The sequence below is a fragment of the Acrocarpospora pleiomorpha genome (assembly GCF_009687885.1).
GTDB classification, from domain to species: domain Bacteria; phylum Actinomycetota; class Actinomycetes; order Streptosporangiales; family Streptosporangiaceae; genus Acrocarpospora; species Acrocarpospora pleiomorpha.
This window is the reverse complement of the sequence record NZ_BLAF01000039.1, coordinates 50,468-106,716: the sequence shown is the minus strand read 5'-3', so window position 1 is coordinate 106,716 and position 56,249 is coordinate 50,468. Positions and strand designations below refer to the sequence as shown.

Annotated in this window: 57 protein-coding genes (1 of these 57 cut by a window edge); 22 read left to right on the top strand and 35 right to left on the bottom strand. The window is 67.5% G+C overall.

What is annotated here, in order from left to right:
* Positions 1-13: the beginning of an SDR family oxidoreductase gene (locus Aple_RS30440; protein WP_155348151.1), read on the bottom strand. 725 nt of this gene lie to the left of the window's left edge; the window shows 13 of its 738 coding nt (coding positions 1-13); its start codon is at positions 11-13; its stop codon lies off the left edge, out of view.
* Between the two features lie 92 nt (positions 14-105).
* Between Aple_RS30440 and Aple_RS30435 the strand changes: the two genes are divergently transcribed.
* A complete protein-coding gene (locus tag Aple_RS30435) occupies positions 106-969 on the top strand; it encodes a LysR family transcriptional regulator (RefSeq protein WP_155348150.1) in 864 nt (287 codons plus the stop codon).
* Between the two features lie 39 nt (positions 970-1,008).
* Here the strand turns inward: Aple_RS30435 and Aple_RS30430 are convergent, their stop codons facing one another.
* From Aple_RS30430 to Aple_RS30415, 4 genes are all read right to left on the bottom strand, one after another.
* The gene (locus Aple_RS30430) at positions 1,009-2,457 is read right to left on the bottom strand and encodes an alkaline phosphatase PhoX (RefSeq protein ID WP_155348149.1); all 1,449 of its coding nucleotides are present in this window, start codon (positions 2,455-2,457) and stop codon (positions 1,009-1,011) included.
* 138 nt (positions 2,458-2,595) lie between these two features.
* On the bottom strand, positions 2,596-2,763 hold the full coding sequence (locus Aple_RS30425; protein WP_155348148.1) for a hypothetical protein: 168 nt from the start codon (positions 2,761-2,763) through the stop codon (positions 2,596-2,598).
* A gap of 213 nt (positions 2,764-2,976) precedes the next feature.
* Entirely contained in the window at positions 2,977-3,138 is a 162-nt protein-coding gene (locus Aple_RS30420) for a hypothetical protein (protein ID WP_155348147.1), read from the bottom strand.
* The gene (locus tag Aple_RS30415; RefSeq protein ID WP_155348146.1) at positions 3,135-3,476 is read right to left on the bottom strand and encodes a hypothetical protein; all 342 of its coding nucleotides are present in this window, start codon (positions 3,474-3,476) and stop codon (positions 3,135-3,137) included. The genes Aple_RS30420 and Aple_RS30415 overlap by 4 nt, the downstream gene beginning before the upstream one ends.
* 544 nt (positions 3,477-4,020) lie before the next feature.
* Between Aple_RS30415 and Aple_RS30410 the strand changes: the two genes are divergently transcribed.
* The gene (locus Aple_RS30410; RefSeq protein WP_155348145.1) at positions 4,021-4,173 is read left to right on the top strand and encodes a hypothetical protein; all 153 of its coding nucleotides are present in this window, start codon (positions 4,021-4,023) and stop codon (positions 4,171-4,173) included.
* Complete coding sequence (locus tag Aple_RS30405; RefSeq protein ID WP_155348144.1) at positions 4,163-4,519, top strand: hypothetical protein; 357 nt, start codon at positions 4,163-4,165, stop codon at positions 4,517-4,519. The genes Aple_RS30410 and Aple_RS30405 overlap by 11 nt, the downstream gene beginning before the upstream one ends.
* A 48-nt stretch (positions 4,520-4,567) precedes the next feature.
* Here Aple_RS30405 and Aple_RS30400 read toward each other — a convergent pair whose 3' ends face one another.
* Positions 4,568-5,146 (bottom strand): dienelactone hydrolase family protein, encoded by a 579-nt coding sequence (locus tag Aple_RS30400; protein ID WP_155348143.1) that lies wholly within the window; start codon positions 5,144-5,146, stop codon positions 4,568-4,570.
* A 39-nt stretch (positions 5,147-5,185) separates the two neighbouring features.
* Here Aple_RS30400 and Aple_RS30395 point away from each other — a divergent pair, with 39 nt between their 5' ends.
* Together Aple_RS30395 and Aple_RS30390 are read left to right on the top strand one after the other, a co-directional pair.
* A complete protein-coding gene (locus Aple_RS30395; RefSeq protein WP_155348142.1) occupies positions 5,186-5,377 on the top strand; it encodes a hypothetical protein in 192 nt (63 codons plus the stop codon).
* Positions 5,378-5,670: 293 nt separating this feature from the next.
* Entirely contained in the window at positions 5,671-7,869 is a 2,199-nt protein-coding gene (locus Aple_RS30390) for an esterase-like activity of phytase family protein (protein ID WP_218038568.1), read from the top strand.
* Between the two features lie 129 nt (positions 7,870-7,998).
* On the opposite strand, the gene Aple_RS30385 is transcribed toward Aple_RS30390, so the two are convergent.
* Positions 7,999-9,093: an ADP-ribosylglycohydrolase family protein gene (locus tag Aple_RS30385; RefSeq protein ID WP_246264880.1), complete on the bottom strand. Its 1,095-nt coding sequence runs from the start codon at positions 9,091-9,093 to the stop codon at positions 7,999-8,001.
* A 383-nt stretch (positions 9,094-9,476) separates the two neighbouring features.
* On the opposite strand from Aple_RS30385, the gene Aple_RS30380 reads away from it, so the two are divergent.
* Positions 9,477-10,943 carry an MDR family MFS transporter gene (locus Aple_RS30380; RefSeq protein ID WP_246264879.1) on the top strand — a complete coding sequence of 489 codons (1,467 nt, stop codon included), beginning with the start codon at positions 9,477-9,479 and terminating at the stop codon, positions 10,941-10,943.
* An 11-nt stretch (positions 10,944-10,954) separates the two neighbouring features.
* Here the strand turns inward: Aple_RS30380 and Aple_RS30375 are convergent, their stop codons facing one another.
* From Aple_RS30375 to Aple_RS30345, 7 genes are all read right to left on the bottom strand, one after another.
* The gene (locus tag Aple_RS30375) at positions 10,955-11,995 is read right to left on the bottom strand and encodes a trypsin-like serine peptidase (protein ID WP_155348140.1); all 1,041 of its coding nucleotides are present in this window, start codon (positions 11,993-11,995) and stop codon (positions 10,955-10,957) included.
* 222 nt (positions 11,996-12,217) lie between these two features.
* Entirely contained in the window at positions 12,218-13,147 is a 930-nt protein-coding gene (locus tag Aple_RS30370) for a DUF1996 domain-containing protein (RefSeq protein ID WP_155348139.1), read from the bottom strand.
* A gap of 186 nt (positions 13,148-13,333) precedes the next feature.
* Positions 13,334-14,014, bottom strand: a complete 681-nt coding sequence (locus Aple_RS30365) for a LuxR C-terminal-related transcriptional regulator (protein ID WP_155348159.1) — start codon at positions 14,012-14,014, stop codon at positions 13,334-13,336.
* Between the two features lie 7 nt (positions 14,015-14,021).
* Complete coding sequence (locus Aple_RS30360; protein ID WP_155348138.1) at positions 14,022-15,221, bottom strand: sensor histidine kinase; 1,200 nt, start codon at positions 15,219-15,221, stop codon at positions 14,022-14,024.
* Position 15,222: 1 nt separating this feature from the next.
* On the bottom strand, positions 15,223-15,981 hold the full coding sequence (locus Aple_RS30355; RefSeq protein WP_155348137.1) for a hypothetical protein: 759 nt from the start codon (positions 15,979-15,981) through the stop codon (positions 15,223-15,225).
* 315 nt (positions 15,982-16,296) lie between these two features.
* A complete protein-coding gene (locus Aple_RS30350) occupies positions 16,297-16,908 on the bottom strand; it encodes an SRPBCC family protein (RefSeq protein ID WP_246264878.1) in 612 nt (203 codons plus the stop codon).
* 162 nt (positions 16,909-17,070) lie between these two features.
* On the bottom strand, positions 17,071-17,532 hold the full coding sequence (locus Aple_RS30345) for a PPOX class F420-dependent oxidoreductase (protein WP_155348135.1): 462 nt from the start codon (positions 17,530-17,532) through the stop codon (positions 17,071-17,073).
* Positions 17,533-17,839: 307 nt separating this feature from the next.
* Here Aple_RS30345 and Aple_RS30340 point away from each other — a divergent pair, with 307 nt between their 5' ends.
* Positions 17,840-18,310 (top strand): lamin tail domain-containing protein, encoded by a 471-nt coding sequence (locus tag Aple_RS30340; protein WP_246264877.1) that lies wholly within the window; start codon positions 17,840-17,842, stop codon positions 18,308-18,310.
* Between the two features lie 145 nt (positions 18,311-18,455).
* Here the strand turns inward: Aple_RS30340 and Aple_RS30335 are convergent, their stop codons facing one another.
* The 9 genes from Aple_RS30335 to Aple_RS30295 all read right to left on the bottom strand — a co-directional run bounded on the left by Aple_RS30335 (position 18,456) and on the right by Aple_RS30295 (position 28,373).
* Positions 18,456-19,616, bottom strand: coding sequence for a PLL family lectin (locus Aple_RS30335; RefSeq protein WP_155348133.1), 1,161 nt, complete (start codon positions 19,614-19,616; stop codon positions 18,456-18,458).
* Positions 19,617-19,734: 118 nt separating this feature from the next.
* Positions 19,735-21,723, bottom strand: coding sequence for a glycerophosphodiester phosphodiesterase family protein (locus Aple_RS52300; RefSeq protein WP_174889894.1), 1,989 nt, complete (start codon positions 21,721-21,723; stop codon positions 19,735-19,737).
* Between the two features lie 81 nt (positions 21,724-21,804).
* On the bottom strand, positions 21,805-23,172 hold the full coding sequence (locus Aple_RS30325) for an LLM class flavin-dependent oxidoreductase (protein WP_155348132.1): 1,368 nt from the start codon (positions 23,170-23,172) through the stop codon (positions 21,805-21,807).
* Positions 23,173-23,178: 6 nt separating this feature from the next.
* Positions 23,179-23,706, bottom strand: coding sequence for a nucleoside/nucleotide kinase family protein (locus Aple_RS30320; protein ID WP_155348131.1), 528 nt, complete (start codon positions 23,704-23,706; stop codon positions 23,179-23,181).
* Entirely contained in the window at positions 23,703-24,926 is a 1,224-nt protein-coding gene (locus Aple_RS30315; protein ID WP_170321738.1) for a TIGR03618 family F420-dependent PPOX class oxidoreductase, read from the bottom strand. The genes Aple_RS30320 and Aple_RS30315 overlap by 4 nt, the downstream gene beginning before the upstream one ends.
* The gene (locus tag Aple_RS30310) at positions 24,923-25,837 is read right to left on the bottom strand and encodes an ABC transporter substrate-binding protein (RefSeq protein WP_155348130.1); all 915 of its coding nucleotides are present in this window, start codon (positions 25,835-25,837) and stop codon (positions 24,923-24,925) included. Before Aple_RS30310 ends, Aple_RS30315 begins: the two co-directional genes overlap by 4 nt.
* A complete protein-coding gene (locus tag Aple_RS30305) occupies positions 25,834-26,634 on the bottom strand; it encodes an ABC transporter ATP-binding protein (protein ID WP_155348129.1) in 801 nt (266 codons plus the stop codon). Before Aple_RS30305 ends, Aple_RS30310 begins: the two co-directional genes overlap by 4 nt.
* A complete protein-coding gene (locus Aple_RS30300; protein WP_155348128.1) occupies positions 26,612-27,367 on the bottom strand; it encodes an ABC transporter permease in 756 nt (251 codons plus the stop codon). Before Aple_RS30300 ends, Aple_RS30305 begins: the two co-directional genes overlap by 23 nt.
* On the bottom strand, positions 27,360-28,373 hold the full coding sequence (locus Aple_RS30295) for an ABC transporter substrate-binding protein (RefSeq protein ID WP_155348127.1): 1,014 nt from the start codon (positions 28,371-28,373) through the stop codon (positions 27,360-27,362). Before Aple_RS30295 ends, Aple_RS30300 begins: the two co-directional genes overlap by 8 nt.
* 128 nt (positions 28,374-28,501) lie before the next feature.
* Here Aple_RS30295 and Aple_RS30290 point away from each other — a divergent pair, with 128 nt between their 5' ends.
* Positions 28,502-29,344: a hypothetical protein gene (locus tag Aple_RS30290; RefSeq protein ID WP_155348126.1), complete on the top strand. Its 843-nt coding sequence runs from the start codon at positions 28,502-28,504 to the stop codon at positions 29,342-29,344.
* Here the strand turns inward: Aple_RS30290 and Aple_RS30285 are convergent.
* Positions 29,301-30,635 carry a hypothetical protein gene (locus Aple_RS30285; protein WP_170321737.1) on the bottom strand — a complete coding sequence of 445 codons (1,335 nt, stop codon included), beginning with the start codon at positions 30,633-30,635 and terminating at the stop codon, positions 29,301-29,303. The genes Aple_RS30290 and Aple_RS30285 overlap by 44 nt on opposite strands.
* 271 nt (positions 30,636-30,906) lie before the next feature.
* Here Aple_RS30285 and Aple_RS52295 point away from each other — a divergent pair, with 271 nt between their 5' ends.
* Positions 30,907-31,560, top strand: a complete 654-nt coding sequence (locus Aple_RS52295) for a phosphatase PAP2 family protein (RefSeq protein WP_170321736.1) — start codon at positions 30,907-30,909, stop codon at positions 31,558-31,560.
* Positions 31,561-31,573: 13 nt separating this feature from the next.
* Here the strand turns inward: Aple_RS52295 and Aple_RS30275 are convergent, their stop codons facing one another.
* The 3 genes from Aple_RS30275 to Aple_RS30265 form a co-directional block, all read right to left on the bottom strand.
* Complete coding sequence (locus tag Aple_RS30275; RefSeq protein ID WP_155348123.1) at positions 31,574-31,879, bottom strand: antibiotic biosynthesis monooxygenase; 306 nt, start codon at positions 31,877-31,879, stop codon at positions 31,574-31,576.
* Positions 31,880-31,950: 71 nt separating this feature from the next.
* Positions 31,951-32,364, bottom strand: coding sequence for a type II toxin-antitoxin system PemK/MazF family toxin (locus Aple_RS30270; protein ID WP_218038567.1), 414 nt, complete (start codon positions 32,362-32,364; stop codon positions 31,951-31,953).
* Between the two features lie 18 nt (positions 32,365-32,382).
* On the bottom strand, positions 32,383-32,742 hold the full coding sequence (locus Aple_RS30265) for an MmcQ/YjbR family DNA-binding protein (protein ID WP_155348121.1): 360 nt from the start codon (positions 32,740-32,742) through the stop codon (positions 32,383-32,385).
* A gap of 267 nt (positions 32,743-33,009) precedes the next feature.
* Between Aple_RS30265 and Aple_RS30260 the strand changes: the two genes are divergently transcribed.
* On the top strand, positions 33,010-35,088 hold the full coding sequence (locus tag Aple_RS30260; RefSeq protein ID WP_155348120.1) for a DUF6571 family protein: 2,079 nt from the start codon (positions 33,010-33,012) through the stop codon (positions 35,086-35,088).
* Here the strand turns inward: Aple_RS30260 and Aple_RS30255 are convergent.
* Positions 35,075-35,548: a hypothetical protein gene (locus Aple_RS30255; RefSeq protein WP_155348119.1), complete on the bottom strand. Its 474-nt coding sequence runs from the start codon at positions 35,546-35,548 to the stop codon at positions 35,075-35,077. The two genes, Aple_RS30260 and Aple_RS30255, sit on opposite strands and share 14 nt — an antisense overlap.
* A gap of 112 nt (positions 35,549-35,660) precedes the next feature.
* Here Aple_RS30255 and Aple_RS30250 point away from each other — a divergent pair, with 112 nt between their 5' ends.
* Together Aple_RS30250 and Aple_RS30245 are read left to right on the top strand one after the other, a co-directional pair.
* On the top strand, positions 35,661-35,930 hold the full coding sequence (locus Aple_RS30250; protein WP_155348118.1) for a hypothetical protein: 270 nt from the start codon (positions 35,661-35,663) through the stop codon (positions 35,928-35,930).
* A gap of 544 nt (positions 35,931-36,474) precedes the next feature.
* Positions 36,475-37,434 carry an alpha/beta hydrolase gene (locus tag Aple_RS30245; RefSeq protein ID WP_155348117.1) on the top strand — a complete coding sequence of 320 codons (960 nt, stop codon included), beginning with the start codon at positions 36,475-36,477 and terminating at the stop codon, positions 37,432-37,434.
* A 190-nt stretch (positions 37,435-37,624) separates the two neighbouring features.
* Here Aple_RS30245 and Aple_RS30240 read toward each other — a convergent pair whose 3' ends face one another.
* The 5 genes from Aple_RS30240 to Aple_RS30220 form a co-directional block, all read right to left on the bottom strand.
* On the bottom strand, positions 37,625-37,795 hold the full coding sequence (locus tag Aple_RS30240) for a hypothetical protein (protein ID WP_155348116.1): 171 nt from the start codon (positions 37,793-37,795) through the stop codon (positions 37,625-37,627).
* Positions 37,796-37,830: 35 nt separating this feature from the next.
* Complete coding sequence (locus Aple_RS30235; protein ID WP_155348115.1) at positions 37,831-40,005, bottom strand: peptidase domain-containing ABC transporter; 2,175 nt, start codon at positions 40,003-40,005, stop codon at positions 37,831-37,833.
* A 41-nt stretch (positions 40,006-40,046) separates the two neighbouring features.
* Entirely contained in the window at positions 40,047-41,486 is a 1,440-nt protein-coding gene (gene fumC / locus Aple_RS30230) for a class II fumarate hydratase (protein WP_155348114.1), read from the bottom strand.
* Positions 41,483-43,159, bottom strand: coding sequence for an NAD-dependent malic enzyme (locus Aple_RS30225; protein WP_155348113.1), 1,677 nt, complete (start codon positions 43,157-43,159; stop codon positions 41,483-41,485). The genes fumC and Aple_RS30225 overlap by 4 nt, the downstream gene beginning before the upstream one ends.
* Before the next feature lie 223 nt (positions 43,160-43,382).
* The gene (locus tag Aple_RS30220; RefSeq protein ID WP_155348158.1) at positions 43,383-43,982 is read right to left on the bottom strand and encodes a pyridoxamine 5'-phosphate oxidase family protein; all 600 of its coding nucleotides are present in this window, start codon (positions 43,980-43,982) and stop codon (positions 43,383-43,385) included.
* 138 nt (positions 43,983-44,120) lie between these two features.
* On the opposite strand from Aple_RS30220, the gene Aple_RS30215 reads away from it, so the two are divergent.
* On the top strand, positions 44,121-44,867 hold the full coding sequence (locus Aple_RS30215; protein ID WP_155348112.1) for a DUF427 domain-containing protein: 747 nt from the start codon (positions 44,121-44,123) through the stop codon (positions 44,865-44,867).
* Positions 44,868-44,908: 41 nt separating this feature from the next.
* Positions 44,909-45,553, top strand: a complete 645-nt coding sequence (locus tag Aple_RS30210; protein WP_155348111.1) for a YoaK family protein — start codon at positions 44,909-44,911, stop codon at positions 45,551-45,553.
* On the opposite strand, the gene Aple_RS30205 is transcribed toward Aple_RS30210, so the two are convergent.
* Positions 45,554-46,534 (bottom strand): endonuclease/exonuclease/phosphatase family protein, encoded by a 981-nt coding sequence (locus Aple_RS30205; RefSeq protein ID WP_155348110.1) that lies wholly within the window; start codon positions 46,532-46,534, stop codon positions 45,554-45,556.
* 230 nt (positions 46,535-46,764) lie between these two features.
* Between Aple_RS30205 and Aple_RS30200 the strand changes: the two genes are divergently transcribed.
* From Aple_RS30200 to Aple_RS30190, 3 genes are read left to right on the top strand one after another with little or no spacing between them, the layout of a single operon-like run.
* On the top strand, positions 46,765-47,844 hold the full coding sequence (locus tag Aple_RS30200; protein WP_155348109.1) for a DUF6745 domain-containing protein: 1,080 nt from the start codon (positions 46,765-46,767) through the stop codon (positions 47,842-47,844).
* Between the two features lie 10 nt (positions 47,845-47,854).
* Positions 47,855-48,292 (top strand): DUF8820 family protein, encoded by a 438-nt coding sequence (locus Aple_RS30195; RefSeq protein WP_155348108.1) that lies wholly within the window; start codon positions 47,855-47,857, stop codon positions 48,290-48,292.
* 56 nt (positions 48,293-48,348) lie between these two features.
* The gene (locus Aple_RS30190) at positions 48,349-48,705 is read left to right on the top strand and encodes a hypothetical protein (RefSeq protein WP_155348107.1); all 357 of its coding nucleotides are present in this window, start codon (positions 48,349-48,351) and stop codon (positions 48,703-48,705) included.
* Between the two features lie 2 nt (positions 48,706-48,707).
* Here the strand turns inward: Aple_RS30190 and Aple_RS30185 are convergent, their stop codons facing one another.
* On the bottom strand, positions 48,708-50,495 hold the full coding sequence (locus tag Aple_RS30185) for a sigma-70 family RNA polymerase sigma factor (RefSeq protein ID WP_155348106.1): 1,788 nt from the start codon (positions 50,493-50,495) through the stop codon (positions 48,708-48,710).
* 198 nt (positions 50,496-50,693) lie between these two features.
* Between Aple_RS30185 and Aple_RS54795 the strand changes: the two genes are divergently transcribed.
* The 5 genes from Aple_RS54795 to Aple_RS30155 form a co-directional block, all read left to right on the top strand.
* Positions 50,694-52,112 (top strand): DUF1996 domain-containing protein, encoded by a 1,419-nt coding sequence (locus Aple_RS54795; protein WP_246264876.1) that lies wholly within the window; start codon positions 50,694-50,696, stop codon positions 52,110-52,112.
* A gap of 81 nt (positions 52,113-52,193) precedes the next feature.
* Positions 52,194-52,739 (top strand): DUF305 domain-containing protein, encoded by a 546-nt coding sequence (locus tag Aple_RS30170; protein WP_155348105.1) that lies wholly within the window; start codon positions 52,194-52,196, stop codon positions 52,737-52,739.
* Positions 52,736-54,112, top strand: a complete 1,377-nt coding sequence (locus Aple_RS30165; protein ID WP_218038566.1) for a ferredoxin reductase family protein — start codon at positions 52,736-52,738, stop codon at positions 54,110-54,112. The genes Aple_RS30170 and Aple_RS30165 overlap by 4 nt, the downstream gene beginning before the upstream one ends.
* Positions 54,113-54,361: 249 nt before the next feature.
* Positions 54,362-55,417, top strand: coding sequence for a glycoside hydrolase family 19 protein (locus Aple_RS30160; protein WP_373869654.1), 1,056 nt, complete (start codon positions 54,362-54,364; stop codon positions 55,415-55,417).
* A 174-nt stretch (positions 55,418-55,591) separates the two neighbouring features.
* The coding region (locus Aple_RS30155; RefSeq protein ID WP_246264875.1) for a lytic polysaccharide monooxygenase auxiliary activity family 9 protein at positions 55,592-56,249 on the top strand (658 nt) is incomplete at its 3' end.

The following is a 56,249-nucleotide window of genomic DNA, read 5'->3' as shown; positions in this document are numbered from 1 at the left end:
TCGTTTCGCTCATGCCGTCGATGCTCGCCCGCGGACGAGCGCTGCGGCCAACACCGATACGGTGGCCTGTGATACCTGGCGGGTATCACAGCGTATGCTCTGAGCGTGGACGCCTTGGAGACCCGTGAGTTGAGGTACTTCGTGGCCGTCGCCGAGGAACTGCACTTCGGCCGTGCCGCCGAGCGCCTCGGGATGGCCCAGCCGCCGCTGTCCAGGGCGATCCAGCAGCTTGAGCGGCGCCTCGGCGTCTCCCTGCTGGAACGCAACCGCCGCGGCGTTTCCCTGACCAGTGCGGGAGAGGTGCTGTTGTACGAGGGCCGCGCGGCCCTCGACGCGACCGCTGCCGCCGTTCGACGTGCCCGTCGCGCCGGTGGCGCCGATAGTCCGGGTGGCCCCCGCGATCGCCTGGTGCTGGCCGTGAAAGCCGCCGGCTCTCACGAACTGCTGCAAAAGCTTCTCGACGCCTACGCGGCCGAGCTCGACGCCGCCGAGATCGAGGTGCTGCTGTGTGGTTTCTGCGAGCAGGAAGGCCTGCTGCGCGACGGCCGCGCTGACGTGGCGCTGATGCACACGCCGTTCAACTCCCTCGCCGGATTCGACAGCGAGGAACTGATGACCGAGGGGCAGGTCGCCATCCTGCCCGCCGCACACCCTCTCGCCGCGCGCGCGTCATTGTCACTGGCCGACGTCAGCGACGTCCCCGGTCTTCCACTCGCCCGCTGGCCCAGCTACGGCACCTACCCGCCCGGCCCGGGGCCCGAGATCCGCGACCAGACACAGCTGGCCCAGCTGATCGCCCTCGGACGCACCGTGGCCGTCCTCCCCGACTCTGCCCGCGCCTGGCTATGGGCCGAGCACACCGCCGTCCCCTTGACCGACGCGCCTCCCGTCGTCACCCACATCGCCTGGCCCGCGCACAGCCGCTCCCTCGCCCTCGCCGGACTGATCCGCACGGCCACCCGACTGTAGTGGGGCCAGGCGGATCGCCTGACCCCACGGTCGATCTGGCTAGCCGAGGTACTTCTCCCACGGACCCGTGATGGCCAAGGTGAGGCCGGGGTCCTGCATGTTGACGAAGAGCACCTTGCCGTCGGCGGTGAAGGTCGGTCCGCAGAACTCTGAGTCGTTGAGCTGGTTGCGGGCGATCGCGTACGTCGGGCCGCCTGGGATCGCGCTGAGCACGTGGGAGGCGCCCGAGCCGTCCTCGGCGAGCACGAGGCTTCCCCACGGGGTGACGGTCACATTGTCCGGGCCGTCGAAGGTGAGGTCGTTGTACTTGACCGGCGTACCCTCCTCCGACGCGGTCTGGTGCGGGAAGTACGTCACCAGCTGGATGGTCTGGGCCCGGTAGTTGTAGAACCAGACCATGCCGTCGTGCGGAGCCGCGTCAGCCGGGAGCTCACCTTCTTCCCACGCGTAGGAGTTGACCACGTACACGCCCTCGTCGGTGCCCCACACACCCTCGAACTTGCGTCCGCGAGTGACCTGGCCATCGGTGAACTGCTCGCGCACGGGCGTGGTCTGCGCGTCGCGCTCAGGCACCTCAATCCACCGTACGGGGAAGGGACGGCCCAGCTGAGCGGAGGTCAGGTAGGCGACGTCCGGCAGCACCGAGCCGTCGTCCATGATGATCTGCATCGCGGCGAGGACGCCGGCGTTCGGAGCGAGGCGGGTGAGCACGCCGGGGCCGAGCTTGACGCCGCGGGGGGCGGTCCAGCGGTAGAAGAGGCCGTTGGGCTCGTCGGCGTCCTCGGAGAGGTAGATCCTGGTGCGGTCCTTGTCGATCGCCAGGGCCTCGTGGGCGTAGCGGCCCAGGCACTTGATCGGCCTCGGGTCCGCGCTGCCGTCGGCCCAGACCTCGAAGACGTAGCCGTGATCCTTCTGGAAGACGCCGGACCGGCCGTCCTCCTCCCAGTCGTCTCCGGCCCGGTCCTCGGCCTCCTCGCAGGTCAGCCACGTCCCCCAAGGGGTGGGCCCGCCCGCGCAGTTGGAGATGGTGCCGGAGAGGGCGACGAACTCACCGCGGTTGCGGCCCGTGCGGTCAGTCCTGATCACGGTGCAACCGCCGGCGTCGACGGCGCCGGGATCGTAGACAGTGCCCTTGATGTGCGGTACGCCGAACTCGGCGCCCGGGTCGATCTCGTGGTTCTGGATCAGCGTGTAACGGTCGCGGCCGGCGTCGTAGACGGCCATGCCGTCGTGGTCGGATGGGGTCAGTCCTTGGCCGCCGTCGAGCCGGGTGACGCCGGTCCGGGTAACCACGGTGTAGCTGAAGCCCACAGGCAGGGCCAGGATGCCGTCGGGGTCGTCCACGAGCGGCGGGAAGGGCACGTGGTCGGCTCCAACCGGGCGGGGCCGGCCCGGGTGGGACTGGGCCAGGGACGGGATGCTACCGGCGACGGCAAGGCCTACGCCGGCGGCGCCGCCTGCGAGGAGGGTACGGCGAGAGGGAGACACGTAGGTTAGCTCCTGTTCAAGACGATTAGAGCGACTTTGCCGACACGGACCGACACCGACGCGTCATTTATGTGATGGATCGGCGATATCGGAGCAAAGAATGAGGGTTACTCACCGGTCAGGCGTTGGGTCGTTGAGTTAGCAGACGCAGTCGAGGACGCCCTCAGCGGTGCCGACTGGATGGCCGCTGGGCAGGAGCGAGTCTTCGTGTCCGTCTTTGCCGGCCAGGTAGATCGCGAAGCCCCACCGGTTGGCGTAGCTGACGCAACGGCGGTAGTTCGCGACGAAGGACGAAGAGAGATGCATGTTCCTGTGCGAAGCGCGCGCGAAATGATCAATTAGATTCACCACCCATGCCGACCATAGACGCAGGTCAAACCCCCTGACGGCCGCTCGGCGCAGGTGCGGCCGGTGGCGGTCACGAAACCGCGGTCAGGACCAGGCGGTCATCGGCCCCGTCCTCCGTCCTGCGGTCGCGTCCACGGCCCCGGCGTTGTTGTGTTCTGTCCAATCTGCTGATCAGAGGTTGTAGGCGGAGAAGACGGCATCGTGGTCGAGAAGATCGCGGCGGGCATGAGCGATATTGGCGCGTCCGGCCAGGTGGATCGTGCTGATCGCCAGGTTGCGGAAACTGGCTCGTGGCGCTGTATCGGTTCTGAGCTGGGAGTTGTCCTCGTTCACCCCAATCCTGGATGTCGCTGCCGCTGACCCTCGCCAGAGGAATTGTCGAATGTAGGTCGGATGTGGCCTTTCAGGCGTTTGATGTAGGCGGTGAACGTCCCGAGTGCCCCTTGTCGTCCGCTTCGCCGCGAGCCACTTTCCGCGTAGTCCCGGAAGAGGATTTTGCCCGCGTGCGGGTCGAGGTACTGGCCCTTGTTCTTGGCGGCCTCGATCTCGGCGCGGAAGGCTTCGGCAGCCGGAAGTTCTTGGCCTTCTGCTTGCCGTCCGGGTCGCGCCACATGACGCGGGGGTTTGCCGTTCTTGAGGTTGCCGAGCCGGATTCGCTTGATGGATGCCAAGAGTTGGTTCGCTCCTTTGTTTCGGGATGGAATGACGATGGCTCTCGCGGCGGGTTCCGCGAGGGCCATGCGCCGTGGCGTGGTTAGGCGGTGCGGTCTGGACGAGCCAGGCGCGCAGGTCGTCGACGTCGCAGCGGAGCTGCTGGCCGATCTTGCAGAAAGGCACGCCCCAGGCGCGCCACCGGTCGTACAGGCATGCGCAGGCAGGTTGCCACCTCGTCAAAGGTGAGCGGGGGTTCGGATTTGGGGTGGGTCAAACAGTTCTCCCATCGGTTGTGGTTTAGCTGGGTCTTCTTCGTATTCGGCGCCAGGCGGCCAACTTCTTCTCACTCTTCATTAGTTCGGCTACCATGGAGTTGTTGGGGGGGAGTATCCCTTCGCGACAGTCCCGTCAGCACGGCCTAGAGGGCCCGGGGCTGTTGGCCGCTGAGCTTCGCAACGGCGGGAGAGACCTCCGACAGTGTGTTCATCGCGAGTATGCGTGACCGCTGTCGGAGGTCTCTCCTGATCTATCCGACGTGCGGGCAGCGGAAGGGCCCGACCCGTGAGTGACTTCATCGAGGCGGCTGGTAACGCCGCCAGTGTCATTGCGTTAGTTATCAGCATTCCAAGCGCCGTAGTTTCATTCATTCAACTAAATAATGCAAGGAAGAAGCGCACCTCTGGTGATGATGACAAATCTCCGCATGGGGAGTGATCGCCAGGACGAGGTCTCCTTCGCCGAGGCGCGGGTGAATGAGTACGTGCGGGTCCAGCACTCCCCGATCTGGTTGGATCGGGCCCTGGTGGAGGGGAAGCCGACCAAGACGAGGATGCTGGCCGGGAGTTCCGCCCCGAGGGTGGGCAGGGCCGGCACGTTCCCCAGGAGCTGCGCCCGTTGCGGCAGATACGGCTGGTCTGGCTGGTCCGGGTCAGAGCAGCCCGTCGACCAGCGCCCCGACCACCTCGTCGGTGGGGCTGCAGATGCTCGGCCTCACCGCCGACGGGTCGCGGTTCGACGCGACGCTGATGGGCTGGTGGTCAACGAGTACGTGCGGGCGTAGCCCGACCTCGGACGGCGGGGATGGGGCTCAGCCGTACCAGCAAGCTCGTCACGCGACGGACCTCAAGAAAGCCAGCGTGCGGGAAAGTAGCAGCGCGGCGGCGTCCGGGTCGTAGGAAGGCAGCGTGCGGTCGGCGAAGTAGTGCTGGTCGCCGGGATAGAGGAACAGCTCGCCCTGCCCGGCCGACTCGACCACCTCCCGAGCGAAACCGATGTCGCCCTCGCCAACGAAAATGGGATCGGCGTCCATGCCATGCACCTGGACCGGCACGCCGTCCGGCCAGGCGTCGCCGAACTCCGAGAGCGGCACACAGGCGTAGTACAGCAGCGCGCCCCGCGCGCCCGATCGAGTCTGAGCCAGCTTCTGCGCACAAAGCACACCGACCGAGAAGCCGGCATAGACCAGGTCGGTGGGCAGGCTCTCGACCGCTCGGGTACCACGTTCGATCACCGCACCGAAGCCGACCTGCTGGACGTAACCCATCCCCTCGTCGATGCTGTCGAAGGTGTGGCTCTCGAAGAGGTCAGGCGTGTGGACGATGTGCCCGGCCTGGCGCAGTTCATCGGCGAACGCGGTGATGCCCGGCGTGAGCCCCAATATGTGATGAAACAGGACAATAGTCGCCATATCTCCCCGACCGCCACCGGCAACATGAATGATCCGTCAATGCAGCATATTCGGGTGTCCTCGATCAATACGGGCCTTCCTGACTACAAGCTGAGTCAGGCTCGCTACCCACCGGCCCTCTCGGCCGCGCACGGTTTAGCCCCGGTCATCATTGCGATGACCTGGGCTTTCTTCATTCCGGAGATCCTCCCCCGGCTCCGGCCGTTTCTGGAGATGATCTATCTCGGCTGATCATTCCCAATGTGTTCCCAGGCCATCGGGTCCGGCTTGCCATCGACGAGGCTCGTCTTCTACGGCGCCGGGCGATCCTGAGCCGGCAACCCCCGCATCCCAGCATGGAGTCGCATGGGATCGCAGATATTCATGAGGTGTTTGATGTCTGGTTCTGCGTTGGCGGGCTGCGGGGACTTCGCTCAGTCGGAGCGGTTGCTTCACCCGCACTACAAATTTCGGAGGTACTTGTGCCCAGCACAAGGTGGCCCGCACCGGCCCTCGCGGCCGCTGCGGTCATTGCCATGCTCGGCGTGACCGTCCCCGCAGCCGGCGCGGCGACGTCACACGATTCCAAACCCGATCTCGGCGTCCCCTGCTCGGCCGACGTGGGCCTGCGCGGCTTCACCGACAGCCTGGACAAGACGACGTTCGAGGGCACCCCCGTCGGGGGCTTGTCCGCTTTGGCGCTGCTCCGCGATGACCGCGCCCTGGCCCTCGTGGACAACACCGGCACCGTCCCCGCCCGCCTGTACGACATCGCCCTCACCACCGGCGGGAAGAAGCCCTTCTCGGCCGAGGTCCGCGACATGACGACGCTGCGGCGGCCGGACGGAGTTCCGTACACCGGCGCCGACTTCGACGGCGAGGGCCTCATCATCGAGCAACACGGCCACACCGTCCTGGCCAGCTCCGAGACCGAGCCGTCGATCCGGCGGTTCCGGCTCTCCGACGGCCGGCAGGTCGCCTCCTTCGACGTGCCGGCCAGGTTCCGGGTCACCCCGGCAGGCGAGGCGCAGGTCAACCAGACCTTCGAGTCGCTTACCGCCACCTCTGACGGCCGGGTGCTGTACGCCGGAATGGAAGGGCCGCTATCGGCCGACGGCCGCGACGCGGCGGGCTCAGGTCTGCAGCGGATCCTGCGGTATGAAGGCCAATCCGGCGGCACCTACACCCCGGCCGCCCAGTACGCCTACCGCACCGACCCCGGCCTCGGGCTGGTCGAACTGGTGGCGCTCGGCGACGACCAGCTCCTGGCGCTGGAGCGCGGCTTCACCGCGGGCGTGGGCAACACCGTGCGGGTGTACCGGGTCTCCGCCACCGGCGTGCCGGACGTCTCCGGCGTCGCCTCGCTGTCCACCCTGACCGACCCGCGCGCCTGGCTCGGCAAGCGCCTGCTGGCCGACCTCGTCAACTGCCCGCCGTCCGGGGCGACCGCCAAGCAGCCCCAGCCGAACCCGTTGCTGGACAACATCGAGGGCATGGCCCTCGGTGATCGGCTGGAGGACGACACCCGCATCCTCTACCTGATCTCCGACGACAACAACAGCGCGACGCAGATCACTCGGGTGTACGAGCTGAGCGTCCGGATTCCGGATGAGGCGCGGTTGAGGGACCGGGCGTTGCTGTCCGCGACCGACTACCAGCCCGGCCCCGTGTCCGGGACGCAGCTGCCGCCGACCACCGTCAACGGGATCACCCCGCCGTTCCCCGGCCAGCCGATCCCGGGCTTCTCTGCGGTGATCCCGGCCAACCGGGGCTCCAAGTCCGCCAACCGTCTGCTCGCCATGCCGGACAACGGGTTCGGGGCCAAGAACAACTCGGCCGACTTCCTGCTGCGGGCGTACGTCATCGAGCCGGACTACCGGAGCGGCGAGATCGACGTGCGCAGCCACATCAGCTTCCGCGACCCGGACCGTAAGGTGCCGTTCCCGATCGTGAACCAGGACACCCCTGACCGGCTGCTGACCGGGGCCGACTTCGACATCGAGTCGCTGGCCTGGGACGCGAACGGCACCCTGTGGATCGGTGAGGAGTTCGGGCCGTACCTGGTCAACACCGACCGTACCGGCAAGGTGCTGCGGGCGCCGATCCCGCTGCCGGACGGCACGAAGTCTCCCCAGTCGCCCGATCTGGCCCCGGGCGAAAGCCCCACCCTGCCGGGCAGCCGAGGGTTCGAGGCCATGGCCGCCAGCGAGGACGGCTGGACGCTGTACCCGATCCTGGAGGGTGCCAAGATCAACGATCCCGACCAGCGTCGGCGCGTGGTCTATGAGTTCGACGTCCGGGCCGGTGCCTACACCGGTCGTACCTGGTCCTTCCGGGTCGACGACCCGGGGCTCTTCGTCGGCGACGCGTCGGTGCTCGACGGCCGGCGGCTGCTGCTGATCGAGCGGGACAACAACATGGGCCCGAGCTCGCAGATCAAGCGTCTGGTCGTGACCGACCTCGACGCTGCGGGGCCGGACGGCGTGCTGCCCCGCCGCACCGCCGTGGACCTGCTGCGGATCGCCGACCCGAAGGGCGTGTCCACGCCGGCTCGGCCGAACGAGTACGGGGTCGGGGCACTGTTCTCCTTCCCGCTGCAGTCGGTTGAATCGGTGCTGCCGCTGTCGGGCGACCGGGTCGTGGTGGCCAACGACAACAACTTCCCCGGAAACGACGGACGCATCCCGGGCCGCGCCGACGACACCGAGGTGATCGTCATCGACGTGCCGGGCCTGCGCGACTGACGAATCCCTAACGCGCCACCCCCGTCGGGAGCCGGTACACCGGGCAATCCACCGACGGGGGTGAGCGTGACCAGGCGTCTTCAAGGCGGGTCGGCGCTGTCCACCCTGGCCGTTGCCTGCGGTCATGGGTCAGCATCCGGGGTACTTGTCCCACGGGAGGCGGCCACCGGTGAACTGGGTGGTGAAGTCCTCGGCGAGTTCGCTGATGGCGTCTCTGCCTTCCAGGCGGGACAGCCAGCGCTGAGGGAGGGCCGCGTCGCCGTACCGCGCGCCGAGGAGGTTGCCGCAGACGGAGCCGGTGGAGTCGCTGTCTCCGGAGTGGTTGACCGCCAGCAGCAGCGCCCGCTCGATGTCGTCGCCGCTCACCAGCGCACAGTAGACCCCGATCGCGAGGGCCTCCTCGGCCACCCATGCGCCGCCGATCGTCTCCACCGCCTCCGGCGATGGCTCCGCATCGCCGGCCAGGGCGACTGCGGCCTGGATCGCGGCGGTGGTCTCTTCATGCGCGGGCTGCCCGTCGAGCAGGCCAAGGGTGTTGTGTACGGCTTCCGCCAGCGGCCTGCCCTGGATCAGGAAGGAGATGATCGCCGCGAATGCCCCGGCAGCGAGGTAGCCGGTGGGGTGCCCGTGGGTGATCTGGGCACAGTCGGCGGCAAGCTTGAAGGCCATGTGCGGGTCGTCGGTGGCCAGTCCGAACGGGGCGGACCGCATGACGGTGCCGCACCCCTTGGAGCCGGGATTGACCGGCCCCGGCGCGCCGGGAGCAGCGATCGGGCCGGGGCCGGCGCGCAGGCCGGACAGGCAGGCGTTGCCGGGTGCGCGACGCGAGTAAAGCCACGTCTGCTCGCGGAGCCGGCCGGTGCGGACGAGATCGTCCGCAGGCGGCGGGGAGCGGTGCTCCTGGGTATCGAGCCAGCGCAGGTAGGCGTGGCGGACGACATCCACCTCACCGCCGCCGATGCCTCTCTCCCGTACCCGTACGTGGGCGCGGATCAGCCCTTCGACGGTGAACAGCGTCATCTGGGTGTCGTCGGTGATCAGACCGATCTCGCCGCGCCAGTCGGGAACGAGGTCGGCCAGCCCCGCCTCGCCATGGTTGCGGCGGATGGCGACAATCGAGTCGAACTCGACGGGCGCGCCGAGCGCGTCGCCGATTGCCCCGCCGAGCAGACAACCGCGCACCCTCGTCCGGAATGGAATGTCGCCCGGGTCGGCATAGCTCACCACAATGATCCCCTCTCGCACGGCTGGACCGACCGTAGCGACAGAAGGCGACATTTGCGATCCTCCGAGACCGGCTCGGGCCACGCCGTTTCGTACTGCTGAGCGTTATCCGGTGAACCTCTCCGGCCAGCCCTGGCAGGGCTGGCCGGCCGGGGCCACCCGCCGCCCGATTGGCCTGGCCGCCGCCAGGTCCGTGATGGTGGCTCTTCGTCGTCTGCCGCTGGCGAAAACCGGGTGACATTTCGTATCGCTTGTCGGAATGCTGGGGACGGGTGATGAGTTTTTGTCGGTGGTGCCAGGCATCCTTTGCATGGTCGCAACCTTCTTGTGAGACCCAAGGCTGGGACACCAGCAATGACGACGACGACCCCGATTGAGGTACCGTGCCCAGCCCACAGCTCGACCAGCTCGACCCACCCGCCAAGTCCGCGACCGCCGTTTCAGGTCGCACCCCGGCCGTGATCCGGCTGATGGTGCTCGCCACGTTCGTGGTCATTCTCAATGAAACGATCATGATCAACGCGATCCCGAGTCTGATGGGCGCGTTGCACATCGACGAGCAGACCGCGCAGTGGCTCTCGACCGCCTTCATGCTGACCATGGCCGCTGTCATCCCGATCACCGGGTGGTTCCTGCAGCGGGTGTCCACTCGCAGCGCGTACACCACCGCGATGGGTTTGTTCCTGCTCGGCACGGCGTTGGCCGCGGTCGCGCCGTCGTTCGAGGTGCTGCTGGGCGCGCGCATCATCCAGGCGTCCGGGACGGCGGTGATGATGCCGCTGCTGATGACCACGCTGATGCAGGTGGTGCCCGAGTCGGACCGGGGCCGGGTGATGGGCAACGTCACCCTGGCCATCTCGGTCGCGCCCGCCATGGGCCCGGCGGTCTCGGGGGTGATCCTCCAATTGGGGTCCTGGCGGCTGCTGTTCGTTGTGGTGCTTCCCATCGCTGCCGTGATCACATGGCGCGGGTTGAAGCAGCTCCAGAACGTCGGAGAGCCTAAGTTCAGCACTATCGACTGGTTGAGTGTGGTGACCGCGGCCGTCGGCTTCGGCGGCCTGGTCTACGGGCTCAGCCGGTTCAAGGGCGGTGATGTAGGTGTCCCCGTCGCGATCGTGGCGGCCGGTCTGGTCGCCATCGCCTTCTTCGTCGTCCGGCAGCTGTCGTTGCAGAAGCGCGGCGTGCCGCTGCTGGACCTGCGTACCCTGCGCTACCGCACCTACACGGTCTCGCTGATCCTGATGGCGATGGCCTTCATGGCGATGCTCGGCTCGATGGTCTTGCTGCCGCTGTACCTGCAGAACGTCCGCGGGCTCAACGCCCTGGAGACCGGGCTCCTCGTGATGCCGGGCGGCCTCGCGATGGGACTGCTCGGTCCGACCGTCGGCCGCCTGTTCGACCGGTTCGGCGGCCGGGTTCTGGTCATCCCCGGCGCGATCGGGATCACGCTCGCGCTCACCGGCTTCACCCAGGTCACGATGACCATGCCGTTCTGGCAGATCCTCGGTCTGCACGCGCTGCTGATGGTGGGTCTGGCCGCGACCTTCACCCCGGTGTTCACCATCGGGCTCGGAGCGGTTTCACCGCCGCTCTACTCCCACGCCAGCTCGATCCTGGGCACGCTGCAACAGGTCGCCGCGGCCATCGGCACCGCGCTCGTGATCACTGTGATGAGCGCGCGAGCCGATGCCCTCAGATCCACGGGAGCCACGGAGGCGCTCGCCAATCTCGACGGCATGCGGCTCGCCTTCATCATCGGCGCGGTGCTGTCCGTGGCCGTGATCATCACCGCCCTGCTCCTACCGGCCCGAGCGGACAACGCCGGCGGGATCGGGGGACACGGCCACTGAAACCCCAGGTGTTAAGCGATTGAGCCGCTCCAGCGGGTGGCGGCGGCTCGGTAGACCGAGTACGACTCACCGTCGAAGTACGACGAGACGCCGGTGTCGTAGCGATTGTCGCCATCTGTATCGGAAACGCTGATCGTGATGCCGTTGAGATAGCCGGTACGGCTGTCGCTCGTGTAATGGGTCAGCCATGAGGACCCGAGTGAGCCTTCACCGGTGAACGGGGAGTCCACGCCGATGGGCTGGTTCGCGGGGAGGCCCGTGACCTTCATCGCGAACGTCGACCCGGTCGACCGTTCGAGGGTGCCACCCGTGTAGGGCCGACTGCCGTCGGGGTTGGGGCCGGCGGGATAGCCGAAGACGTCGACCGTGGGTGCGGGCGGCTGGTTGAACGCGAGTCCCTGGCCGCCGACGTTGTCGGCGAGCCTCCCGACATTGGTCAGTACGTCCGGAGAAGAGAAGACGACACCGCTGTACACGTTGACGAAGGCGAAGTCGTGGTCGTAGTCCCGGATGTCGTCGAAGTCATAGTGAGCGATGGCCTGCTTCCCGACGTACAGGCCGAACGGGGTCATGCCCTCGGAGTAGCCGGGGGCGAAGACCCAGTTGGCGAGCGGGCCGGCCGGGGCCTCGGTGTCCAACAGGCAGTGAGCCGCTGTCGCGACGACGTTCCGGTAGGGCGACTGCACAGCCGTGCCGGTGCACCAGTGCGGCTGGAGGTCGCTGCCGATGAAGAACACCTTGCCCGAGGTCGTGGGCATACTCCCCTCCGGCTGGGCCGGCCCCTCCACTGGCGGGATAGAACCCGGAGGGCCGTCCGGAGCGATGTCCGTCGACAGGCGTTCCCCGCTGACCGCGGTCCGTACGGCGTATGGCGTGGCGTTCCTCAGGTTGGCGGCTCCGTCGGCGAGCCAGAACCTCGCGACCTGCTGTGCCACCGTCACCGTGGGAGCCAACGGGACCACCACCACACTCGCGGCCTGTGCCGGCTCGGTGACGACCGCGGAACCCAGCACGCTCAAGCCGACACCTAACGCGATCAGCGCACGCCTCAAGATCGATCTCCCATCCAGTCATGGGGCGGTCTCGGCGCCCCGTCAGCGGAGAGCCGGCCGATCAACCCGGCCGGCGATCAGCAAGATCGTAACCTTGGCCGGGCCTCTGGTCCTAGAAGTTTTAGATCACATGTTCGATACAGGGGCCTCGTGAACGGCGTGCGCCCCGAGAGCGCACGCCGTTCCAATCGAGCACGGAGGCACCGCGCGTCGTGGTTTCCGTCAGGGCTTGTGCTGGTCGATCCCGTAACCGTTGCACTGGCGGCCGCCGTTGATGCAGTGCTTCACCAGCTCGGCCTGCCGTCCGCCCTCCCACGCCTCCATGAAGTCGTAGTGGAAGGAGTAGCTCGCGCCGGAGGAGTAGGCGAGGCCGTCGGTCTTCCCGCCGGGGAGCTTGTAGGGGACCTTGATTTCCAGCATCGGCAGCGGGATCGGGAACGACGCCGGGCAGACGTTTTTCACGGGGTAGGCCATGTGGCTTTTGTGGTCGGCCGTGTCCAGGTCGCGGCCGTTCCAGCAGCTCGGAGCCTTCAGTCGGACGATCAGCGAACTGCCGGACGGGCAGGACTTCGGGAAGGTGTTGTAGGTATTGCCGCCGCAGGTCCAGTTGCCCTTGAAGTCCGCGGCGGAAGCCGTGCGCATGTCGCCCACGATCAGCCGGAAACCAGCGGGGAAAGGCTGGACTGTCCGGTAGTCCTTCACGCCCGACTTGTAGTACGTCGTCACGATTGTCGGGTCCACCACCTTGCCGTTCTGGAACAGCGTGGGGATCCAGTAGGCGGACTTGTCCTTAGTGTCCTGGCAACTCGACCCGCCTGCCAGCAGGGAGGACCTGGTCGAGTTGGCGTTCGTGGTCGTGTTCCCCGCGAAGGTGTGGTTGTGGGCCGCCCCCGGTAGGCCCGGATAGACGATCGGGTCGTCGGACAGGTGGTGAGTGACCTTGCAGTTGGCGTGGATCTCGCGGTACTGGGCGAACGGCGGCGGTCCGGAGAACGTCGGTGCCACGGTCGGCTTTCCCGTGGCGGCGGCGGAGGACGGAAGCAGGAACGGGTGCGCGGCCAGCAGCAGGCCCGAGGCGAGCACAGCCGTCCCGGCCGCCCGGCTCCATTGACGCCGCGACGCGGAGCTGGGGCGAACCGTGTGGTCTGACATCGATTTTCCTTCGCAGTGAGACGGCCGGGGGCGAGGCCCGCGTTCGGATCTGCCGGTGGAGTCACCAGGGGGCGAATCGCGTGGCGCGGGTCGAACGTTAGCCACCCAGACGCCTGTGGATTTAGGCAGAAAGTCCCGTACTAGGCGAGCGTCATGGCCCAATTCCCGGGCCGCCGCACGGACGTGTCAGGTGCGCGTGCCGCCGGTCCAGACCAGGACGGCCTCGGTCCTGCTGCTCACGTTGAGCTTGCCGAAAACGCTGTTGAGGTGGTTCTTCACGGTCTTCTCCGTCAGGCCCAGACGGATGGCGATGGACGCGTTGCTCAGCCCCTGGGCCAGAAGATTCAGCACCTCGCGCTCGCGCCTGGTGATCCCGAACCTCGTCTGTACGGCATGCCGCCGCTCGGCCCGTTCGCGTTGCTCCTGGTCACGCTCGGCCTGTCCCCGTACCAGCGAGGTCGCGACCGACGCGGCCACCGGCGAGAGCCAGCCCCGGCCCTCGGCGACGGCCAGCACGGCGCGCAGCAGCTCCGGCGGATCGAACTGGCCGTGCACCAGGTACCCGCGCACGCCGCCACGCAGCATCGACGCGATGAGGCTTTCGGTGTAGTCGCTGGTCAGCGCCAGCACCCTGGTGTACTGGCTCAGCTCGCTCACGACCGACAGCCCGTCGGCGATGGGCATGCGATGGTCCAGCAAGGTCACCGTGGGACGCAGCCGGCGGGCGACCGCGAGCCCTTCGTGCCCGTTGCTCGCCTCGCCCACCACCCGAACCCGGTCGTCGGCGCCCAGGAACGCGGACATGGCGGCGCGGACGATCGGGTTGTCGTCGACGATCAGAACGTCGATCACCTGGCTCACATCCATCACTTCATCACGTTGTCACGGACACCGGCACGCAGACCGTGACCACGGTGCCCGCCCCGGGGAAGGACCGCACCCGCAGGTGGCCGCCGACCGCCCGCGCCCGCTCCGCCATGCCGACCAGCCCGAAATGTCCCTGTGACTGCAACCGGCCGAGCTCCTCGGGCATGGTGAAGCCGATGCCGTCGTCGCCGACGATCAGCTCCAGCAGACCACCGGACTGGATCAGTCGGATGGTCACGTGGGAGGCGAAGGCGTGCCGCCGCACGTTGGTCAGCGCCTCCTGAAGCACGCGGACGATCTCGTACCGGACGGTGACGCCGGGCTCCGCGCACGCCACCGTCACCCGCGTGGCGACACCGGAATGGTCCTGCCAGGATCGGCAGACCTCCTGGACGGTGTCCTCGAAGGATCGGTCCGGCACGTCGCCGCGCAGCCCTTCCAGCAGTTGCCTGGCCTCCCGCGCGGCCACCTCGGCGCCCCGGGAGACGGTGTCGGCGAGTTGCTCGGCCAGGGCGGGGTGACGGCGCAGGGACGACGGGAGCGCCAGGGCGGCGAACGACACTCCACGCAGCGTCTTGCTGACGGAGTCGTGCAGCTCGCGGGCGAGCCGGGCCCGTTCGTCGGCCGCCGCGGACCGCTGCGCGGAGGCCGCCACCTCCACCGTCAGCTCGACGTAGCGCACCAGCGCGGCGGCGGCCACCGCCCCGCCCATACCCGCGAGCACGCTGAGCATGGGAAACGCCATGACGAACGCGGCGACGTCCGGCGCGTACGGCGTCGCCCGCAGAGCCCACGCCGCGGCGGCGAACCCGAAGGCGGCCTGGACGGCCCAGATCCCCAGGGCGCGCATGCCGAGCAGCGCGCCGGCCAGCACCGCGGACCCGGCCGCGAAGCAGAAGTACGCCATGCCCCCCTTGCTCAGCAGCAGAATGCCCGTGGCCGCCAGCCAGTCCACTCCGATGACAGGCAGCGCGCGACGGACCACGGCCGGGTGCCGGGTAAGCACGGTCACCTCGGCGACCGTGGCGAGTACGGTCACGGCGATCACCGACAGCACCCGCCAGGTGCCGGCCACCAGCAGCAGCCCGGCCCCGGCGGAGGTGAGCACGACCGCGGCCCTGCCCAGCATCACCGCGCGGCAGATGGCGGCGGGCGCGACCAGCGGATCCACGCCGTCGACCCGCAACTGCCCGACTGCCGCGGCCATCTCACTTCCCCAGCGTGATGTCGTCGAGGTAGAACTCGTACGCCTGCGGCAGCTGGTCGGTGGCGATGGCGAGGTCGATCCGGCGCAGGCGCCCAGGCGACAGGGCGCCCACGTGGACGACGAAGGCGGCCCAGCGCTCCGGGGGCGCCTGAAGCGTCACGGTCTTGGCGCCCGCCCGCCCCGCCGAGGGTGAGGCGGACAACCGGAGGATGGTGCCGTACTGCCGGCCGCCGTAGACGCGCAGGCGCAGCCGGGTGCCCGCGCCCATCGCCACGGGTGAGGCCGCCAGCAGCGTCACGGTCGCGGGCTGCTCGCGGGTTTTGGTCCGTTTCTGGATCCTGATGGCGATCTGGTCGCTGTCAGGCACCGGGCGACCGGGTGTGACGTTCGTCCCGCTTCCGGACGCCTGCCAGCCCGTGCCGAGCGCCGACGCGTAGATCGAGCAGGCCGGGACTGGCGTGATCTCCAAGACCGCCGAGCCTCGCGGGGCGGCGCAGGAGGGGACGCGCGGGCGTCCGGGCGTGGGGGTCGGACGCGGAGTGCTCGCGCTGATCCTTGGGACCGGCACCTCGCTGGGCACCGAGCCCTGCGCGCCCGAAGCCTCCGCGCGGTCATCCTGCCGGGGGATCAGCAGGGGCGGGACGGCCACGGCGACGCAGATCACCACGGTGACGAGAAGGGCGTACCGCGTCCGCTGACCGAGACGGGCGGCCGACCTGGGGCGAGGAAGGCCGCCGATGGGACCCCGACCGGCGCTCATGGCCGACCTGCCGTCCCGACATCACCAGGAGTCACATCCACGTCCTTGCTGCGCAAATCGGAGTAGTGACTATCTTCCGCCACCACCTGCCCACCGCGCGCGGACATCGGCCCCGATTCAGCAGGTAAGCGCGCTCGTCCCGGAAACTGGGTCCAACCGGTCCCAACTCCTGGGACTTTCGACCCAGACGATCGACGCCGAGCCTCGGCACCGGGTGACCATGGCTTCGGTGGCCCGCCGCTGCAGCAGCGGCGGGCCACCGCGAGGGACGGCTACCGGTCGTTCGTGATCCGCGACGCGGGCCGTACCGCTGGACTAGAGTTCGCCGCTCTCGATGCGCTGCTTCAGGCCCTGCTGGATGCCCTGGTGCGCCAGCACGCCCTGAGACAGCGTGAAGTCGATGAGATCCGAGGTCGTCTCGAAGGTCAGGTTCTCGGTCACGCGGGTGCGCGACGTGCCGAGGCTCTCGAACACGATCTTCTGGTGGGTCACGATGTTCCCTGTGGACCACGAGTCGACCTCGTAGCAGTACTTGGTGAGGTTGAGGCGCTGCTGGGCGTGCGTGTTCAGCGTGACGGGCGGCTCAAGAGGGATCACCTCGATCGCGGTGAGGTTCTTGGTCCGTACGCCGTGCTTGGTCGTGTCGGAGTGGGTGACCACCCGCTCGAGGAACGGGTTTGCCCCGATGTGGTGCTCGAAGTCGGAGTAGGCCTTGAAGACGCGGGTCCGCGGCGCGTTGATGACGATGGAGATGCTCTGGGACTTGCGGGCCCGACCGTCCGGGAGGGGGTCGGCCACCTGGTAGAACTTGTAGAAGTTCCAGGCGTACTGCCACTCGCGGGCGAGTTGGGCGTCAGTATCGGCCCGCGCCGGCGCGCCCATGACCGAGAGCACCAGGGACAGGGCGAGCAGGGGAGCGCTTAACAAGCGAAGAAGCCTCGTTGTCATGGCATGAACATTTATCGCATCCTGCCCACGAGCACCTCTATCACGATCACCTCTGGCAGTAGTTGTTGCCAACCTTTATCCGGACATCAACCAATAACCCACACCTCGTACGGTCTCCACCACGTTGGGCTAACCGAGCCCTCAGGCGAGGCGGGCCGGGAAGCCGCCGGTGGCGACCGGGCCCCAGTGGGTGGGGGTGACGCGCAGCAGTGACTTGCCTTGGCGGGTCATGGCTGTGCGGTATTCGTCCCAGTCGGGATGCTCGCCCGAGATCGAGCGGTAGTAGTCCACCAGGGGTTCGAGCGCCTCGGGCAGGTCGAGCACCTCCGCGGTGCCGTCCACCTGCACCCAGGGGCCGTTGAAGTCGTCCGACAACACGATGACGCTGACCTGCTCGTCGCGCCGGGCGTTGCGGGTCTTGGCCCGCTCGGGATAGGTCGAGATCACGATCCTGCCCTCGTCGTCGACGCCGCAGGTCACCGGCGACGCCTGCGGCCGCCCGTCGCGCCGGGCTGTGATGACGATCGCCCGGTGCCGTTCGCGCAGGAAATCGAGCAACTGCTCACGGGTGACGGTGTCCGACGTCGCGATCTTTGGACTCATAAAGCCAACTCTAGGCCGCCCGCATGACTCGTGCCTGTGAGGTCTTGGCGTCGCTGGCCAGCCCTGTCGTCCGTGATCGCCCCGGAGCACGGCGTCCGGGCGCTCCTCGTGAATCCAGCCGTGCCCGCGTGCACGTGGTGCGCTCCGTCGCGTGCCGATGCTAGCGGCGCAGACCGGGCCGATCTCCTCCATAACGTCCACGCAAAAGCCCTATCGGATACCAAACCGATACAGGAATGGTCAATCGGTATCTAGTGCCATCAATATGATCGATGCGGATCATGCCCGCACCCCAGGAGTATCACCTGTGTTTATCCGATCTCTGCTGAAGGCCGGAGTGCTGGCTGCTGGCGTGGTCGTCGTCGCCCAGCCCGCCTATGCGGCGGGTCCGGCCATTCAGATCACCAAGATCTACTACGACTCGCCCGGCTCGCCAGACTTCGGCGCGAATAGCAGCCTGAACGGCGAGTACGTGCAGATCAAGAACATGACCAAGAAGGCCGTCGGCCTCAAGGGCTGGACCCTCCGCGACAAGACGAACCGGTCGGATCACGTCTACACATTCGGCACATTCACCCTCGGAGCCGGAAAGACGGTCACCGTGCGGACCGGCAAGGGTAAGAACACCACCAGCACCCGCTACTGGGGCAGGAGCGGGGGAACTCTCGCCTACATCTGGAACCAGTCCAAGGACACCGCGTACCTGAGGAACTCGTCTGGCACGCTGGTGGACTCCTGCTCGTATAACTCGACGCGGGACGACTACAAGATCTGCTGACCTCGGCTGGACGTACAACGGGCCCCGGCACGAGCGTATGCCGCACCGATTTCGAGGCCGTTCTCACCGTCCGGTTCGGACGGCAGCCGCGGGCGGAGAGGTCCGGTGGGCAGGGACCTCTCCGCGCGACTCGTCTTTGGGTGGGTTAGTTGCTTTCGAGTGGGGCCCAGTTGCTCCAGGCGCCGCCGACCGTCTTCTGCCAGATGTGGTACGGCTGGCCGTCGCCGCGGAAGCCGACGACTTCGAGGCGGCCGTCGCCGTTGCGGCCCACGGCCAGGCCCTGGCGGGTGAATCCGGTGGTGCCGCCAAGAGTGTCCCAGCCACTGAAACCGCTGTTGGGTGCGGTCTGCCACATATGCTGGATGGTGCCGTTGTTGCGGAGGGTGAACGCTTCGATTCGGCCGTCCAGGTTGCTGGCCATCGCCACGGGGGCGGTTGAATCGATCTGGCTGTTGCCGAGGTTCTGCCAGCCGCTCCAGCCGCCGCTGAAACCTTGCCACTTGTGGCAGAAGTCGGCCCGGTACTCCCCGTTGTTCGGCTCGATGGAGATGATTTCCAGTCTGCCGTCCTCGTTTGCGGCGGTGGTTATCGCCCGGATACCGGTTCTGCAGTGGCCCATCGGCTCCCAGCCGCTCCAATCGCCGCCGGCAATGCGTTGCCATTTGTGGTAGACGCTCGACAGGCCGCCACCGTAAGGGCTGCTGGCCGCGCCCACGGCGAACACCTCCATCCGGCCGTCCTTGTTGCGCGCGCCGGACACCGGGCCGAGTGAGGTGCTGGCGCTCGGGGTGCCGAGGTCGAGCAGTCCCCAGCTGCCCCCGGGGGTGAACTGGTAGAACGACCACAGGCGTTGGTTGCCCGTGACGAACACCTCGATGCGGCCGTCCTTATTGGTGACCGCCGAGAGGCCGCCTATGACGTCGAAATCACCGAGTTGTGCCCAGCCGCTCCAGCCGCCGTTGGGTGCGAGCTGCCACATGTGGTGGAGGGTGCCGTTCGTGGTCAGGGCGAACACTTCCAGGCGGCCGTCCTTGTTCGACGCGACGGCCGCGCCGCCGGTCACGGCACCGGGGATGGTGCCCAGCGGTTGCCAGCCGCTCCAGCCGCCGCTGGGGCGCTGCCAGTTGTGGTAGAGATCGTCGCTCGTGGTGCCACCGAAGGCGAACACCTCCAGTCGCCCGTCTTGGTTGGTGCCGAAAGCCGCGCCCCACAGGGGCGTCGGCGCCGCCGACGCCGGGGTGGCCGTCGATATGCCCACCGCCGTCAGCATGATGGCAACGACGGACAGTCCCATGAATCGCTTCATGAGCTGTCCCAGATTCTTGCGCCGCATTCAGCCCTCCAGTTCGTTTTCACCGCCGGGGTATCGGGCTGAGCATCGAACCTGTCGGTATATGTGCGGTATAGGTCCTGGTAGAAGAGGGCTAGCGCAGGCCGTTGCGGCGGGCGACTCGGGCGAGCAGGTCGACGTCGTCGGAGATGATGCCGTCGGCACCGAGGTCGATGACCCGTTGCATGGTGGTCTCGTCGTCGATGGCGTACGGGATGACCTTGAGCCGGTACCGGTCCTGCAGGACGCCGATCGCGGGGCCGTGGTAGTAGGACGGGTTCTGGCGTAGGTACCAGTCGGAGGAGTCGACGGTGGCCTGGTCCGGGTCGTGCACCTGCCAGTTCGACGAGACCGTCGACGCGCCGGCGGCCCGGACCAGTTTGCCGAGGTCGCGGTAGTGCCACCAGTCGAGGCCGCCGGTCCACGGGCTGGTCACCGACGGGTCGCCGTACACCGGACGGAGCGAGCACGCGTCGGCCAGGGACGTGCACTCGGCCGGCCCGTACTGCCACACGAGAGCGGCCGTTTCGATCCGCGGATCCAGCTTTCGCGCCAGCCGGATCGTGCGCCAGTCCAGCGACTGGATCCTCGCGCGAGTGGTGAACCTGTTGGCCTGGATGGCCCGGACCAGCTTGCCGGTGGCGATCTTGGTCCTCGTCTCGATGTTCAGGCGGATGTCCTTGCGCGTCCGCACCAGGTCGAAGACCTCCTCCAGGGTGGGGATCCGTTCGCCTGGTGCGGCCTGCTGGGCGGGGAATTCCGGCAGCGTCTTCGAGCCGCAGTCAATGGTTCGCACCTGGGCGAGCGTCAGGTCGTGCACCGCCTTGCCCACGTACGGGAACTTTGGATCACTAGGACGCACCGGCGCGGTGTCGACGCAAAGCGAGGCGTTGACGATCTGGTCGTGGATGACGACCAGGTGGCCGTCCTTGGTGACGCCGGTGTCGAGATCCAGGGCGGAGACGTCGGGGTTCGCCAGCGCGTACCTGAAGGCGGCGAGGGTGTTCTCCGGGCGCGCCGACCGGCCGCCGCGATGGGCCACGACGGCGAACGGGGACGGGTACGCGCGCGGCAGCCGGTAACCGCGATCGTCGAGCAGCCCGCGCAACCGGTCCGGGTAGTCGGTGATGATGCCGTCCACGCCGTCGTCGATGAGCTTGGCCATCGTCGGCACGTCGTCGACCGTCCAGGGGATCACCTTGATGCCGTTGCGGTGCGCGTGGTCGACCAGGGCCTTGTCCACGAACGGCAGGTAGCCGGGGTCGGTGACCGCGGCGTTCTCCGGGTAGCCGTGCAGCGGCGAGTAGGCGTACGCCCCGAAGGTCTTCACCGCCGCGATCGGGTCGCCGCCGAAGTCGTCCAGATCGAGCCCGCCGAGCCAGGGCGTGAGGTCGACGCCGGCCAGCGCCGCCGCGTTGTTGCCGAGGGCGATCCGCTTCACCTTGGGGGCGACTTCGCGCAGCCGCATCAGCACACCCCAGTCGAAGCTCTGCACGCTCACCCTCCGCTCGAACCCGGCGTCGCGGATCTCGCGGGCGACCACCTGCACGAACTGCTCCCGCGGCGCGGTCTCCTGCGGAGAGGAGGCCTCCACCTTGGTCTCGACGTTGAAGAGCACGTCGTCTGCCTGGTACCGCTTGACCAGGTCGAACACCTCCCGCAGCAGCGGCATGCGGGAACCGGGGACCGCCAGTTGGCCGGGGAGGGCCGTCGAGCCGCAGTCGAGGGTACGGATCTGGGCCAGGCTCAGGTCCTTGATCAGCTTGTTCACGTACGGGAACTCGGGGTCACCGGGGGCGACCGGCGCGGTGTCGGCGCACTTGCCCGCCTGCACCCGGCGGTCGTGGCTGACCACCGCTTCGCCGTCCTCGGTGATCAACACGTCGAGTTCGAGCGTGGACACGCCGAGGGTGAGGGCGTTGCCGAAGGCCGCCAGCGTGCCCTCCACCCGCAGGCCCAGCCCGCCGCGGTGCGCCTGCAGGTCGAAATCCTTGCGCGGCCGCTCGCCCGCATATGCCGGAGCGGCGAAAATGAGACTGATCACCGCGATGGCCGCGGCCGGACGCCACGAAGAGATCTCCATGGCCGCAGAGGATCCCAGCGCCGTGAGACGCGCGGGCATGCCTCTGGCGGCGTCCGGCTGAAGCCTGCGTGACAAGCGCGGCTAATGTCGCCGGTACGCCGATGCGGGATGGTCGGGGCGGGTACGGGTGACGCCGGGGCCGTAGAAGGTCTCGCGCAGGGTCTGGGCTGGGTAGTCGTGCCAGACACGGCCGCGGCGGCGGAGTTCCGGGACGGCCAGGTCCACGAAATCGCGGAAGGTGACCGGGGGGACCGGGTCGGCGATGTTGAAGCCGTCGAGGTTGCCCTCGTCGAGCCAGCGTTCCAGTTCGTCGGCGACCGTGGTGGGGGAACCGGTGATGACAGGGCCGCCGCCGCCCACGCCGACGAATTCGGCGATCGCCCGGGGGGTCCAGCGGGTTGAGGGGTCGAGGGTGGTGAACAGCTCGACCATGCCGCGGATGCCGTCCGTGTCGACGTACTCGAGCGGGGTGTCGTGGTCGAGGCCGGACAGGTCGATGTGCATGAGGGCGCTCCAGCGGGCGAGGCTGCCCTCGATGCTGGCGTACCGCTGGTAGTCGCGGAGTTTGGCGTGGGCTTCCTCGTCGGTCGCCGCCACGATCACGGTGGCGATGGCGAAGAACTTCAGTGATCGGGGATCGCGCCCGCCTTGCCGGGCTCGCTCCCGGATGTCGTCGACGAGCGTGCGTGCCATGTCGGGGCGGTAGGTGCTGAGAAAGACGCCCTCGGCGTGGCGGGCGGCGAAGGCGCGTCCGGCGGGTGAGGTGCCGGCCTGGTACAGCACCGGGGTCCGCTGGATGGACGGCTCGAACAGGGCGATGTCCGGCACGCGGTAGTGCTTGCCGTGATGGCGGACGGGGTGGACCTTCGCCGGATCGACGAAGACGCCGGTCTCGGCGTCGCGCACCACGGCGTCGTCCTCCCAACTGCCTTCCCAGAGTTTGTACACGACCTCCATGAACTCCTCGGCGACCGCGTACCGCTCGTCGTGCGGAAGCTGGGAGTCCCGGCCGAGGTTGCGCGCGGCGCTGTCCAGGGCCGAGGTCACGATATTCCAGCCGATGCGCCCGCCGGTCAGGTGGTCCAGGGTCGCCATCTTCCGGGCGAACGCGTAGGGCTGTTCGTACGTGGTGGACACCGTGACGGCGAAGCCGAGATGCCGGGTGGCGGCGGCCATGGCGCTGATACCCAGCAGCGGATCGTCGGTGGGGGTCTGGATGCCGTCCCGCAGGGCCGCGTCGACGCTGCCCCGGTAGACGTCGAGCGGGCCCAGCGCGTCGGCGATGAACAGGGCGTCGAATCCGCCCCGCTCCAGGATCCGCGCGGTCTCCACCCAGTAGTCCAGCTCGCGGTAGCGGTGGGCCTGGCTGTCGGGATGGCGCCAGAGCCCGATCGCCGTGTGGCCGACCGTCGACTGCCGCAGGCCGTGCAGCCTGATCCGCTTCGCCATGGTTCCTCAATCCGTGATGATCGTCAGGTCCGCGCGGGAGCGGACGTCGTCGAGCGCGTAGTAGCGCTCCTCCTGGCCCGCCCAGCGGGTCCAGTGGGGGATGTAGAGGTCACCGTCCCGGGCCAGCGCCCGGGACCTGCGGGTATCGTCGGCGGCCTCCATCCAGATCAGACCGCTCAGGTACGGCGCCGCCGGGCGCGCGCCGGAGCCGACGCCCTCGACGACGAGCGTGTCCGTGGCCGGCACGTCGTGCCATTCGGCATACTCGCCTTGGTGCCAGTCATATCGCCGCCACTGGGCGGGCAGCCCCGCGCCGAGGCGGCGGAGCACCCATTCGACCAGCGCGTCGATTCCGGCCGATAGGCCGTCCCAGCCCGGGTAGAGGTCGTCCATCCGTATGACGGGTACGGCAAATGCCGCCGCGAGGGTGGATTTGCCCGATCCGGAGCGTCCTTCCACGGCGAGCACGCGGGTGCGCCCGGCCCGCGCGGGGCGCTCCCGCAGCCACGCCGTTATCTCCTCGGCCTGGTTCATAGCTGGGAGCGGACCCGGTCGGGGGTGATCCGGATGACCACGCGGTCCCGTTCGTCGTCGGGGTCGCCCAGCGCGTGATCCCGGCCGGTGTAGCTCCTGGACAGCCTGTCGATGAGGGCGCGGGCGTCCTCGTCGGTGATCTTCGCGGTGCCTCTGATCTCGACGTACCGGGTGGGCCGGCTCCGGGAGTAGACCAGGACGGTGGCCTTGGGGTCGCGCTGGAGGTTGCGCACCTTGCGGCGGCCGCGCTTGGTCGCCATCACGAGGTCGTCGCCGTCGCGGCCCACCCACATCACCGACAGTTGGGCACGGCCGTCGGGCTCGGAGGTGGCCAGGACGGCGAACTCGGGGACGTCGAGGAAAGCCCGCACGTCGTCGGAGAGCCCGACGGCCAGGGGAAGCGCCGGATCGGCGGCCCACTCCTCCAGGGAGCCGTCGTAGATCGCCACCTCGTCCCGGCCCAGCAGGGTCAGGACCAGCGCGAGACTGGCGGCGGAGATCCCCCCGCCGCAGTAGACCCAGACCGGGCCGTCGCCGAGGTCCGCGGTCGCCGCCCGCAGTTCCCCCGCCGGCAGGTATCTGCCGTCCGGGCCGGTCAGGCCGCGCGCGGGCACGTTGGTGCTGCCGGGGATGTGCCCGCGCCGGGCATACCGGGACGGCCCTTCGCCGCGGAACGTCTCGGGGGACAGCGCGCACACCACCGTCGCCGCCACGGCGCCCTCCGACCAGGAGACCAGATCGTCCTTGCCGACCCAGTATCCGTTTCGCGGGCGCGGCGTCAGTGACCCGGGGGTCGTGGTCGCGAGCCCCGTCTCGGTGGGGAGGCCGGCGTCGCGCCAGGCCCGCAGGCCGCCGTCGAGAACATGGGCGTCGACCCCGATCCAGCGAAGCAGCCACCACAGCCGCGCCGCCCACAGCCCCCCGGCCGTGTCGTACACCACCACCGTGGTCCCGTCGGCGACGCCGAGCCCGCCCAGGCGTTCGGCCAGTACGGCGGGCGCAGGCCGGGCGAAATGGAATGGCGAATCGGGATCGCTGAGATCGTGGAGGAGATCGGCGTGGACCGAGCCGGGAATGTGCTCCCGCGCCCACTCGTCCCGCCCCGAGGAGGACCGGTGATCCCCGTCATGGCGGGGAGCAGGAAGCACCACGGTGGCGTCCAGCACAACGAGGCCGGCCCGGTCGGTGAGCCAGGCCGGATCGACGAGAGGCCCGGTCATCGGGAGACCGCCGCATCCGGCAGGAGATCGGTCCGGACGGCGTCCGCCCAGCCGTCGGCCGTGGCAAGCACACCGTTGGCGGCCAGCCACCCGGCGTATGACCGCATGAGCTCGTCCCGGACCTCACCCCATCGGCCGCCGTGCGTCCAGGTGGGCGCGATGAGTTCGAGCGAGCGGGCCAGCAGCTTCCGGGGAAAGTACGGGATCACCCGGTCCAGGATCGCCAGGGCCAGGCCCGGCTCCTCGATGGCCGTGCGGTACCCCCGCTCGGTGACCGCCAGGAATTCCCGGACCAGCTCGTCCCCCAGCGCGGGTCCCACACCCAGCAGGTAGCTGTGGTACGGCGGCACGCCGATCTCGTCGACCGGCCACATCACCCTCCGGTCCCGTGGCAGGTCGCCCATGAGGGCGTCCCACGCCCAGTACCCGCCGAACGTGGCGTCGACCTCGCCCGCCGCGATGTCGTCGACGCTGAGCTCGCGGGAACCACTGTTCACCAGGACGAGGGAGTCCGCATCGCCGCCGTCCGCGGCCACGAGGTGGCGGACCATGGCCACGCCGCGGGGGGTCGGGTTGAGCGCGAGCCGCTTCCCGGCCAGGTCGCGCGGGCGCTCGATGCCGAGGCCGGTGATGGTCTGGATGGTCTCCATGCCGCGATGGTTGATCGCCGCGACGGCTTTCAGGTCCTCGCCGGCCGCGTGCCGTACGAGCAGGCGGTTGGTCGGGAAGACGCCGAAGTGCGCCTCGCCGCGCGACAGGTGGGCCAGCGTGTCGCCGCGCAGCGGGTCATGCACAGTGATCTCGACGTCGAAGCCGGCCTCGCGGTACCACCCCGCGCTACTGGCGACGTAGAAACCGGCCGCGTTCGTCCATGGATGGAAATATTCCAGCATTACGCGCAGGTGGGTCATCTTGCTTGCCTTGGATCGTGTTTGAGCAGGTGGGTCAGTCGGCGCTTCAGCCGGATGAACTCGGGGTCGTCGAGCACCTCGTCGAGGCGGGGACGGGCGAAGGGCACCTCGACCCGTTCCAGCACGGTGGCCGGTCGCCCGGTGAACACGTACACGGTCGAGGACAGCAGCAGCGCCTCCTCGACGTTGTGCGTGATGAACAGGATGGAGCGGCGGTTCTCCTCCCAGATGTCGAGGAGCCAGCGGTGCATGTCGACGCGGAGGATGGCGTCCAGCGCGCTGAACGGCTCGTCCAGCAGGAGCAGTTCGTGGTCGCTGAGCAGCGCGCGCAGGAAGGCGACCCGCTGCTGCATGCCGCCGGAGAGGGTGTGCGGGTAGGCCGACGCGAAGCCGTCCAGGCCGGCCTTGGCCAGCCATTCGCGGGCGAGCGCGCTGGACCCGAGGCGGGGCTCCCCGGCGATCTCCCTGGCCAGCACCACGTTGTCCTCGATGGTGCGCCAGGGGAGGAGCGCGGGCTGCTGGGGCATGTAGCCGATCAGCCCGCGGCGGCCGGCGGCGTCCTGCCCGCCGACGCGTACGGTTCCCCGGTCAGCCGCCAGCAGCCCGCCGACGATGTGGAACAGGGTGCTCTTCCCGCCGCCCGACGGTCCCACGATCGACACGAACTCCCCGTTCTCCACCCGGAGGGAGATGTCGACCAGGACCGGGAGCGTCTCCCGGCCGCGGCGGAAGGACTTGGACACGCCGCTCACCTCGAGGGCGAGCGTCGACCCGCTAGTCACGCCTGGGTCGGCCACGTACCAGAATCCTTTCCAGCAGCACGACCGCGCCGAAGATCAGCAGGCTGACCAGCACGACGATCGCGATCGAGACGAACATGCGGTCGGCGCGGAAGGCCGACTTCTGAATGATCATGTAGCGGCCGATCCCCTGGTCGCTGCCCAGCCACTCGGAGATGATCGCCCCGAAGACGCTGTACGTCGCCGCGATCTTGAGGCCGGAGAACACGGCGGGGAGCGCGTTCGGGAACTCCAGCTTGGTGAAGAGCTGCCGCCGGTTGGCCCCGCTCATCCGCAGGTAGTTCGTCGTCACCGGGTCGGTCCTGGCCAGGCCGTCCAGCGTGGCGACGGCGACCGGGAAGAAGCAGACCAGGACGATCACGATGACCTTGGGCAGCACCCCGAAACCCAGCCAGACCACCAGCAGCGGGGCGAGCGCGATCGTGGGGATGTTCTGGCTGACCACGAGCAGGGGGTAGACCGCCGCGCGCAGCACCGGCACGACGTGCAGCACCACCGCGACCAGCAGGCCGGTGGCCACGCCCGCCGAGAAGCCGAGCAGCGTCAGCCGTACGGTGGCGAGCGTGTGACCGGCCAGCGAGAGGCGGTCGGCCTCGCCCGCCGCCACGATGTCGGCCGGGCTCGGCAGCAGCCACCTGTCGATCCCCGACAGGACGGTGAAGAGCTGCCAGGCCGTCAGGATCAGCACGACTGCGGCGAGAGGCGGAAACCAGCGACGCGTTTCAGCCATTGGCGGGCAGGAAGTCGTTCGTGAACGCCTTGGCCGGGTCCACTTCGACGGTGAGCACCTTCTGCTGGTACAGCCAGGCCGAGAAGTCCGACCAGATCCGCGGGTTCTGCTGGCCCCAGCGCGGCGCGTCGTCCCGGTACCGCGGGCTGAGCCACTCCTGGCTCTTCTTCACCAGTTGGGCGTCGAGATCCGGTGCGGCGGTCAGCAGGATGTCGGCGGACTCGGCGGCGTTGGCGGCGGCGTAGGTGTAGCCCTCGGAGGTCGCGGCGAGGAAATCCTTGACGAGGGTGGGGTCCTGGCTGATCCGCGTCTCGTTGGTGATGAGGATCGGGGTGTAGAAGTCGAGTGCTTTGTCGTAGTCCTTGACGTACTGGATGTTGACCGGTTCGCCGCGTAGTTCGGCTTCGATGCCCGTCCAGGCATAGAAGATCCAGGTGAAGTCGATGCCCTTTCTGGTGGCGGCGAAGAAGTCGGCGTCGCCCACGTTGACCGTCTTGATCGTGGCCGGGTCGCCGCCGTCGGCCTTGACGATCGTCTGGAGCAGGGGTTCCTCGATGGGGCCGCCGAAGGAACCGTAGGTCTTGCCGGCGTACTGGGCGGGGCGGGTGAGCGCGCGGTCCTTGGGCGAGGCGAAGCCGGAGGTGTTGTGCTGGATGATCGCGGCGATGGAGACCAGCGGGGCGCCCTGCGAGCGCGCCTGGGTCAGCGCCTCCTGGTAGCCGACCGCGAAGGGGACCTTGTCCGCGGCGACCAGGGCGGAGGGGTCGGCGTCGCCCGGCTGGATGATCTCGACGTCGAGGCCGTGCTGCGCGTAGAACCCCTTGGCCTTGGCCACGTACAGACCGGTGTGGTTGGTGTTCGGCGTCCAGTCGAGGGAGACCTGGATCTTGCGGAGCGGCGCGGTCTCGGCGGTGTTCTGGTCGCTCGGGTCGCTGCCGCAGGAGACCAGCCCGGCGACGAGGAGAGATGCGGTAGTGAGGGTCGCGAGGGCACGGGGCAGTTTCATCGGGGGTCTCCGGTTAAGCATGTATTTCATGTCGGAATTGTAGGGAACATGCTACGTCATAGTGTGGACAGCCTTTTGACCGGGGCACTAGGGTGCGGGGTCTCGTTCGGCGACCGACTGGAGGCGAGTTGGAACGTGCTCTAGCCGAACTGTTCGCCAAGGATCCGATGACGCACCCCCTCACCTATCCGGGACGCTTACCCCCGACATCAGGCGTTTTCTCCGGGGAGCACTATGTCCCGCTTCGCGCGGTTGATGGGGAGCCGGTGGCGGCCTGGACTCTCGGCGGAGAAGTACGGCTCGACGAGTACCTTGCCCGTCTCGGCGCCGAACCCCTCGACCGGCGCCACCGGGTGATCGCGGTGGGCTCCAACGCCGCCCCCGGCCAGCTCTACCGGAAGTTCGTCGACCAGCGCGTCCGGCCAGTGATCCCCTTGACGCTGGCCGACGTGTACGGCATCGCGCCGGGCGTGTCCGCTCACATCAACATGTATGGCTACCTGCCCGCCGTTCCCGTGACCGTGCCGGGTGTGGTCTCCCGCTTGTTCGTCTTGTGGCTCGACGGCGCGCAGTTGGAGGTGCTGGACGCCTCCGAACCCAACTACAACCGGCGTCCGGTGCCCGACGACGTCCACCCCGTGACGCTCGTTTCGGGCGTACGGCTGCATGGTTGCCACATCTACGTCGGCAAACACGGCTGTCTGGCCGGGGCCGATGGCGTGCCCTACCCGCTCGAAAGCCAGCGAGAGTTGATCGCCCGTTTGCTCGACTCCTCCGCCGCTCTCAAGAAGCTGTGTGGCGACTCTCCGGATGAGTTCGTCGACAAGGTGAAGGACATCGCCGTCCGAGAGGCGGCGTACGCGTTATTCCGCAGTGAAGGGCACGCGTTACTCTCAAACGCTGAACTAGGGATCCCCGGGGCGGCGGTCAGTTCGGGCAGGCGCCGAAGCGTTCGGCGTCCGGCCGGGTGAAGCCGGTCTTCCGGGTCCCTCGCACCGCCTCGGCCATCGACTCCTTCCAGATCAGGCCGGGAATCGACGTGCCGACTACCTGCGGGTAGTGGCGGCCGCCGATGGTGACGTCGACCAGGTCGTACTTATACACGCTGCGAGGGTCGCCGAGGCTGACGGCGGAGGCCAGGCCGGGGGTGTAACCGGCGTACCAGGCGGCGAAGTAGCCGTCGGCCGTGCCGGGCATGCCCGCCGCTTCGCGGCCGACGCCCTTGAGCGCGCTCCTCGCCAGGACGTCCGACAGCACTCCGGTGACCGCGTCGGCGACCGCCGGGTCCAGGACCTGCCGGCAGCGCGGCGGGAAGGGGCGCGGGGCACCTGAGCCGTCGCGGACCTCCGTGATCACCGTCGGCTCGCAGAAGCGGCCGCGGGCGGCCAGGCTCGCGTACGAGTTGGCCACCGAGATTGGGTCGACTCCGATGACGCCCAGCGTGAACGTCTGCACCTCCCGGAGCGGTGTCCCGTCGGCGCTTCTGAGCCCGAGCCGCTCGGCCATCCTGACGGTCTCGCACAGGCCGACCTTCTCCTCCAAGCGCAGGTAGAACGTGTTCACCGCGCCTAGGGTGCCCGATCGCAGGGTGACGAACCGGTTCCCGTCCTTCTCCTTGTTGAAGACGATGAGGTCCCTATCGCCGGCAGCCTGGTTCGCGCAGTTCCTGAACGTGTCGTCGCTCTGGGCGCTGTACTCGTCCGAGATGGGGAAGCCGTCGTCGTACCGCAGACCGGCGGCGAGCGCGGCGGTCAGGGTGTAGGGCATCGCGGTCGTGCCCTGCGGGAAGGCAAGCCCGTCGGCATCCCCATGGCTGGTGGCCATGGTCCTGATGGCGCCTTCGCCTGGGACGATCATGACCTGGGTGGCGACCTGCGGGTCGTCGCGGTGGACATGGGCGTCGATGGCCCGCTGCGCCACCCGCTGCAGCCGCTGGTCAATCGTCGTCTGGATCATCAGGCCGTCGCGGGTGAGCAGCTGCGGGTCCTGCGCGAGAAGCTGCTTTCTGACATACCGGCAGAGGTAGGGATACTCGCTGTCCGCGCAGTCGCCGGAGAACTCCTCGATGACGGCGCCCTTGACATCCAGCAGCACGCTCTTCCTGGCCACGGGAGAAGCGGAGGCCGCGGCTGAGGTCACGGGCGAAGCGGCGGTCACGGGCTTCTCACCAGGACCGCTGTCCGCCGGGTTCAGCACTATCAGGAAGACCGCGACCAACGCACCCACCGCAGCGACGCCCATGAAAACCAGCAATGCTTTCATCGTTGCCCTCCGGCGCACCTCACTCCACGCCTGGATCATCCGGGAACGGTGTGGCGCAGGCAACTGGCCGGAATGTGCCAGCCTCACGAACGGTGAAGAGCAGGCACCTCGTTCGCTGACGAGAACTGATAAGGAGCGCACTCGTGACCGACCCCGCCGTGGCCACCCTGGACCCGCCGCGTCTTGCGAGAGGATCCCGCCGCTTGATTCGCTGCGCCTCGCTGTCCGACGGCCACATTTGGTACGCCTACCTTGCGACGGGAACCATCAAGTGATCAACAGACGCCTGGGGGCGGCGGTGCCGCTGCTCGTTCTCGCCCTGCTTCTCGGCTTCACCGCCAAGACGTCCGCGTGGACGTCCGCCGACCTGGACGTCAACCAGATGATCCAGTCGGTCCGGACGCCGTGGCTCACCGTGATCGCCCAAGGGTTCAACTTCGGCTTCAACACGATCGCCGGCATGATCGTGCTCGTCGGCGCGACCGCTTACCTCCTGGTGACCGGCCGCCGCATCGACGCCGCCCGCACCACCATCGTGATCACCGCGGGCTGGGGCCTCGGCGCGATCTATAAGATCATCATCGCCCGGCCGCGTCCGCCCGCCGCGGACTCGCTCGTGCGGAGGCTGGCCAGCGAAAGCTTCCCGAGCGGGCACGTCTGCCTGACGCTCTCGATCGTCGTCGCGGCTGCCCTGCTGGTCCGCGGCACTGCGGCGAGCCAGCTCGTCGTGGCCGTCGGAGCGGTCCTGGTCGTCGGGCAGATGCTGGCCCGGGTGTATCTCGGCGCCCACTACCTGACCGACACCATCGGTTCGCTGCTCGTGACCACGGGGGCCCTGGTGCTCGCCGTCCGCGTCCCCGCTACGGAGAGCGCCAAAGAGGGGCACTTAGCCGCGACGGGGTCGCCGGATGGCCGAGCGACGTGAACAGTCGCTCCCGCTAGCTGGTGGCAAAGACCTCGTAGTGTTCGACGGTCAGCTCGCGGTCGACCAGGAAGCGGTCGTCCTGGGGGTAGAAGACGGCGCGTTCGGGATCGGGGCCGGCGAAGGCCCTGATCGCCTCCCAGGAATCCCATATGGAGATCAGCAGGAACTCCGCCCGGTCGCCGTCGTCGCGGCGGGTGAAGGTGACGCCTTGATTGCCCGGTGTCGAGGTGTAGCCCGGGTGGCCCGTCTCCATCAGGTAGGCGGCATAGGCGTCGGCGTCTTCAGCTCGTGTCCAGCCGCGCCAAGTCCTCATGATCATTTCAGCCTCCTGCGTGGCGACACCGGTAAAAAACTTATGGCGGTTTCGCCGTAGAGCGCAACCGCCTAGTGCTATTCGATGCCGGCCAGCCGAAGGGCATGATCGAGCTGCTGGAGTTTCGCAGACGACAGAACCCCAGCCTGCTCGGTCAAGTAATCCCCGGTCAGGGTGATCAGCCACGTGCAGAACAGGTGCCCGTCCTGAGGAAGTGCAACACGCACGACACCTTCGTACGGAAGCCCCTCACGAATACCGATCCCGACCTCCACGCCCACGGCCCGGACGTCAGTGCCCACGGACGGGAGATCGCGCATCACATCGGGATCCAGCGCCTCTTCCCCCGTCAAGACCAGAAACCCGCGCTTCTCGTCGATGGTCGCAGGGGCAACGATCTGCATCGCCCGAAACTCCGACGCCTCCCCTCCCGACAAAAGCACCACCGGACGCCTCTCATCGAGAAGCACCCACCAGACCTCACCGCGCATCAACGAAACCAACTCCGCCTACTGCCCCTGGTCCACGAGCGCGCCCAACCGCTTGGGCGCGATCAGCCGATAACTGTCCCTGACCAACTCATCGATCTCATCCCAGTCCTGCTCGACATCCAGCCGAGCCCCAACCCAGCCCTTCGAGCCCACATACGCAGGCACGAAGAACCGCTCCGGATCGGACCCCACCAGGGCCTCCTGCACCCCGGGCCCGCCCTTGAACATCAAGGTCAGCCCATCCTCGCTGGTCATCAGAAACAGCTTCTCCCGAACCCGAAACGAGGGCGCTGTATGCCCGCCAAACGGCTTCTCAACCACCTCCGGTAGCGCCATACACAACTTACGCACCCGCGCCACCACATCGCCATCGATCATGTACGCCTCCCGCGGCCCATCGTTTCCGCTGCTGCTGCCGCAAGCGTACTTTCGCGAGCCCCACGAGCCGCTATGGGCTGAACGCTGGCAGATTCCGCGCACTTCGCAGACCGTTTCGACTACGGCGACTATGTTCGATCAGCGTTGAGGGCTGGGCGGAGCGCGAATGGCGATGAAGCAGCGCCGTACCATCGTGGGGTTTGACGGTTCCAGGCCAATCTGGTGCTGAACCTTCGCGTCTCGGTTCCGGTCGCTGATGATGGGGGCATGACAGAGAGTCCCTCTGTACCACCGGGGACCGGGCCGCTCTCGCCCGAGTACGCCGGGATCGATCCGGTGCTGATGGATGGGTTCATCACCGAGATGGAGCGGGCCGGTCAGGTCATCTCCGAGCAGGTGGAGAACATTCGCCGGGAGCTGGCTTCGGTTGATCTGCCGGCGGCGGGGCTGGCGCCGATCCGGGAGATCGGCGGCTGGGTCGAGCAGCAGGTTCCCCGGTTGCGGCAGCGGTTGGCGGCCATCACCGCTCCGGTGCCCGACATCCCCGCGCCCGCGCCTGGCGTCGCCACTCCCGCGACCGCCGTGGCCGCCGCAGTGTCGGCGGTCACCGCAGCGTTCGATTCGGGTCTGCGGCCCTATCGGGAGGATGCGCTGCTGCCCCCGGCCCAGGCGCGGCGGCTGGGCGGGGAGCTGGGCGAGCGGTTGGCCGCCATCGATCCGGATGAGTTCCGTTTCACCGGGCCGTACGCCACGGAGAGGCTGGCCGCGGTGTTCGCGGAGTTGAAGGCGCATCAGGGTGACCCGGTTTTCACTGCCGCGTTCTTCGCCGCGCTCGGCCGGGATGGGATGCGCCGGATCGTGCCGGCGTTGCGGCGTATGCGCGGGCATGAGCCGCAGGACGCCGAGCGGGTGGCCGCGCTGGCCTTCGCGACCGCGGTCAGCGGTGGGGCGCAGGTGCCCGGGTTCGCCGCGGCGGTCAAGGCCGTGGAGGAGGTGGAGATCGGGGACGACGAGGGCATGGAGATGCTCACCACGCTGCTCAGCCACGGCGACTACCCGGATGTGTGGCTGGCCGAACGCGTCGCGCCCACGCTCGTCAGCGGTGTGCCATCGGCGGGGTTGCTGAACGCGCTGGCCGACAATCCCGCTGCGGCCCGCCTGGCGATCACCTCGGCGGTCCCGTCCAGGCCCGGCCTGCCCCTGCCGGCCTATGACCTGTCACCCCTCTTCGGCCAACCCCCCGACCCCGCCGTCGCCCAGCCCGGCTTGGCCGCCTTCCTCAAAGGGCTCAACGAGCGGACCAAAGAGTCTGCGGAGCAGTCGAAGGCCTTCGGGAGGCTGCTGGCGGCCGCCTCCGGCGCCTACGACGAGCAGGACGGCAAGCACAGCCCGCAAGCGGCCGTCTTCGCCTACACCGTGATGACCGGGGCGGACGAGTGGCGGTTGAACGACGCGACCCGGATTCATCTGGCGGAGATCGCGGCCTCTTACACCACGGAGATCACCCTGGGCGCCAACCTCAATGACGCCGACCTGGCCAAGGACAGCGCCATGCAGGTCGCTCCCGGCTGGTTTGAGTGGACACCGACCCCGGGGGTGCGCGGCTCCTTCCGGCTGAGCCCCGAGGACACCTTCCGCTTCATGACCACATTCGCCGGTAACGCCGAAGCGCGGTTCCGGTTCGGCGTGGGCATGGATGAGTTTCTCCAGAGGGCTCTTCCCCAGGCGTTGAACGCGGTGAAGGAGAGCGGGGATTCTGCTTCGCTGGACAGCTTGTTCAAGGCTATGGGCAATGTCCGGGGTACTGAGTTGGCGGCGGCCGTGCGCGTGCTCAAGCCCGAAGATGAGGACGCCGAGAATGCCGAGAAGGCTGAGAGCTTCGTCGCGGGAGCTAGCCTGGCGGTTCTCGGGCTGGTCAGTCCTTTCACCGCTATCCCGGTGACGTGGACCGCGTTGTCCACCGGGGTCTCCGCGTACTACACCTACGGCCGGGAGTCGGCGGAGAAGGCCGAGGAACTCCGGGAATCAGCCGATACGGTGAACTTGGGACGCCGCCACGAGATGGCTCTGCTCCTCATGAAGCAGGGGTTCGCCCCCCAGACGCCCCCAGCCGGCATCATCGCCGACGCGAACGGCAACCTTCGCCCCTTCGACGAAATCCTCCAGCGGGGCACTGAGGGGATACAGGCTTTCGACCAATGGGCGGTTGACAATGGCCTGGGGAAAGGCAATCCGCTTTCTCTGGGAGAGTTGACCGCACAGCAGGCCGATAACTATATCGGCGGTCATGGTACCGCCTATGACCGCGGAAAGATTTATGGGGACACGGAGCTCACGACCGACTGAGGCACTGGGTCTCACCCTGGGCGGAGTACTGGCCGTTCTTAGTGGAATTCAGCAGGATGACGGTCTTCGCGGGCTCGTTCTCCATGCGGACGGCCGCGCCCGAGGTGTCGGTGATGTTGTAGTCGGCGACCCGGCCCATAGCACCTATCATGATGTTGTTCAGGATGTCGGGCATCCGCTCCGGACTGATATCCAGACCGGTGGCGGCGAAGGTGCGCTTGGCTTTGCCGTCCTCGCAGGGAATGTCCCTACCTCCAGGGTCTATGACCTGGATGTTCCGGGCCCTTAACTCATCGAAAAGCTTCAGGACGTGTGCCTTGAGCGTCTCACCCGCCTCGGCCACCGTCGGTTCCTTCTCACCGCCGTCGCTGATCACGGCCACGGCGATCACCGCGACCAGAACGGCCGCCAGGAGTGTCGCGCCGAGCCGCAGCGGAAGGCTTCGGTTGGAACGGGGCATTGGATATCCTCCAAAGAGAGGCCGTCTGAGCGCACCATCTCATATCGTCCGGGAGACCGCGCAAGCCGTTCCAAGGAGCAAGGGGAAAAGTATGGCCCCCGAACCACAGGATATGGCACTCAATCCTCGTCGAGAGGAATTGCTGCACGCACTGGCGAAGGTCCGCGTGTACGCAGTTCGGCTGGAGGCGGCCTTGGACCCGGCACATGCGGCATTCACCGGTAAGGGGGTGTGGGTGGGCCCGGTCGCGCGGGACTTCATCGCGGAGCTGGCCGGGCGCAGAACGCGGCTGCGGTCGCTTACCCAGCGGATCATCGAGGAACTGGAGAACGAGCTGCGGGCCACGCCCGAGAGGGTGGTGCGGTCCTCGACCGCGTGGTGAATACGCCCGCCGCACCGCCACTAGAGCTTCGTCGTCGGCGTGAAACCTATGCCCGGCCGCATCGTCACCAGGGGCTACGGCTGGACCCTGCGCGAGCTCCGTCGTCGGCGTAAACCTATGCCCGCCACGCCGCCGCCCGGGCCTTTGTCATCTGTGTGAAACCGCTGAGGCCGTCTACCTGCGAGAACATGTCGGGCGCCGGAAAGCTCTTTGCAAGTTTTCACGGACTTGCGCAAAGTTCTCTAGAGAACTTTGCGTATCCCATTGAAAGGTTTGCGGAGAGAGTGCCGGGGTCAATGCAACCGCCCTTGGGGCAGGCATCCCAGACCACCAGAAACGCATCCTAACACAGAGTCAAATCTGTGGTCAACCCTACCTGGAGGCGCGGCGATCTCGATGACCAGAAAGAGTAGCCCATCTAATTTTCCGCCACCACCAGAACACACAAGCGTGATCCCGCGACAATCCACATGATGTGCAGAATGTCCACTTTGTGCCATCATTCCGCTGGCACAGCGGAGGCCGTACAAGTGAGGATGATCTCATGACCCGCAGATGGCTCTGGGCAGTCGCGCTCGTGGCCGTGGCCGCCGTCGCGGTGGCTCTGTCTTGGTGGCCCCAGTCGGATCCGGTCCCAGCCGATCCCGCCCAGCCGTCCGCCGACGCGGCCGTGCAGGTCGACAGCCCGGACCAGCGAACCCGCGTCCTCACCGTGCAGTCGGCCGCCCTCGGCAGGCAGGCCAAAGTCACCGTACTGCTCCCGCCGGGCTGGGCCGCCGGCTCAGGGCCATGGCCGGTGCTCTACCTGCTCCACGGATGTTGCCAGTCGTCGAGATCCGGGGGATGGCTGGAAGACGACAAAACCGCCCAGATGACCGCCGGAGCTCGGGCACTGATCGTGATTCCCGAGGGCGGCCCCACCAGCTGGTATTCCGACTGGCTCGACGGCCCGAAGTGGGAGACCTTCCACCTCAAGGAACTGCGCGCCATCCTCGAACGCGACTTCGGCGCGGGCGACAAAAGGGCGATCGCGGGCCTGTCCATGGGCGGACTCGGCGCGATGGGCTACGCCGCGCGCAATCCCGGCATGTTCCTGGCCGCCGCGTCCTACTCCGGCGTCCTCGACAGCCAGGCCCAGTCGGACGCGATCCTGGACATCACCAGAAACAACGGCGAGGATCCCGCCAAGCTCTGGGGTCTCGACCCCTCCACCCCCGTCTGGGACGACCACAACCCGGCCAACCTCACCGACCGCCTGAAAGGGATACGGCTCTACGTCTCCTGCGGGGACGGCTCGCCGGGCCCCTTGGATCCGGACGGCACGGGCGACGACAGCAGTGAAAGTTTCCTCCTCAGCGAGGCGAAGACGTTCGTCGAACGCGCGAAGCAGAGCGGCCTGGACGTCACCACCGACTTCTACGGCCCGGGCACGCACACCTGGCCCTACTGGAGCCGAGCATTGGAACGCTCACTACCTATGTTGCTGGAGGCGCTGGCCGCCTGAATAAAGGCCCGGCATGTACGTCGTCGCATCCCGCTCGGTGGCACGGCAGCGAAAATGAAGGCTCAGCCGCCCAGGTGTTGCAAGCTTCGAATGAGGCCGCCGTGAAACCCCGCGATATTGCGCTTCTTCCCATGGCTGCGGATCTTCTTGTCAAGCAAGACGACCCGCACTACTAAGGCGTCCCCCCATATCATTCCGTGGGGGGTCGCCCGTAGCGGACGACCCCCAATGATTTACGGCAGGGCTTCGATGACGGCGTCGCGCCAGTCGTAATCCAGTCGTAGTTCGCGGGAAGACCGCCGTTGACGGCGGCGAGGTCGCTGTCGTCGAGCTGGTGAGCGGTCATCTCGAAGCTGTTCATTTTCGTTGAACCCTTTCCTGTTGGAATGTGCACAACTAAGGTCGCAGACTCCACTTGGGAAACTCTTGGCGATCACTAGGTGTGTTTTCCTGTCCGGCCACAAGTCCCGAGTAGTGCCCGCCGAGGGCCATCAGATCCGCATGGCGTCCGTGCTCGGCGATCCGCCCGTCCTCGATCACGAAGATCTGGTCGGCGTCCCGTACCGTGCTGAGCCGATGCGCGATGATGATGCGGGTCTGCGACAGCAACGACAGATGTTGTTCGATCTGGGCCTCGGTGACGGTGTCCAGATGGCTGGTCGCCTCGTCGAGCAGCAGAACCCTGGGACGCCCGAGCAGCGCGCGGGCCAGCGCCAGCCGCTGCCGCTGCCCGCCGGACAGGCCCATACCCTCCGACAGGTGCGTGTCGTAACCGAGCGGCATGGCCTGAATGTCGTCATGGACGCACGCCAGCCGGGCCGCCTCCACGACCTCCGCCAGGGACGCCTCAGGACGGGTCAGCGCGATGTTCTCGCGGATAGTCCCGCTGAACAGGTGCGGCTCCTGCGTGACGACGCCGAAATGCCGGCGCAGCGCGCCCCGGTGCAGGGTGTCGAGCGAGATTCCGTCGTAGCTGATCGTGCCAAGGGTGGGCTCGTGGAGGCCGAGCATGAGCCGGGCCAGCGTGCTCTTGCCCGACCCGGTCCGGCCCACCAGCGCGATCTTCTCGCCGGGCCGGATGTGCACCGTGATCTGCTGGAGCGTCCACGGCGCGCGCGGGTCGTGCCGGTAGGAAACATCCGCGAGCTGGATCTGTCCGCGCAGGTCGCGCGGTTGGATCCGACCCTTCGGCTCAGGTTCGGATTCCAGGATGTCGGCCAGCCGTTCGACATGGGCGGCCGCCTCCTGCAGCGTCCTGGCGCACGCCAGCAGCGAGGTGATCGGCCCGAGCGCGGCCGCGGCGAGCGCGCAAAGAGTGAGGGTGGCGCCCAGCCCCGCCCTGCCTCCGAGCACCTGCCAGCCGCCGACCCACAGCAGGATCGCCGGGGCCAGCAGCCGCATGCTCTCCAGCACGGAGGTGACCACATTCTCCGTGATCCCCAGCCGCCCATCGGCCCTGAGCTGCTCGGCGAACAGCCGTGACCAGCGGCCGAGCGCCGCGCCCTCGGCGCCGCCGGCCTTCAGCGTCTCCACCCCCTTGATCGCCTCGATCAGCTGGCCCTGCGTCTGCACCTGGGCGCTGAGCGAAGCCTGGTTCAGATCCGACCGCCGTCGCCGGGTCAGCAGGAGCAGCGCACCCTGGACAGTGGCCAGACCGAGCAGGCAGAAGCCCAGCGGCGGCGCCTTGACCAGGACGATCGTCAGGTACCCCACGGCCAGCGGCCCGTCCAGCAGCGCCGTGGTGACCGGCCCCGACAGCAACTGCCGCAACCGGCTCACACTCGCGCTGCGCTGCGCGAGATCCCCGGCGCCGCGCTGCAGGAAATAGCGGTACGGCAAGCTGAACAGGTGCCCCACCACCTGCGCGGTCAACAACCGGTCCACCCGCAGCCGCAGACTCAGCAGCGTGGCCGAGCGCAGGTAACTGAGCAGCACGTGGAGCACCCCGGCCAGCGCCAACCCCACGCCGAGCATGCCGAGCAGCTCATCGCCCCGGGTGGGCAGCACGGCGTCGATCAGCACTTGGGCGAAGCTCTGGACCAGCAGCCCGACGCCCTGCAGCAGCAGCGACGCCAGCAGGATCTGGGCCAGCAGCCCGCGCTGCCGGAGCAGGGCGGTCGCGGCGAGAGCCCGCAGCCAACCCCTGCGTGGCCTGCGCCGACGCTGGAACTGATCGTCGGGCGCGAAGGTTAACAGGACCCCGCTGAAGCCCGCCCCGAACTCGTCGAGAGTGAGCTTTCGCCTGCCTACGGCGGGGTCGATGAGGTGGACGCCGCGGGAGCCGTACTGCTCGATCACGACGAAATGGTTGGACTGCCAGTGCGCGATCGCCGGGAGGGGAGCACCGGCAAGTTGGGTGGGTTTTGCGGAGAACGCGGTGGCGCGCAGGCCGTACTCCCGGGCGGCTCGGACGATCGCCAGCGCGGACATGCCGTCCCTGCCGACCCCGCAGCGCTCGCTGACCTCGCGTACGCTGCTGTGCCGTTTGTGGTAGCTCAACACGGTGGCCAGGCAGGCGGCACCGCATTCGGCCAGCCCACTCTGCAGCCGAATGGGTGCTCGTGTGCTCATCGCGGGATCGTCGCAGCCGGGGCTTGGCGGCCACTTGGGCGTCAGTTGATTGTGGCCACGCCTGGTCTGGTGAGGCGTTCGGGGTTGACGACATGGTCGTACAAGGCCGCGGTGACGCCGGATTTCAGAGCGGCGTCCCGGAGGGTGAGGTTCTCGTTGAGTGCGCGGTGTGCGATCAGAGCGGCTTTGTCGTAGCCGATGACGGGGCTGAGCGCGGTCACCATCATGATCGAATGGTCCACGTTGTCCTTCAGCTTGGACGTGTTGAGCTGGGCGCCTTCGACAAGGTATCTGCGGAAGTGGTCCATCATGTCGGACAGCAGGCGGGCCGAGTGCAGGACGTTGTTGATGATGATCGGCCGGAACGCGTTGAGTTCGAAGTTGCCCTCCGCGCCGGCCATGGTGACCGCGTCGTCGTTTCCGATCACTTGGATGGCGACCATCAGCATGGCTTCCGCCTGGGTCGGATTCACCTTTCCCGGCATGATCGAGGAACCCGGCTCGTTGGACGGCAGGATCAGCTCGTGCAGTCCCGTCCGGGGACCCGACCCGAGCCAGCGCATGTCGTTGGCGAACTTGAACAGGGACACCGCCAGGGCGCGCAGCGCGGTCGAGACGCGCACCAGCGCGTCGCAGGAGGCTTGGGCGGCGAACGTGTTGGGCGCGCCGACGAACGGGAATCCGGTGAGGTCGGCGAGGAGCGCGGTGACCTCGCGGCTGAAATCCGGTGGCGCGTTCAGCCCGGTTCCGACCGCGGTGCCGCCGATGGCCAGGCGGTAAAGCCAGGTGAGGGTGTGTTTGAGGTGATCGGAGGCGTCATCGAGCTGGGCCGCGTAGCCTGACCACTCCTGGCCGACCGTGAGCGGAGTCGCGTCTTCCAGGTGGGTACGGCCGATCTTGACGGTGTTCTCCCATTCCTTGCTCCTAGCCGCAGTGGCGTCCCGCAGCCGGGCCAGCGCCGGGAGCACGTCACGTTCGAGCGCCATCGTCGCGGCGATGTGCATGGCGGTGACGAACGTGTCGTTGGACGACTGCCCCATGTTCACGTGATCGTTCGGATGTACGGGATGCTTGCTGCCCAGCCGCCCGCCGAGCAGCTGGATCGCCCGGTTGGAGATCACCTCGTTGACGTTCATGTTCGACTGCGTGCCGGAACCGGTCTGCCAGACGTACAGCGGGAACTCGCTGTCCAGAGCGCCGCTGATGACCTCGTCGGCGACCCGGCTGATCAGGTCGGCCTTCCACTGGGGCAGTCGTCCGGCGCGCCCGTTCACGATCGCCGCGGTCTTCTTGATGAAGCCGTACGCGTGGTAGACGGCCTTGGGCATCCGGTCGTCGCCGATGTTGAAGTGGATCAGCGACCGCTGGGTCTGCGCGCCCCAGTAGTGGTCGGCCGGCACCTGGATCTCCCCGAGCGAGTCGCTCTCGGTCCGGGTGCCGGAAGCCTGCAGCCCGATCGGCAGATCCTTGATCCTGTTCATCCTGATTCTCCGTGGATCGGCCGGTATTCCGGCTGCCACATCGCGTCCTGAACCTGCTGGACGGGGTCGTCGAGGGAGACGCGGGCCAGGTTCTCCGCGGCCGCCTGCTGGGCCACCGCGACGGCCACCGTGGCCGAGACCTCGCGGAGGTTCTCCACCTGGGGCAGCAGCGACGCGCCGGGAGCCGTCACGTCCACCAGCCCGGCGACGGCGCCGGCGGCGGCGTGCAGCATGTCCTTGCTGACCCGCCGCGCCCGCGACACGACCGCGCCAAGCCCCAACCCCGGGTACAGCAGGGCGTTGTTGGCCTGGCCGATGACATAGGTGACACCGTGGTACGTGATCGGGCTTACCGGGATTCCGGTCGCGATCAGGGCCCGGCCCTCGGTCCAGTGGAGGAGGTCGTCCGGCACGGCCTCCATCCGGTCGGTCGGGTTGGAGATCGGGAAGACGATCGGCCGGTCCACGCTGGCGGCCATGGTCCGGATGATCTCCTCGGTGAAGGCGCCGTGGACGGTGGAGGTGCCCAGGAGCATGGTCGGCTTGACGCGCTTGACGACCTCCCCGAGCCCGATGCGGCCTTGCTCCCGGTTCCAGTCGGTGACCTCGGACAGCGGCCGGGCGTAGGGGACCTGGAAGTCGCGCAGGGCCGACATGTCATCGGTGAGCAGGCCCTGCTGGTCGATCGCCCAGATCCGGCGCATAGCCGTGTGGTGGTCCAGGCCGTCGCGGACCATCGCGTCGCACAGCTGGTCGGCGATGCCGATGCCCGCCGTGCCGGATCCGAAGATGACGATGCGCTGCGCCCGCATCGGCACGCCGGAGACGCGGGTCGCGCCCAGCATGGCCGCCAGGACGATCGCGCCGGTGCCCTGCATGTCGTCGTTGAACGTGGGGATCCGCGGCGTGTACTTCTCCAGGATGCGGCGGCCGTTGGACGGGCCGAAATCCTCCCAGTGGAGCATCGCGTTCGGGAAAAGGCGGGTGGCGGTCGAGACGTACGCGTCGATGAAGTCGTCGTAACGCTGCCCTCGGATCCGCGAATGCCGTTCGCCGACGTAGAAGGGGTCGTTGAGCAAAGCCTCGTTGTTGGTGCCGACGTCCAGGGCGACGGGAATGACGCGGCCGGGGTCGATTCCGGCGGCGGCGGTGTAGACGGCCAGTTTGCCGACGGCGATGCCGGCTCCGCCGCCCACGCCCCAGTCGCCGATGCCCAGGATTTCCTCGGCGTCGGACGCGACGATCAGATCCACGTCCTCGGAATCCAGGCCGAAATTGCGGAAGGCCTGCTCGATGCCGTGCACGTCGTCGATGGACAGGTAGACGCCTCGGGGGCGGCGGTATTCGTGGCTGTAGTTCTTGATGGCCTGGGCGACCGTGGGGTCGTACACGATGGGGAGCATTTCCCGCAGGTGGTCGGTGAGCAGGCGGTAGAAGAGCACTTCGTTGCGGTCCTGCAAAGCGGTCAGGTAGACGTTCTTCAGCAGGTCGGTGGGCTGCGCCAGATATTGTCCGTACGCCCGGGCCACCTGCTCGTCGAGTGTCTCGACCACCGGGGGGATCAGCCCGTCCAGACCGAGTTCCGCCCGCTCTTCGTGGCTGAAGGCCGTGTCCTTGTTGAGCAGGGGATTGTCCAGGACCGCGAGACCGCCTTCGAAGGACCGCTTGTGCATCGCCGTCTCCTGACTTTCTCTTGGTGGAGAATTCACTCAACCCAAGGTGATCAGAGGTTTCGCGCTGTCTTCCACCCTGCCCCCGGCCCCGATTCGCAGGCAACAAAGCCCCAACAAAGCTCCGTTTGCGGTCACCCCATGGTCTTGGCGCCGTCGATGGATTCGCGGAGGATGCCCGCGTGGCGACCTCATGGGCGTGCGGAAAGGACGTTTCCGCGTCGAATTAGCGCATGAGGTGTGGGGGCGCGGTGATGCCGGAGGGAAGGGCGGGATCGGCGATGGGGGCTCCCCAGGACGTGGTCAACGGCAGCACGCCGGCCCAGAGGCCGAGTTCGGCGTCGGGGCTGTCGCCGTCGTCCGGGGGTCCTGTGCGGATCTTGACGGAGGCTTCGTCGAGGGAGAGCGCCAGGATGCTTGTCCCGCCCAGTTCCTTGCGGCTTGGGCGGCGGGCGTAGTCCCATTGGCCCGGCGCGCACTGCTCGGTCACTACGCGCAGGCCGTGGAGTTTCTCGTCCTCGTCGGTGATCAGGCGGGGGATGCCGTAGATCATGGCGGAGCGGTAGTTGACGCTGTGTTCGAAGACCGAACGTGCGAGAACCAGGCCGTCGACGTGGGTGACGGTGACGCACATCGTCTGGTCGGGAGCCGCGAGCAGGCTTCGGGCGGCCACCGAACCGTGGAAATACACCGTGTCCTCGGTCACGCCGTAAATGGTGGGGATCACCATGACCGTGCCATCCACGCTCAGCCCCAGGTGGCAGACGAAACCGGCGGCCAGCACGGCATTCAGGTCCGCACGGTCGGTGCGGCCTTTCTCTTTCATGCGGCGGATCCGCGTGCGGTCGGTGACGCCCAAGCCGGGCGCGTGCTGACTGCTCACCAGGGGCCCTCGATCTTCTTGGGAGTGTGGTTTCCGGGCCCAGGATAAGGTCCGTTGATCCGGCGTGATTACTGTGGAGAGATGCAGGGGTTCACCTGGGAGACGAGCCGGCGCTGGGTGCGCGGCTACAAAGGCGAGACCGTGGTCGTGGACAGCCGGGCGCCGCTGCTGGTGTGGGAGTCGGCGTATCCCGTTCCGCGCTACGCGTTTCCGGTCGGCGATGTGCGCGGTGATCTGCTGCGGCCGGCGGCGAATCCGCCGAGCGGGCCGCATGAAGGCGCCACCGAGTTCTACGACCTGGTCATGGACGGGGATGTCACGCCGAACGCGGCCTACATCTATCCGAAGCTGCCCGGGCATATCGCGTTCGAATGGTTTCTGCTTGACCGGTGGCTTGAAGAGGATGAGGAGATTTTCGTGCACCCTCGTGACCCGCACAAACGCGTCGACGCGATCCGGAGTTCCCGGCATGTACGGGTCGAGATCGGCGGCCAGATCGTCGCCGACACTTGGGAGCCGGTGTTGGTCTTCGAAACCGGATTGCCCACCCGCTACTACATTCCGCCCAAGGACGTGAACTTCGATCTGCTGGTGGCGACCGAGAGCCACACGCGCTGCCCGTACAAGGGCGAGGCCTCGTATTGGTCGATGCGGGAGCCCGTCGAGGGTGTGCCCAATGATGTGGCGTGGGCCTATCCCGACCCGATTCCCGCTGTCGCGCAGATCAAGGACTATCTCTCGTTCTACAACGAGGTCGTCGACATCATCGTCGACGGCGAGCGGGAGGAACGTCCGGTCACCGTGTTCAGCAAACGCGCCGGGGATTGACGGGAAGGTACAGCTGAGCGCCGGCCGGGAATCTGATCAAGATGGATGTCGGCGGGCGTGATCTGCTGCCGCCTGCGATCTTGACCCTCACCGTGGTGAGCGGGCTGGTCGACGCGGTCAGCTTTCTGGGGCTCGGGCAGGTGTTCACGTCGGCGATGACCGGGAACATCGTCATGCTCGGACTGGCGCTCGGCGGCGCGTCGGGGTTCGAGGTGGGGCCACCGCTGGTCGCCGTCGGGGCGTACGTGGCGGGGGTGGTGGGGGGAGGGCTTCTCGGGCGTATCGGTCGTCACTGGCTGCTGGTGGCCCTGATCGCTGAGGCGTCGCTTCTGGCTTTGGCCAGTGGGGTGGCCTTTATGCCTATTTCGAGGTACGCGCTGATTGTGATTCTCGCCCTGGCGATGGGGATGCGAAATGTCACCACTCGTCACCTCGGAGTGGCCGATCTGACCAATACCACGGTGATGACGACCACCGTCACCTCCATGATCATCGGCTCTCCGATCGTTGGCGGACATGACCCGCACACCGGGCGTCTCGCGGCGTCGGTGGTGGCGCTCGTGTGCGGGGTGACGGTTGGAGCCTGGCTGTTTCATACCCATGAAATCGCGTGGACCCTGGTGCTCGCCACCATTCCCGTGGCCGTGATGACCACGCTGGTCGGGTGTTTCACCGTACCGAAGTGACTATTCGAATTCGAAAGTGGCCACCACCGGAGCGTGGTCGCTTTCTGGATACTTGCGGTCGGTGCCGAACGCGGCCGACTCGTCGTGCAGGACCTCGTTGTGGATTTCCGAACCGCGGTAGTGGGCGAGGAGATTCCTGGTCACCAGCATGTGGTCGAGCATCTGGCCGTGGCCCTGATGATAGAGGGTGTATCGGGAGGGCGCCGGAATCGAATGTTCGATGGGGACAAGAATGCGGTTGGACAGGTCGCCGTTTCCGGTGTCCTCGACCGCGCCGCGAATGGCCAGGACGGGAATCTCGTCTGGCGTCGCGTTGAAATCACCGCCTACGACGATCCAGGCGTCCGCGTCGGCGGTCAGGATCTGGTCCACCAGACGCCGCACTTCAAGGGCCTGGCTCATACGTTTCATCGACGAAATGAACGAGCCTTCCGCCCATGCGTCAGCGGCTCGCCAGGTGTAGGTGTCCAGCATCTGGCCTGGGATATCCGTGGGAATCTTTGATTTCAGATGAACATTGATCACGTGCAGCGGCCGGCTGTCCAGGTTGATCTGGACGTGCAGGATCGGCCGCTCCACTCCGATCTCGATGGGATTCGGGTCCGGCGGGATCGCGGTAAGCCGCCGGTACGTGGGCTTGTCGACCAGATCGTTGTGAAGCTGCCGATGGGAGATGATCGGCAGATGGGTGGCGACCACCAGATTACGCACGTCGTAGACCGCGTTATCGGAAGGCTTCGTGCTGACCAGGGTCGCGCCCGCGAGATTGGTCCCCGCAATCAGATCCTGCAGGGCCAGCAAGGCGCGTGGTTGCCCTGGCCGCTCCTGACCATGAACTTCCTGAAAAAGAGCGATATCAGCTTTGAGTCGCTTGATCTGCGGCTTCATCAACACGATGCGCTCGGAAATGGAAGGGTTCGCACCGGGCGGCGTTTCATCGAGATTCTCGACGTTGAAGGTCGATATCCGGATCGTAGTCATGAATTATTACCTTCTGCGGCCGAGCGTGACCTCTGGCGGCTTCCAGAGGCACTAATTCGGACTATATGGCAGCATGAAAGCGGTTAAGCGGAGGTGGTTGGCTAAAGTTCCGTAATCGCGTGATCAAGACGTCGCCACGGATGTCCGGTGGTCTGGGGGTAGACAGGCGAGGCGTCGATCTGTGACCATTCAGGCATGACTGTTGGAAAGGACGACGTCACCTCCGTCCGGTGAGCTGCCTCGTGCAGCGGGAAGCTGCTGAAATCCGTGAAGAATGGCTGGGCTGGGCGTTGTCGACGCTGCCCGCCGACCGTCGAACCGCAGAAGAGGCAATCTCCGGGCTGTATCACCTGGCCGGATTCCCGCCACCCCGGTTCCATTGGGTCACCTCGCCGGCCGCCGCCATGGCCACCGTTCCGCCGGGGACACGCCCACGCTCGTGGAAAGGCCTCGACCACCTGTCGAAATGGCCCCTGCCCGCACGATTGAACGAGCTGGTCCAGCGGCTTTGGCTGCAACTCGACGCCCAGGTCCGATGGGGTCATGGGCCGATGGACGAGCTGATCAAGACAAGGGTCCGCACGTCACTTTCGCGATCCGCCGAACGGTCGGTGTTCATTCCGATTGTCCTGGCGCACGATGCGGGAACCAACTGGTCCCGCTGGTATAACACCCAGTGCGTTTCCTGGATCGCGCACTACGACGCCCTCCGCAGGGCGGCGGGCGTCGTTTTCGCCACCGAGCAGTCCAGGCAACTCGAATTGTGGGCGATCGCGGCCCGCTCCTGCGGCTGGTGGTGGCCACAGCGCGACATATGCGTCGTCTCCGACCGGCCGGTCACCATGCGTACGGAAGTGTGGGGCGGAAACGGCGAAGTACGGCTACACGCGCCAGACGGCCCCGCGATCCGCTACACCGACGGGTTCGACGTCCACGCCTGGCACGGAATACAGGTGCCCTCCTGGGTGATCACGGATCCGGATGTTCAGCGAATCGACCGGGAAACCAATATCGAGGTCCGGCGCTGCGCGATCGAGCGCATCGGCTGGCCGTCCTACATCGAACAGGCCCGGCTCTGGCTCATCGCCTCAGCGCCGGACCCGGGAAACCCGGGAACCGAACTCCGCCTCTACGACATGCGAAAAGACACCAGAGTCCTACTCGCGATCAACGGTTCCGTCGAACGCGACGGAACCCGCCGCCAGTACGGCTTGACCGTGCCGGGATACCTCCCCGATCCGATCACGGCCGCCGGCTGGACCTATGGGCTGTCCGCCGAGCAATACTCCCAGCTCGCCCGCCGAACCTGAGGTGATTCCCATGACCGACACCCTCGCTTCGCTTTCCCGCCGAACGGGAATGACCGTGCTCGACCATCTCGAACGGTCCGCATCGATCCCCGTCATCGACGGACTCCAAGCCCAGGGCGACCTCATCGTCATCCCGCTCTCCTTTGTCGAGTCGACGGTGACCATCCCGGAAGACGCGACCTGGAGGGACGTGCGCCCGCAGGGCTTGGTACTGCTTCGCGGCGGGGCCGGCGGTAATCCGCACACGCTTTTCGCCGATCCGGGCACGTGCCGGTGGACGACGAAAATGTGGGACTACCAATCGCTCGCCATCGCCGTTTTCGAGACCTCGGCCGTCGCCTATCTGCTGCACCCTGAGCATGGCGCCTCCGGGTGCGCGCCGGGCACCTACGTGGTGCGGCGGCAACGCGAGCACGGAGGCCGCAGAATCCGCCTGGTCAAGGACTGATCTCTGCAGACGGGCCGAAACGTGGGCATTTAGTATGTGGCCCAAAGGGGGTCCTCATGAGTGTGGTGACGCGGATTCTTCGCACTATCGCGACCATCGCCCTGTGGATCTCCTGTTGCGGGGTTTCCTCTTATCTCAGTGCCCGGGTCCACGATATTCCGGCCTTGGCCCAGCACGGATATGTGGTGGAAGACCTGGTCGGCCTGGTCGTGGGCTGGACTCCGGCGATCATCCTGGGTGCGCTGGCGAGACTGGTCTCCTATCGGGCCAGGGACGGGCTCATGTATTTGATCCCGGTCTACGGGCCGTTTATCTTCGCGCCCACCATCCTCTGGCGGGTGGCCTATCTGCCCCGCCGCGACTGGCAGCCTCGCCCGGGCGAAATCGACATGGCCCTCCGGGAAGTGGTCTGAGGTTACTGGGCCTCCTGGAAAGCCTGGCCGGATTCTGTGGCGGAGCCGTCTTCGCGGAACAGGCCGCTGTTGGGTTTTCCGGTTGTGGCGGGGAGGCCGAACCAGGCGTAGCGGTGGACGTAGGGGAGGGTGGACAGCATTTTGGTGGAGGCGGTGAGGAAGGCGGCCTGTTGGGTGCTGGAGGCGTAGGTGGTGCCGTTGCTGAAGTCGATCAAGGCGTATTCCGTCAGCCAGATCGGCTTGCCGTAGCGTTTGTACACGGCGGCCAGGTAGGACTTCAGGTGGGATACCGCGGGCTGGGTGCGGAAGTCGGAGCCGTACCAGTGCAAGGTGATGAAATCGACGCGGTAGTTTCGGGCGCGGGCGCCGGTCATGAAGCGGTCGAGCCAGCTGCCGGGGGTGTCGCCGCCGAACGCGACACCGGGGCTGCCGAGGATGCGGCCGGCTTTCATAAGTTTGGGCCAGTGCGACAGGGCTTCGTCCACCGTCATGTTCGCCTGGGCGGGCAGGTCCGGCTCATTGAAACTCAACAGGTAGGGGCCCGCGTTCTTGGCTTGGGCCAGGGCTTCGGCGTTGACGTTCTCCGCGGCCCTGATCATCGGAATGAACTGGGTGTTCTTCGGGGTCGTGATGCCGTTGGTGTGGCTGGCCCAGGTGTAATACCAGCGGGCTTGCGATTTGGCCAGGGCCTGGCTGACGTTGGGCGCGTTCCAGACGGCCACGCCCTTCTTCAACGAGGCCGCTGTCGGCTGTTCCGGCGGGATGGACGCGGCGACTCGGTCAAGCGTCGGCGACGGGCGAGGGGATTTCGACACCACCGGCGCGGCCGACGTGGTGATGGGGGCCGCTTGTGCGGGCGGTCTTTCCGGCGGCGCGGGCATCAGCTGGGTGATCACCAGAGTGGCTATCGCGATGGTGGTGACCCCAGCACCCGCCGCGACCGCGGCTCGCCCCGCGGGGCTAAAAGCGACCGTGGTGATCTCGATCGGCGGTGGCTGCACAAGCAGCGCGAAACCCACCGGAATCGGGATGAGCGGCAGGCCGGACAGCAGGCGGTCCAGCGGGATCAAGCCCCGGGTATGAGGCGTGCAGTTGGGGCATTCGCGGATATGTCGTGAGAAACGTTTGCGCCAGAGCGGCGTCGGGATGCCGTCCCAATCCCAGGTCATCGAGCGAAGTTCGGGGCACGTCGCCGCGTTCTGCAAAGCCCGTACGACCATGTGAGCCGTTTGCACTTGCTCCTTCATGCGCTGCACCCGCACAGCGGCATGACGCGGGGACAGGCCCAACGCTCCGGCCAGGTCGGCTCGCCCAAGTTCGCCGGTTTCCTCCAGCCACCAGAGGGCGAGCAGAGCGCGGTCGTCATTGTCGAGCCACCGGGTGGCTTCGGCGACCTCGCGGCGCTGGTCGGTCAGGCCCAGACGGAGGATCGTGACCATCGCGAAATCGGAGGCCGGGTCCGGCATTTCCGTCGCGGTGTCAAGGTCGGCCGTGCGGTGGTTCTCCGACCGCCGATCCTGCTCATGATCGCGAACCTGGCGTACGGCGATCGCCACCAGCCAGGACCGGTAGGCGGAAAGGTCACGAAGCCCAGGGAGTCCGCGTACGACCCGGATCAGGGTCTCTTGGACGACATCGTCCACATCCGTGTGCCCGTTCAGAGCGCGGCCGACGATGTTGTAGAGGAGCGGGAGCGAGTCGGCGACCAGGGCGTCGAGCGCGCGCTGGTCCCCGTTCCGGGCGGCGGCCACCAGCGCCGTGTCCGGCCCGCTCCTGACTTGACTCGCCATCGGCCCCCGCTCTCCTCACATCCCTGCTCCTACTACCGGAGACGCCCCCCAACCGGCCCAGATAACAATTTTTCGGAATTTGTGTTGTCCGGCGGTCCCGGGAGGGTCTCCCAGTACAAGGGGCGAAGGCCTCATCCCGCCAGCCCCTGCTCCCCCTCCTCATCCCGTAAGTCCCGCCCGCAAAGGACCTCATCCGTAATGAGTGAGACCAGTACCAGAGTTTCCCGCCTCGCGCTGGGGGCCGTCCTCGGCGCCTGCCTGGTGAACGGGGTCAGCGGCCCGGCCGGCGCGGCCGAAGTGCCGCTCTCGCAGCAGCGCCTGGTCGCGGCATCCTCGGCCGAGCGCGGCGATCTCTCGCCCTCGGCCGCTGTGGACGGCAGGACAAACACCCGCTGGTCCAGCAAGTTCAGCGACCCGCAGTGGCTCCAGGTGGACCTCGGGTCGGTACGTCCGATCAAGAAGATCGTGATCAACTGGGAGCGAGCCTACGCGAGCGCGTACACGATCCAGGTGTCGAACGGCAGCGGCGAGTGGCAGACACTCAAGTCGGCCGCGGGGATCAACGGCGTGCAGACGCTGGACGTGTCCACTAGCGGCAGGTATGTACGGCTTCACGCCACGAAGCGGGCGACCCAGTGGGGCGTCTCGCTGTGGGAGTTCCAGGTGTTCGGCGCAGGAACTACGACGACCCCCAGCCCGACCCCCAGCCCGAGCCCCAGCCCAAGCGCCAAGCCGACCCCCACACCCACCCCCACAAAGCCGACAAACAACCCGACACCGACACCGACCAAGCCGGCGACGAGCGCTACTCCCACCACCCCGGCCGGTGACCTGCCCAAGGGCCCCGTTCCGCCCGGTGCCGTGCGCGTCGCCGAGTTCGTCGCCGAATGCCCGTTCACCCACCGCCTCCCCGACGACCCGATCGTGATGCCGGGCCTACCAGGCGGCTCGCACATGCACAGTTTTATGGGCAACGAGACCACCAACGCGAGCACCAACCTGGGCAGCCTGCTCAAGGGCTCCAGCACCTGTGACCCCAAGGTCGACCTCTCCTCATACTGGGTCCCGACCCTCTACAACGGCGACACCCCCGTCGAACCCAGCAGCGCCACCTTCTACTACCTGGGCGAAGGCGTACGCGAGGAACTGGCTGCCCAGACCCGCTCATTCCCGCAGGGACTGCGCGTCGTGGCGGGCAACGCGAAGGCCACCGCCGCCGACGGCATGAGCAGCGCCCGCTGGTCCTGCCTGCACGCCGGGCACGTCGGCGCGTCCAAGAACTTCGTGACCTGCCCGGCCGGCACCAAGCTGGAGACCTACCTGGACTTCCCGCACTGCTGGAACGGCAAGGACCTCGACTCGGCCGACCACAAGAGCCACATGTCCTATCCGTCCGGTAACGCCTGCCCGGCGACGCACCCCGTCGTGGTGCCGAAGCTGCGCATGGTCCTCCGGTACACGATCAATGGTGATCCGTCCGCGTTCCGGCTGTCGTCCGGACCCGGCTACACCATGCACGGTGACTTCTTCAACGCCTGGCCCGAGGCCGAGCTGGAGCGGCGTATCCGCGACTGCATCCGGCCGAAGGTCAAGTGTGGCCCGGACGGAACTGCTTGATCCGTCCGCGTGTGCGGCGAGACCCGGGCGCCGCCGGGTCTCGCCGCCGGTCATTAAGCCGATCAGCCGACAGGGGCGGAGATGAGACGGGCAGCCATCGCAGTGATCCTCTCAGTGCTGGTGGCGGGCTGCGCCAAGCCCGACCCACCGGCGGCGGCCGAACCAGTCGTTTCGAGCACGTTCAACGCGACCGATGTCGCCTGGTTGCAGCTGCTCATCCCGATGACGGAGCAGGCGCTCGCGCTACTCGGCTCAGCGCCGCAGCGCACCTCGAACGCGCAGGTCATCCAGCTCGCGGCGACGATGAACGGCGAACACACGGCGCAGCTGACGCAGCTGCGCGAGTTACTGCGCAGGGCCGGGGTGCCCGAGACCGATATCCACGACGGTCATGACCTTCCGGGCATCGTCACTCCGGATGATCTCCTCATCGTCAACAAGACCACGGGCGCGACCTTCGACCGCCTGTTCGCCGAGCACGTCAGCGACTATCTCCGCCAATCGGTCCTGGTCGCGAAGGGCGAACAGACCTCCGGCGCCGACCGGGAGACCAAGGCCTTCGCCGTGACCATGGCGAAGGCCCGCACTGACGAGCTCGCCGAACTCACCAAGAACGGCTGGCTGTGACCCGGCAGGTCTGGGAAGCAGGTTCCGACAACAAGCACGCGACGCCGTCGGGGAAGCGGACTCGCCGCACGCCCCCGCCACGCGCGAGGCAGGCGAATCCAGACGTCGTGCTGGTGCTGATCTGCGTCGGAGCCGCCGCCGCGACCGCCCGGTGCTGGGCGAGCCTTTCGTCCGTCGTGGGGGCGGTCGACTGGCTCGCCTGGGCTGGGCGGCTCTCGGGCCTGCTGGCCGGGTACGCGTGCGCGATCCTGCTCGCCCTGATGGCCCGGATTCCGAGCCTCGATCGAGGCGTCGGCACCGACCGGCTCGCCCGATGGCACGCGACGGGCGGACGCTGGACGATCACCCTGTCCGTGGCCCACATGATGTTCGTCATCGCCGCCCACAGCGTCGAATCCGGTCTGTACGCGGGCACGATCCACCTGCTGGCAAACGGTGAGGGCGTCTGGGAAGCCACGATCGGCCTTGCCCTGCTGGTCGGCGTCGCCGTGGTGTCGGCTCGCGGCATCAGGCGGCTGATGCGCTACGAGATCTGGCATTACCTGCATTTCTTCACCTACATAGCGGTATTCGCGGCGTTCACTCACCAGCTCACCGGCCCCGACTTCGCCGGCGGCGGCCTCGGCAGGCTGCTCTGGCTGGCCCTCTACATCGGCGTCGCCGCGGCGCTGCTCTGGTTCCGCTTTCTCAGTCCGGTACGCCGTGCGCTCCGCCACCGGCTGCGAATCACCGAGATCCGGTGGGAGTCACCCACGGTGATATCGGTGTACCTGTCCGGGGCGTACCTCAACGAACTGGGCGCGGAGCCCGGCCAGTTCTTCCGCTGGCGGTTTCTCGCGCCCGGAATGTGGTGGACCGCGAACCCGTACTCGCTGTCGGCCCCCGTCAATCCGCGCTACCTCAGGATCACCGTCAAGGCCGTCGGCGATCACAGCCGGGCACTGACCCGGCTGCGCCCGGGAACCCGGGTCGTCGCGGAAGGGCCCTACGGCGGGTTGACGGCCGCGCGGCGACGCGGCGAACGGGTCCTCCTGATCGGCGGCGGCGTCGGGATAAGTCCCCTGAGGACGCTCTTCGAGACCATGCCAGGACAGGTCACCCTGGTCTACATGGCCCGCCGCGACGAGGACCTGGTCCTGCGCGACGAACTCGACGAGATCGCCGCCCGGCGCGGCGGAACCGTGCTCTACACCCTGGACGAATCACGCGTAGTCCCCCTGACCGGCCGCGCGCTCCGCGTCCTCATCCCCGGCCTCGCCGAGCACGACGTCTACATCTGCGGCCCGACCGGCATGACGATGGCCGCCAGAAACGCCCTCCGACGTGCGGGAGTGCCCAGCCGCCGCATCCATCTCGAATGCTTCGACTTCTGAACAAGACCCTGACTCACGTTTCCTTAAGCCCCACTTGAGGCGCATTTAATGTCACAAACACGTCAAGCCCGCTAACGTACGGAAATCGCAGGCCATCGCCCCTGGCAGCCACGATCTGCCGGTCCCGTCACCTGGGTGATTGGCCAAAGCATGAAATTTCCGACTTGACTTGCGCCTTGACCTGCGCAAGGCGATCCCGCGCGGCGACAACCGCCGGAAAGGCGTGATTACGTGACAAGACAACGGATCATGGCGTGGTTCGCCGCCCTGCTGATGGCGGGTGCAGTGGTGACGATCCTGCCATCCTCCCCAGCCGCGGCCGCGGCCTGCGCGACGCCGTGGAGCGCGAGCGCGGTGTACACCGGCGGCATGACGGCCTCCCGCAACGGCCGCAACTACCAGGCCAAGTGGTGGACCCAGAACGAGGCGCCCCCCGGCACCACCGGCGTCTGGGCCGACCAGGGCGCCTGCGGCGGCGGCACAAACCCACCCCCAAGCGGATGTAACCACCCCAACTGGCAGGCGGGCACCTGGTACACCGCCGGCAGCATCGTCCGCTACACCAACGGCCAGTACTACATCGCCGAGCACGACAACCCGGGCTACGACCCGATCATCAGCACCTGGTACTGGGACCCGTACACCTGTGGCGGCACCACCCCGCCGCCGTCCCCGCCCCCGTCGGGTAGCTTCGTCGTGTCGCAGGCCCAGTTCAACCAGATGTTCCCGAGCCGGAACTCGTTCTACACCTACAGCGGTCTGGTGGCCGCGCTCAGCGCGTACCCCGCGTTCGCGAAGACCGGCAGTGACACGGTCCGCAAGCAGGAAGCGGCCGCGTTCCTGGCCAACGTGAGCCACGAGACCGGCGGCCTGGTGCACATCGTCGAGCAGAACACCGCGAACTACCCGCACTACTGCGACACGAGCCAGCCCTACGGCTGCCCGGCCGGGCAGGCCGCCTACTACGGGCGCGGCCCGATCCAGCTGAGCTGGAACTTCAACTACAAGGCGGCCGGTGACGCGCTCGGCATCAACCTGCTCGGCAACCCGTATCTGGTGCAGAACGACGCCGCCGTGGCCTGGAAGACCGCGCTCTGGTACTGGAACACCCAGAGCGGACCCGGCACGATGACCGGGCACAACGCGATGGTCAACGGCGCCGGCTTCGGGCAGACCATCCGGAGCATCAACGGCAGCCTGGAGTGCGACGGCCGCAACCCCGCCCAGGTGCAGAGCCGGGTCAGCAAGTACCAGAGCTTCGTCCAGATCCTCGGGACGACGCCCGGAAGCAACCTGAGCTGCTGAACTCTCCCCTTGCGCACCCCCGAGTGCTCATGGATAGTTAATTCTTAGGAAGGTTTCCTTTCAATAGAGCTGAAGCTGGCGGCGTCACCCCGCTCGGCAAAGGCGAACCTTCGTCCTCGGGCATGGCCCCCCAATGCCCGCGTACCCGGAAGACCTCCCAAGGAGGAAAGTCAGGTGTACTTACGAAACAGGGTGGCGTCCGCCGCCGCCGGTCTGCTGATCGGCACGATCCTGGTGGTGTTGCCGACCAGCCCGGCAAACGCCCACGGCACGATGTCCAACCCCCCGAGCCGCGTCTACACGTGTAAGAACGAAGGCCCGGAAAGCCCCGACTCGAACGCGTGCAAGGCCGCCGTCGCTGCCGCCGGCACCCAGGCGTTCTACGACTGGAACGAGGTCTCGCTGCTGGAGGCCGGAGGCAATCACCAGGCGCTCATCCCCAACGGCAAGCTGTGCAGCGCCGGGCGCGACAAGTACCGCGGCCTCGACCTGGCCCGCAACGACTGGCCCGCGACCTCGTTCTCGGCCGGCCCGCGGACCATCACCTACCACGCCACGGCACCTCACTCCAACAGCAACTTCTCCTTCTACATCACCCGCGCCGGGTGGAACCCGACGATGCCGTTGAACTGGTCGGACCTGGTCCACATCCAGACGTTCAACAACCAGAACCCGACCACGTTCACCAACTGGACGATCAACATCCCGCAGCGGACCGGTCGCCACATCCTCTACTCCATCTGGCAGCGCGTCGTCGGCAGCAACGAGGCCTTCTACACCTGCTCCGACGTGAACTTCGGTGGCGGCACCACCCCGCCCACGACCCCCACCC

Coding starts and splice junctions, on each gene's coding strand:
- Aple_RS30325 (WP_155348132.1), bottom strand. CDS start 23,172: ATGGCGAAGCGGATCAGGCTGCACGGCCTGCGGCAGTCGACGGTCGGC.
- Aple_RS30365 (WP_155348159.1), bottom strand. CDS start 14,014: ATGGATGTGAGCCAGGTGATCGACGTTCTGATCGTCGACGACAACCCG.
- Aple_RS30270 (WP_218038567.1), bottom strand. CDS start 32,364: ATGCGCGGTGAGGTCTGGTGGGTGCTTCTCGATGAGAGGCGTCCGGTG.
- Aple_RS30255 (WP_155348119.1), bottom strand. CDS start 35,548: ATGCCCCGTTCCAACCGAAGCCTTCCGCTGCGGCTCGGCGCGACACTC.
- Aple_RS30195 (WP_155348108.1), top strand. CDS start 47,855: ATGACCGACACCCTCGCTTCGCTTTCCCGCCGAACGGGAATGACCGTG.
- Aple_RS30215 (WP_155348112.1), top strand. CDS start 44,121: ATGCAGGGGTTCACCTGGGAGACGAGCCGGCGCTGGGTGCGCGGCTAC.
- Aple_RS30345 (WP_155348135.1), bottom strand. CDS start 17,532: ATGAGTCCAAAGATCGCGACGTCGGACACCGTCACCCGTGAGCAGTTG.
- Aple_RS30285 (WP_170321737.1), bottom strand. CDS start 30,635: ATGAAAGCATTGCTGGTTTTCATGGGCGTCGCTGCGGTGGGTGCGTTG.
- Aple_RS30300 (WP_155348128.1), bottom strand. CDS start 27,367: ATGGCTGAAACGCGTCGCTGGTTTCCGCCTCTCGCCGCAGTCGTGCTG.
- fumC (WP_155348114.1), bottom strand. CDS start 41,486: ATGAACAGGATCAAGGATCTGCCGATCGGGCTGCAGGCTTCCGGCACC.
- Aple_RS30160 (WP_373869654.1), top strand. CDS start 54,362: ATGGCGTGGTTCGCCGCCCTGCTGATGGCGGGTGCAGTGGTGACGATC.
- Aple_RS30220 (WP_155348158.1), bottom strand. CDS start 43,982: ATGAAAGAGAAAGGCCGCACCGACCGTGCGGACCTGAATGCCGTGCTG.
- Aple_RS30370 (WP_155348139.1), bottom strand. CDS start 13,147: ATGTCAGACCACACGGTTCGCCCCAGCTCCGCGTCGCGGCGTCAATGG.
- Aple_RS30315 (WP_170321738.1), bottom strand. CDS start 24,926: ATGACCGGGCCTCTCGTCGATCCGGCCTGGCTCACCGACCGGGCCGGC.
- Aple_RS30210 (WP_155348111.1), top strand. CDS start 44,909: ATGGATGTCGGCGGGCGTGATCTGCTGCCGCCTGCGATCTTGACCCTC.
- Aple_RS30395 (WP_155348142.1), top strand. CDS start 5,186: ATGCAGCATATTCGGGTGTCCTCGATCAATACGGGCCTTCCTGACTAC.
- Aple_RS30335 (WP_155348133.1), bottom strand. CDS start 19,616: ATGAAGCGATTCATGGGACTGTCCGTCGTTGCCATCATGCTGACGGCG.
- Aple_RS30245 (WP_155348117.1), top strand. CDS start 36,475: ATGACCCGCAGATGGCTCTGGGCAGTCGCGCTCGTGGCCGTGGCCGCC.
- Aple_RS30185 (WP_155348106.1), bottom strand. CDS start 50,495: ATGGCGAGTCAAGTCAGGAGCGGGCCGGACACGGCGCTGGTGGCCGCC.
- Aple_RS30425 (WP_155348148.1), bottom strand. CDS start 2,763: ATGCATCTCTCTTCGTCCTTCGTCGCGAACTACCGCCGTTGCGTCAGC.
- Aple_RS30240 (WP_155348116.1), bottom strand. CDS start 37,795: ATGAACAGCTTCGAGATGACCGCTCACCAGCTCGACGACAGCGACCTC.
- Aple_RS30205 (WP_155348110.1), bottom strand. CDS start 46,534: ATGACTACGATCCGGATATCGACCTTCAACGTCGAGAATCTCGATGAA.
- Aple_RS30275 (WP_155348123.1), bottom strand. CDS start 31,879: ATGATCATGAGGACTTGGCGCGGCTGGACACGAGCTGAAGACGCCGAC.
- Aple_RS30235 (WP_155348115.1), bottom strand. CDS start 40,005: ATGAGCACACGAGCACCCATTCGGCTGCAGAGTGGGCTGGCCGAATGC.
- Aple_RS30405 (WP_155348144.1), top strand. CDS start 4,163: ATGGGGAGTGATCGCCAGGACGAGGTCTCCTTCGCCGAGGCGCGGGTG.
- Aple_RS30360 (WP_155348138.1), bottom strand. CDS start 15,221: ATGGCCGCGGCAGTCGGGCAGTTGCGGGTCGACGGCGTGGATCCGCTG.
- Aple_RS30295 (WP_155348127.1), bottom strand. CDS start 28,373: ATGAAACTGCCCCGTGCCCTCGCGACCCTCACTACCGCATCTCTCCTC.
- Aple_RS30250 (WP_155348118.1), top strand. CDS start 35,661: ATGGCACTCAATCCTCGTCGAGAGGAATTGCTGCACGCACTGGCGAAG.
- Aple_RS30310 (WP_155348130.1), bottom strand. CDS start 25,837: ATGACCCACCTGCGCGTAATGCTGGAATATTTCCATCCATGGACGAAC.
- Aple_RS30265 (WP_155348121.1), bottom strand. CDS start 32,742: ATGATCGATGGCGATGTGGTGGCGCGGGTGCGTAAGTTGTGTATGGCG.
- Aple_RS52300 (WP_174889894.1), bottom strand. CDS start 21,723: ATGGAGATCTCTTCGTGGCGTCCGGCCGCGGCCATCGCGGTGATCAGT.
- Aple_RS30260 (WP_155348120.1), top strand. CDS start 33,010: ATGACAGAGAGTCCCTCTGTACCACCGGGGACCGGGCCGCTCTCGCCC.
- Aple_RS54795 (WP_246264876.1), top strand. CDS start 50,694: ATGAGTGAGACCAGTACCAGAGTTTCCCGCCTCGCGCTGGGGGCCGTC.
- Aple_RS30170 (WP_155348105.1), top strand. CDS start 52,194: ATGAGACGGGCAGCCATCGCAGTGATCCTCTCAGTGCTGGTGGCGGGC.
- Aple_RS30400 (WP_155348143.1), bottom strand. CDS start 5,146: ATGGCGACTATTGTCCTGTTTCATCACATATTGGGGCTCACGCCGGGC.
- Aple_RS30320 (WP_155348131.1), bottom strand. CDS start 23,706: ATGAACCAGGCCGAGGAGATAACGGCGTGGCTGCGGGAGCGCCCCGCG.
- Aple_RS30355 (WP_155348137.1), bottom strand. CDS start 15,981: ATGAGCGCCGGTCGGGGTCCCATCGGCGGCCTTCCTCGCCCCAGGTCG.
- Aple_RS30190 (WP_155348107.1), top strand. CDS start 48,349: ATGAGTGTGGTGACGCGGATTCTTCGCACTATCGCGACCATCGCCCTG.
- Aple_RS30225 (WP_155348113.1), bottom strand. CDS start 43,159: ATGCACAAGCGGTCCTTCGAAGGCGGTCTCGCGGTCCTGGACAATCCC.